At 62.0% G+C, this 54,393-nt stretch carries 66 protein-coding genes, 1 tRNA gene and 1 pseudogene (1 of these 68 only partly in view); 40 read left to right on the top strand and 28 right to left on the bottom strand.

The features are described 5' to 3' along the window. The 9 genes from folP to phoR form a co-directional block, all read left to right on the top strand. Positions 1–696 carry the 3' portion of a dihydropteroate synthase gene (gene folP, locus BGP02_RS05410; RefSeq protein WP_410007531.1) on the top strand. The gene continues 201 nt to the left of window position 1, outside the view, so 696 of the gene's 897 nt are visible here — the last part of the coding sequence; its start codon lies off the left edge, out of view; its stop codon occupies positions 694–696. 191 nt (positions 697–887) lie between these two features. Beyond that, positions 888–2,231: a phosphoglucosamine mutase gene (gene glmM / locus BGP02_RS05405; RefSeq protein ID WP_150562791.1), complete on the top strand. Its 1,344-nt coding sequence runs from the start codon at positions 888–890 to the stop codon at positions 2,229–2,231. Positions 2,232–2,721: 490 nt separating this feature from the next. Then, positions 2,722–3,756 carry a phosphate ABC transporter substrate-binding protein PstS gene (gene pstS, locus BGP02_RS05400; protein ID WP_017231900.1) on the top strand — a complete coding sequence of 345 codons (1,035 nt, stop codon included), beginning with the start codon at positions 2,722–2,724 and terminating at the stop codon, positions 3,754–3,756. Between the two features lie 136 nt (positions 3,757–3,892). After that, positions 3,893–4,867 (top strand): phosphate ABC transporter permease PstC, encoded by a 975-nt coding sequence (gene pstC, locus BGP02_RS05395; protein ID WP_017231899.1) that lies wholly within the window; start codon positions 3,893–3,895, stop codon positions 4,865–4,867. Then, positions 4,867–5,763 carry a phosphate ABC transporter permease PstA gene (gene pstA / locus BGP02_RS05390; RefSeq protein WP_017231898.1) on the top strand — a complete coding sequence of 299 codons (897 nt, stop codon included), beginning with the start codon at positions 4,867–4,869 and terminating at the stop codon, positions 5,761–5,763. The genes pstC and pstA overlap by 1 nt, the downstream gene beginning before the upstream one ends. Before the next feature lie 60 nt (positions 5,764–5,823). Beyond that, the gene (gene pstB / locus BGP02_RS05385; protein WP_017231897.1) at positions 5,824–6,606 is read left to right on the top strand and encodes a phosphate ABC transporter ATP-binding protein PstB; all 783 of its coding nucleotides are present in this window, start codon (positions 5,824–5,826) and stop codon (positions 6,604–6,606) included. A gap of 20 nt (positions 6,607–6,626) precedes the next feature. Further along, entirely contained in the window at positions 6,627–7,334 is a 708-nt protein-coding gene (gene phoU / locus BGP02_RS05380; protein ID WP_017231896.1) for a phosphate signaling complex protein PhoU, read from the top strand. Between the two features lie 36 nt (positions 7,335–7,370). Then, positions 7,371–8,072 (top strand): phosphate regulon transcriptional regulator PhoB, encoded by a 702-nt coding sequence (gene phoB, locus BGP02_RS05375; protein ID WP_017231895.1) that lies wholly within the window; start codon positions 7,371–7,373, stop codon positions 8,070–8,072. A 91-nt stretch (positions 8,073–8,163) separates the two neighbouring features. Next, the gene (gene phoR, locus BGP02_RS05370) at positions 8,164–9,507 is read left to right on the top strand and encodes a phosphate regulon sensor histidine kinase PhoR (RefSeq protein WP_017231894.1); all 1,344 of its coding nucleotides are present in this window, start codon (positions 8,164–8,166) and stop codon (positions 9,505–9,507) included. A 64-nt stretch (positions 9,508–9,571) separates the two neighbouring features. On the opposite strand, the gene ppk1 is transcribed toward phoR, so the two are convergent. Then, complete coding sequence (gene ppk1 / locus BGP02_RS05365) at positions 9,572–11,692, bottom strand: polyphosphate kinase 1 (RefSeq protein WP_286798147.1); 2,121 nt, start codon at positions 11,690–11,692, stop codon at positions 9,572–9,574. A 152-nt stretch (positions 11,693–11,844) separates the two neighbouring features. Here ppk1 and ppx point away from each other — a divergent pair, with 152 nt between their 5' ends. Next, positions 11,845–13,389, top strand: coding sequence for an exopolyphosphatase (ppx, locus tag BGP02_RS05360; RefSeq protein WP_261938236.1), 1,545 nt, complete (start codon positions 11,845–11,847; stop codon positions 13,387–13,389). 117 nt (positions 13,390–13,506) lie between these two features. On the opposite strand, the gene BGP02_RS05355 is transcribed toward ppx, so the two are convergent. Both BGP02_RS05355 and BGP02_RS05350 read right to left on the bottom strand, forming a co-directional pair. Further along, positions 13,507–14,334, bottom strand: coding sequence for a GNAT family N-acetyltransferase (locus BGP02_RS05355; protein WP_150553495.1), 828 nt, complete (start codon positions 14,332–14,334; stop codon positions 13,507–13,509). A gap of 187 nt (positions 14,335–14,521) precedes the next feature. Next, the gene (locus tag BGP02_RS05350; protein ID WP_026131589.1) at positions 14,522–14,998 is read right to left on the bottom strand and encodes a SixA phosphatase family protein; all 477 of its coding nucleotides are present in this window, start codon (positions 14,996–14,998) and stop codon (positions 14,522–14,524) included. 177 nt (positions 14,999–15,175) lie between these two features. Between BGP02_RS05350 and BGP02_RS05345 the strand changes: the two genes are divergently transcribed. From BGP02_RS05345 to BGP02_RS05325, 5 genes are all read left to right on the top strand, one after another. Further along, positions 15,176–15,252 (top strand) — tRNA-Pro (locus BGP02_RS05345). A gap of 493 nt (positions 15,253–15,745) precedes the next feature. Beyond that, the gene (locus tag BGP02_RS05340) at positions 15,746–17,575 is read left to right on the top strand and encodes a DEAD/DEAH box helicase (protein WP_286798142.1); all 1,830 of its coding nucleotides are present in this window, start codon (positions 15,746–15,748) and stop codon (positions 17,573–17,575) included. Positions 17,576–17,772: 197 nt separating this feature from the next. Next, positions 17,773–18,129 (top strand): hypothetical protein, encoded by a 357-nt coding sequence (locus tag BGP02_RS05335; RefSeq protein WP_286798140.1) that lies wholly within the window; start codon positions 17,773–17,775, stop codon positions 18,127–18,129. A gap of 367 nt (positions 18,130–18,496) precedes the next feature. Further along, positions 18,497–18,709 (top strand): 30S ribosomal protein S21, encoded by a 213-nt coding sequence (rpsU, locus tag BGP02_RS05330; protein ID WP_017231887.1) that lies wholly within the window; start codon positions 18,497–18,499, stop codon positions 18,707–18,709. A gap of 161 nt (positions 18,710–18,870) precedes the next feature. Continuing rightward, positions 18,871–19,344: a WbuC family cupin fold metalloprotein gene (locus BGP02_RS05325; RefSeq protein ID WP_017231886.1), complete on the top strand. Its 474-nt coding sequence runs from the start codon at positions 18,871–18,873 to the stop codon at positions 19,342–19,344. Between the two features lie 48 nt (positions 19,345–19,392). Here BGP02_RS05325 and BGP02_RS05320 read toward each other — a convergent pair whose 3' ends face one another. The 4 genes from BGP02_RS05320 to BGP02_RS05305 all read right to left on the bottom strand — a co-directional run bounded on the left by BGP02_RS05320 (position 19,393) and on the right by BGP02_RS05305 (position 23,437). Next, on the bottom strand, positions 19,393–20,394 hold the full coding sequence (locus BGP02_RS05320) for a hypothetical protein (RefSeq protein ID WP_017231885.1): 1,002 nt from the start codon (positions 20,392–20,394) through the stop codon (positions 19,393–19,395). Positions 20,395–20,900: 506 nt separating this feature from the next. Next, entirely contained in the window at positions 20,901–22,070 is a 1,170-nt protein-coding gene (locus BGP02_RS05315; protein ID WP_286798137.1) for a site-specific integrase, read from the bottom strand. Between the two features lie 420 nt (positions 22,071–22,490). Beyond that, entirely contained in the window at positions 22,491–22,757 is a 267-nt protein-coding gene (locus BGP02_RS05310; RefSeq protein ID WP_286798135.1) for a hypothetical protein, read from the bottom strand. Continuing rightward, positions 22,754–23,437, bottom strand: coding sequence for an HNH endonuclease signature motif containing protein (locus BGP02_RS05305; protein WP_286798133.1), 684 nt, complete (start codon positions 23,435–23,437; stop codon positions 22,754–22,756). Before BGP02_RS05305 ends, BGP02_RS05310 begins: the two co-directional genes overlap by 4 nt. Positions 23,438–23,513: 76 nt before the next feature. Between BGP02_RS05305 and BGP02_RS05300 the strand changes: the two genes are divergently transcribed. Both BGP02_RS05300 and BGP02_RS05295 read left to right on the top strand, forming a co-directional pair. Continuing rightward, entirely contained in the window at positions 23,514–23,984 is a 471-nt protein-coding gene (locus tag BGP02_RS05300) for a DUF2441 domain-containing protein (RefSeq protein WP_286798132.1), read from the top strand. Positions 23,985–24,044: 60 nt separating this feature from the next. After that, the gene (locus BGP02_RS05295) at positions 24,045–24,410 is read left to right on the top strand and encodes a hypothetical protein (RefSeq protein ID WP_286798130.1); all 366 of its coding nucleotides are present in this window, start codon (positions 24,045–24,047) and stop codon (positions 24,408–24,410) included. A 5-nt stretch (positions 24,411–24,415) separates the two neighbouring features. On the opposite strand, the gene BGP02_RS05290 is transcribed toward BGP02_RS05295, so the two are convergent. The 18 genes from BGP02_RS05290 to BGP02_RS05205 form a co-directional block, all read right to left on the bottom strand. Next, entirely contained in the window at positions 24,416–25,036 is a 621-nt protein-coding gene (locus BGP02_RS05290) for an ASCH domain-containing protein (RefSeq protein ID WP_286798128.1), read from the bottom strand. Continuing rightward, entirely contained in the window at positions 25,033–25,677 is a 645-nt protein-coding gene (locus tag BGP02_RS05285; protein WP_286798127.1) for a hypothetical protein, read from the bottom strand. The genes BGP02_RS05290 and BGP02_RS05285 overlap by 4 nt, the downstream gene beginning before the upstream one ends. Next, positions 25,677–26,639, bottom strand: coding sequence for a hypothetical protein (locus BGP02_RS05280; RefSeq protein ID WP_286798125.1), 963 nt, complete (start codon positions 26,637–26,639; stop codon positions 25,677–25,679). The genes BGP02_RS05285 and BGP02_RS05280 overlap by 1 nt, the downstream gene beginning before the upstream one ends. Further along, positions 26,636–28,375, bottom strand: coding sequence for an AAA family ATPase (locus BGP02_RS05275; RefSeq protein ID WP_286798123.1), 1,740 nt, complete (start codon positions 28,373–28,375; stop codon positions 26,636–26,638). Before BGP02_RS05275 ends, BGP02_RS05280 begins: the two co-directional genes overlap by 4 nt. After that, positions 28,372–29,034 (bottom strand): DNA translocase FtsK, encoded by a 663-nt coding sequence (locus tag BGP02_RS05270; RefSeq protein ID WP_286798122.1) that lies wholly within the window; start codon positions 29,032–29,034, stop codon positions 28,372–28,374. Before BGP02_RS05270 ends, BGP02_RS05275 begins: the two co-directional genes overlap by 4 nt. 11 nt (positions 29,035–29,045) lie before the next feature. Beyond that, positions 29,046–30,179 carry a hypothetical protein gene (locus BGP02_RS05265; protein WP_286798120.1) on the bottom strand — a complete coding sequence of 378 codons (1,134 nt, stop codon included), beginning with the start codon at positions 30,177–30,179 and terminating at the stop codon, positions 29,046–29,048. Positions 30,180–30,184: 5 nt separating this feature from the next. Next, positions 30,185–30,391, bottom strand: a complete 207-nt coding sequence (locus BGP02_RS05260) for a hypothetical protein (protein ID WP_286798119.1) — start codon at positions 30,389–30,391, stop codon at positions 30,185–30,187. Positions 30,392–30,400: 9 nt separating this feature from the next. Further along, positions 30,401–31,207 carry a RecB family exonuclease gene (locus BGP02_RS05255; RefSeq protein ID WP_286798117.1) on the bottom strand — a complete coding sequence of 269 codons (807 nt, stop codon included), beginning with the start codon at positions 31,205–31,207 and terminating at the stop codon, positions 30,401–30,403. Between the two features lie 123 nt (positions 31,208–31,330). Then, positions 31,331–31,474, bottom strand: coding sequence for a hypothetical protein (locus BGP02_RS05250; protein ID WP_286798115.1), 144 nt, complete (start codon positions 31,472–31,474; stop codon positions 31,331–31,333). Beyond that, positions 31,474–31,617 carry a hypothetical protein gene (locus tag BGP02_RS05245; RefSeq protein ID WP_286798113.1) on the bottom strand — a complete coding sequence of 48 codons (144 nt, stop codon included), beginning with the start codon at positions 31,615–31,617 and terminating at the stop codon, positions 31,474–31,476. The genes BGP02_RS05250 and BGP02_RS05245 overlap by 1 nt, the downstream gene beginning before the upstream one ends. Further along, positions 31,614–31,847: a hypothetical protein gene (locus BGP02_RS05240; RefSeq protein ID WP_286798111.1), complete on the bottom strand. Its 234-nt coding sequence runs from the start codon at positions 31,845–31,847 to the stop codon at positions 31,614–31,616. Before BGP02_RS05240 ends, BGP02_RS05245 begins: the two co-directional genes overlap by 4 nt. Next, positions 31,844–32,116 carry a hypothetical protein gene (locus BGP02_RS05235; RefSeq protein ID WP_286798109.1) on the bottom strand — a complete coding sequence of 91 codons (273 nt, stop codon included), beginning with the start codon at positions 32,114–32,116 and terminating at the stop codon, positions 31,844–31,846. The genes BGP02_RS05240 and BGP02_RS05235 overlap by 4 nt, the downstream gene beginning before the upstream one ends. Position 32,117: 1 nt before the next feature. Next, positions 32,118–32,309, bottom strand: a complete 192-nt coding sequence (locus BGP02_RS05230; protein WP_286798108.1) for a hypothetical protein — start codon at positions 32,307–32,309, stop codon at positions 32,118–32,120. 458 nt (positions 32,310–32,767) lie between these two features. Further along, on the bottom strand, positions 32,768–33,370 hold the full coding sequence (locus BGP02_RS05225) for a hypothetical protein (protein WP_286798106.1): 603 nt from the start codon (positions 33,368–33,370) through the stop codon (positions 32,768–32,770). Positions 33,371–33,460: 90 nt separating this feature from the next. Further along, positions 33,461–33,805, bottom strand: a complete 345-nt coding sequence (locus BGP02_RS05220) for a hypothetical protein (RefSeq protein WP_286798104.1) — start codon at positions 33,803–33,805, stop codon at positions 33,461–33,463. 154 nt (positions 33,806–33,959) lie between these two features. Further along, complete coding sequence (locus tag BGP02_RS05215; RefSeq protein WP_286798103.1) at positions 33,960–34,154, bottom strand: Sec-independent protein translocase family protein; 195 nt, start codon at positions 34,152–34,154, stop codon at positions 33,960–33,962. 51 nt (positions 34,155–34,205) lie between these two features. Then, positions 34,206–34,940, bottom strand: a complete 735-nt coding sequence (locus tag BGP02_RS05210; protein ID WP_286798101.1) for a hypothetical protein — start codon at positions 34,938–34,940, stop codon at positions 34,206–34,208. Positions 34,941–34,996: 56 nt separating this feature from the next. Then, the gene (locus tag BGP02_RS05205) at positions 34,997–35,665 is read right to left on the bottom strand and encodes a helix-turn-helix domain-containing protein (RefSeq protein ID WP_286798100.1); all 669 of its coding nucleotides are present in this window, start codon (positions 35,663–35,665) and stop codon (positions 34,997–34,999) included. Positions 35,666–35,762: 97 nt separating this feature from the next. Here BGP02_RS05205 and BGP02_RS22325 point away from each other — a divergent pair, with 97 nt between their 5' ends. After that, entirely contained in the window at positions 35,763–36,044 is a 282-nt protein-coding gene (locus BGP02_RS22325; protein WP_353744092.1) for a helix-turn-helix domain-containing protein, read from the top strand. A gap of 199 nt (positions 36,045–36,243) precedes the next feature. On the opposite strand, the gene BGP02_RS05200 is transcribed toward BGP02_RS22325, so the two are convergent. Then, positions 36,244–37,137, bottom strand: a complete 894-nt coding sequence (locus BGP02_RS05200; protein ID WP_286798098.1) for a coiled-coil domain-containing protein — start codon at positions 37,135–37,137, stop codon at positions 36,244–36,246. Between the two features lie 22 nt (positions 37,138–37,159). Between BGP02_RS05200 and BGP02_RS05195 the strand changes: the two genes are divergently transcribed. The 6 genes from BGP02_RS05195 to BGP02_RS05170 all read left to right on the top strand — a co-directional run bounded on the left by BGP02_RS05195 (position 37,160) and on the right by BGP02_RS05170 (position 40,378). After that, a complete protein-coding gene (locus tag BGP02_RS05195) occupies positions 37,160–37,474 on the top strand; it encodes a hypothetical protein (RefSeq protein ID WP_286798096.1) in 315 nt (104 codons plus the stop codon). Positions 37,475–37,541: 67 nt separating this feature from the next. Further along, entirely contained in the window at positions 37,542–38,051 is a 510-nt protein-coding gene (locus BGP02_RS05190; RefSeq protein ID WP_286798094.1) for a hypothetical protein, read from the top strand. A 12-nt stretch (positions 38,052–38,063) separates the two neighbouring features. Then, positions 38,064–39,140, top strand: a complete 1,077-nt coding sequence (locus tag BGP02_RS05185; RefSeq protein WP_286798093.1) for a hypothetical protein — start codon at positions 38,064–38,066, stop codon at positions 39,138–39,140. Beyond that, entirely contained in the window at positions 39,137–39,346 is a 210-nt protein-coding gene (locus tag BGP02_RS05180) for a hypothetical protein (RefSeq protein ID WP_286798092.1), read from the top strand. Before BGP02_RS05185 ends, BGP02_RS05180 begins: the two co-directional genes overlap by 4 nt. Continuing rightward, complete coding sequence (locus BGP02_RS05175; RefSeq protein ID WP_286798091.1) at positions 39,343–39,717, top strand: PDDEXK family nuclease; 375 nt, start codon at positions 39,343–39,345, stop codon at positions 39,715–39,717. The genes BGP02_RS05180 and BGP02_RS05175 overlap by 4 nt, the downstream gene beginning before the upstream one ends. 31 nt (positions 39,718–39,748) lie before the next feature. Further along, positions 39,749–40,378, top strand: coding sequence for a hypothetical protein (locus tag BGP02_RS05170; protein WP_286798090.1), 630 nt, complete (start codon positions 39,749–39,751; stop codon positions 40,376–40,378). Positions 40,379–40,558: 180 nt separating this feature from the next. Here BGP02_RS05170 and BGP02_RS05165 read toward each other — a convergent pair whose 3' ends face one another. Then, positions 40,559–40,954, bottom strand: coding sequence for a type II toxin-antitoxin system HicB family antitoxin (locus tag BGP02_RS05165; RefSeq protein WP_286798089.1), 396 nt, complete (start codon positions 40,952–40,954; stop codon positions 40,559–40,561). Beyond that, positions 40,951–41,142 carry a type II toxin-antitoxin system HicA family toxin gene (locus BGP02_RS05160; RefSeq protein ID WP_010806546.1) on the bottom strand — a complete coding sequence of 64 codons (192 nt, stop codon included), beginning with the start codon at positions 41,140–41,142 and terminating at the stop codon, positions 40,951–40,953. The genes BGP02_RS05165 and BGP02_RS05160 overlap by 4 nt, the downstream gene beginning before the upstream one ends. 393 nt (positions 41,143–41,535) lie before the next feature. Here BGP02_RS05160 and BGP02_RS05155 point away from each other — a divergent pair, with 393 nt between their 5' ends. The 16 genes and pseudogenes from BGP02_RS05155 to BGP02_RS05080 form a co-directional block, all read left to right on the top strand. Continuing rightward, positions 41,536–42,768 carry a DNA methyltransferase gene (locus tag BGP02_RS05155; RefSeq protein ID WP_286798088.1) on the top strand — a complete coding sequence of 411 codons (1,233 nt, stop codon included), beginning with the start codon at positions 41,536–41,538 and terminating at the stop codon, positions 42,766–42,768. Positions 42,769–42,844: 76 nt separating this feature from the next. After that, positions 42,845–43,411, top strand: coding sequence for an HGGxSTG domain-containing protein (locus BGP02_RS05150; RefSeq protein WP_286798087.1), 567 nt, complete (start codon positions 42,845–42,847; stop codon positions 43,409–43,411). Beyond that, entirely contained in the window at positions 43,398–44,684 is a 1,287-nt protein-coding gene (locus BGP02_RS05145; RefSeq protein ID WP_286798086.1) for a terminase large subunit domain-containing protein, read from the top strand. The genes BGP02_RS05150 and BGP02_RS05145 overlap by 14 nt, the downstream gene beginning before the upstream one ends. A 70-nt stretch (positions 44,685–44,754) precedes the next feature. Then, the gene (locus BGP02_RS05140; RefSeq protein ID WP_286798085.1) at positions 44,755–46,086 is read left to right on the top strand and encodes a DUF4055 domain-containing protein; all 1,332 of its coding nucleotides are present in this window, start codon (positions 44,755–44,757) and stop codon (positions 46,084–46,086) included. A 142-nt stretch (positions 46,087–46,228) separates the two neighbouring features. Further along, positions 46,229–47,002: a DUF6651 domain-containing protein gene (locus tag BGP02_RS05135; RefSeq protein ID WP_286798084.1), complete on the top strand. Its 774-nt coding sequence runs from the start codon at positions 46,229–46,231 to the stop codon at positions 47,000–47,002. Positions 47,003–47,066: 64 nt separating this feature from the next. Then, positions 47,067–48,395, top strand: a complete 1,329-nt coding sequence (locus BGP02_RS05130; protein ID WP_286798083.1) for a major capsid protein — start codon at positions 47,067–47,069, stop codon at positions 48,393–48,395. Positions 48,396–48,469: 74 nt separating this feature from the next. Further along, complete coding sequence (locus BGP02_RS05125) at positions 48,470–48,724, top strand: HeH/LEM domain-containing protein (protein WP_286798082.1); 255 nt, start codon at positions 48,470–48,472, stop codon at positions 48,722–48,724. A 3-nt stretch (positions 48,725–48,727) separates the two neighbouring features. Beyond that, the gene (locus BGP02_RS05120; protein ID WP_286798080.1) at positions 48,728–49,129 is read left to right on the top strand and encodes a hypothetical protein; all 402 of its coding nucleotides are present in this window, start codon (positions 48,728–48,730) and stop codon (positions 49,127–49,129) included. 9 nt (positions 49,130–49,138) lie between these two features. Beyond that, entirely contained in the window at positions 49,139–49,810 is a 672-nt protein-coding gene (locus BGP02_RS05115) for a hypothetical protein (RefSeq protein WP_286798078.1), read from the top strand. Between the two features lie 140 nt (positions 49,811–49,950). Next, a complete protein-coding gene (locus BGP02_RS05110; protein WP_286798077.1) occupies positions 49,951–50,640 on the top strand; it encodes a hypothetical protein in 690 nt (229 codons plus the stop codon). A 7-nt stretch (positions 50,641–50,647) separates the two neighbouring features. After that, positions 50,648–50,812: a hypothetical protein gene (locus BGP02_RS05105; protein WP_286798076.1), complete on the top strand. Its 165-nt coding sequence runs from the start codon at positions 50,648–50,650 to the stop codon at positions 50,810–50,812. A gap of 63 nt (positions 50,813–50,875) precedes the next feature. Next, entirely contained in the window at positions 50,876–52,417 is a 1,542-nt protein-coding gene (locus BGP02_RS05100; RefSeq protein ID WP_286798075.1) for a phage tail protein, read from the top strand. Positions 52,418–52,519: 102 nt separating this feature from the next. Beyond that, positions 52,520–53,047: a hypothetical protein gene (locus BGP02_RS05095; RefSeq protein WP_286798073.1), complete on the top strand. Its 528-nt coding sequence runs from the start codon at positions 52,520–52,522 to the stop codon at positions 53,045–53,047. A gap of 91 nt (positions 53,048–53,138) precedes the next feature. Next, positions 53,139–53,570 (top strand): hypothetical protein, encoded by a 432-nt coding sequence (locus BGP02_RS05090; RefSeq protein ID WP_094068753.1) that lies wholly within the window; start codon positions 53,139–53,141, stop codon positions 53,568–53,570. Between the two features lies 1 nt (position 53,571). Next, a complete protein-coding gene (locus BGP02_RS05085) occupies positions 53,572–53,943 on the top strand; it encodes a hypothetical protein (protein ID WP_286798071.1) in 372 nt (123 codons plus the stop codon). A 172-nt stretch (positions 53,944–54,115) separates the two neighbouring features. Further along, positions 54,116–54,393, top strand: a pseudogene (locus BGP02_RS05080) (hypothetical protein); the annotation flags it as partial.

Genomic DNA, 54,393 nt, shown 5'->3' with positions numbered 1-54,393 from the left:
CAGTTGATTGCCGACGGCGTCGACATTCTCGATATCGGCGGGGAATCGACCCGTCCGGGCGCCGAAGCGCTGTCGGAAGCCGCCGAACTCGAACGCGTCGTACCGATCGTCGAAGCGCTGCGCGATTGCGGCGTGCCGCTCTCGGTCGATACCTATAAGCCGGGCGTGATGCGCGCGGTGCTCGCGGCTGGCGCGGACATGATCAACGACATCTGGGGGTTCCAGCAGCCCGGTGCCATCGACGCGGTGCGCGAGAGCGAAGCCGCACTGTGCGTCATGCACATGCTGCACGACCCGAAGACCATGCAGGACGCACCAATCTACACCGACGTTGTCACCGAGGTCGCCGCGTTCCTCGACGGCCGGGTGGACGCACTGCTTTCGGCCGGTGTTGCGCCGTCGCGTCTGTACCTCGACCCGGGATTCGGCTTCGGCAAGAATCTCGCCCATAATCTCGCACTGCTCAAACACTTGCGTGTGCTGTCGCGCGATGGATTGCCGTTGCTCGTTGGCATGTCGCGAAAGCGGATGCTCGGCGAAATTACCGGGCGTCAGGCGCCATTGGAGCGACGGGTGGCCAGCGTCGCCGCAGCGATGTGTGCCGCGCAGCAGGGCGCGGCCATCGTGCGCGTGCACGACGTCGCCGAGACGGTCGATGCGCTCAAGGTCTGGCACGCCGTGCGCGACGCCGAGTAACCCTGCTGCGGGCAAACCCGCCGGAAGGCCCCACCGCTGCAAGCCAATGGGGACCCAGCGGGGACGCGCGCCGGCGATAATGGCGGGGGCGGTGGCCCCCCACCGTCTGACGGCGGCACATATAAAGATTGAACGACGCGCGCGTCCGGTCTCTCATCCGGCGCAGCGCCTCAACTGGGAACGATGCAACGATGAAACGACGCTATTTTGGGACCGACGGGATTCGCGGTACGGTGGGCGAAAGTCCGATCACGCCAGAGTTCGTGCTGCGACTCGGTTATGCCGCGGGTCGCGTGCTGGCCGGCAACCAAACGCTGGGCCGTCCGACGGTGTTGATCGGCAAGGACACGCGCGTCTCCGGCTATATGCTCGAAGCCGCGCTGGAAGCCGGTTTTGCGGCGGCCGGCGTCGACACCATGATGGCGGGCCCGATGCCCACGCCCGCCGTAGCCTACCTCACCCGGGCGCTGCGCCTGGCGGCTGGCGTGGTGATCAGCGCGTCGCACAACCCGTACCACGACAACGGCATCAAATTCTTCTCGGCGGATGGTAACAAGCTGCCGGACCAGACCGAACTGGCCATCGAAGCCGAACTCGACAATCCGATGACCTGCGTGCGCTCCGAGCAACTCGGCAAGGCGCGTCGTCTGGACGATGCCGCGGGCCGCTACATCGAATTCTGCAAGAGTACGTTCCCGAACGACTTCGACTTGCGCGGCATGAAGATCGTGGTCGATTGCGCCAATGGCGCCGCGTATCACATCGCGCCCCATGTGTTCCACGAGTTGGGCGCCGAGGTTATCGCGATCGGCAACCAGCCGAACGGTTTCAACATCAACGAGGACTGCGGGGCGACGGCGCCGGATGCGCTTATGCGCGCCGTGCGTGCGAATCACGCGGATCTTGGCGTGGCGCTCGATGGCGATGCTGATCGCCTGCAGATCGTCGACGGTGCGGGACGTCTCTACAACGGCGACGAGCTGCTGTATCTGTTGGTGAAGGACCGGCTGGACAATGGCGGTGTGCCGGGTGCCGTGGGCACGTTGATGACCAATATGGCCGTCGAAGTCGCCCTCAAGGGCCTCGGGGTGCCGTTCGTGCGCGCCAAGGTCGGCGACCGTTACGTGCTCGAGCAACTGCACAAGCACGGTTGGCAGATTGGCGCGGAGGGCTCCGGCCACATTTTGTGTCTGGACAAGCACACGACGGGCGACGGCATCATCTCGGCCTTGCAAGTGCTGGCGGCGATCCGTCGCGCGGGCAACCCGCCGCTGGCGAAGCTGCTCGACGGCGTGCGCCTGTTCCCGCAACAAATGATCAACGTCCGTACGCCGGCCGGCTACGACTGGCAGAGCGATGCGCGCCTGTCCGACGAGCGCAACGCCGTCGAATCTCAGTTGGGAGATACGGGGCGCGTGCTCATTCGCGCATCGGGCACCGAGCCCGTGCTGCGCGTGATGGTGGAAGCCCGCGAAGCCTCCCAAGCCACGTCCTTCGCCCAGCATCTGGCCGACGTCGTCAAATCGGCCGCCTGAGCGTTCCCTGAGCGCCCGGTCTGCCATCCGTCCTGGCAGGGCCGTGCCCCCCCGAGTGGGGCGGCACGGCAGACAACGCCGAATCCCCCTCATCGAAGTCGATCCCGCGGGCGCAAGCGCCGGTCAACGCGTTGTCGCACCCCTGCGGTTCAGGCTTCCCATCATGGCAATCGGATCAACCCGATATTTCCATTTGTGACACGGTGGCCTAGGATGGTTAGACGGTTTGCACCCGTGTCACGGCGCTGACATGTGTCCCGAATTGGGCGTTTTGCGCGATGGCATGTGCTTGGAGATACCCTAAACCCTTGCCAGACAAGGCTTTTTGGTCCCAACGAGAGGCGAGAGATGCCTCCGGCAACGTGACGATCCCGAGTCAACTTTATGACGCCGATATTGTGAGCTTTCACAGATGACACATGATTGTCACATTCGGACTCTATTCTTCGAGCCAACCACACGCTGTATCCACACCAACTCGGAGAAATCCATGAAGCTGATGAAGACTGCGATTGCCGGCATGGCTGGCATTCTGTTTGCCGCTGGCGCGATTGCGGGCGAAATTACGGGTGCAGGCAGCACGTTCGCCGCGCCGATCTACACGAAGTGGGCTGACGCCTACCAGAAGGCGACCTCGAACAAGGTCAACTATCAGGGCATCGGTTCGTCGGGCGGCATCAAGCAAATCCAGGCCAAGACTGTCGATTTCGCAGGTTCGGACGCTCCGCTGACGGACGAAGAACTGGCCAAGCAAGGCCTGTTCCAGTTCCCGACGGTGGTTGGTGGCATCGTGCCGGTGGTCAACGTGCCGGGCGTGAAGGCGGGCGAGCTGGTCCTGTCGGGCCCGGTGCTGGGCGACATCTATCTGGGCAAGATCAAGAAGTGGAACGATCCGGCCATCGCCAAGCTGAACCCGAAGGTCAAGCTGCCGGATACGGATATCGCCGTGGTTCGCCGCGCCGACGGTTCGGGCACGAGCTTCGTGTTCACGAACTATCTGTCGAAGGTCAATGCCGAGTGGAAGAGCAAGGTTGGCGAAGGCACCACGGTGAACTGGCCGACGGGTACGGGCGGCAAGGGTAACGACGGCGTCGCCGCTTTCGTGCAACGCCTGCCGGGCGCGATCGGTTATGTCGAGTCGGCCTACGCCACGCAAAACAAGCTGACGTACACGGCACTGACGAACGCCGACGGCAAGACCGTTGAGCCGACCACGGAAACGTTCGCCGCGGCAGCTGCCAAGGCCGAATGGTCGAAGACGTTCTACCAGATCCTGACCAACGAGAAGGGCGACAAGTCGTGGCCGATCGTGGCTGCCACCTTCGTGCTGGTGCACCAGAAGGCTGACGCCGGCAAGGAAGCACAGGGCGCCGACGTGCTGAAGTTCTTCGACTGGTCGTTCAAGAATGGCGAGAAGACCGCCAAGGAACTGGACTACATCCCGCTGCCGGAAGCGGTGCTGAAGCAAATCCGTGCAGGTTGGAAGGCGAAGGTTGCCGAGTCGGCCCACAAGGCCGGCATCTAAAGCAGCCTTGCTGGCCCGAGGCAATGCACGGTTGCATTGCCTCGGGCCTCAACCCGGCATTATCCGCGCCGCCTGTTCCGAAGCCCGACCTCTGATCTGGCAACGGCAGGCGGCGCGCTCACGCTGAGACGACATCATGGCAGAAGCCACCCGCCCCCTCGCAACAGCAGGCGCGCAGCGCGCTCCGTCTTCCGTTGGCGACTTTCTTTTCGCGCTGCTCACCCGCGCGGCCGCGCTCATTACGCTGCTCTTGCTCGGTGGCATCATCGTGTCGCTGATGTACAGCGCACTGCCGTCGATTCAGAAATTTGGCTTCGCCTTCCTGTGGACGAAGGAATGGGATCCGCCCGCCGATCACTTCGGCGCGCTCGTGCCGATCTACGGCACACTCGTCACGTCGCTCATTGCGCTCATCATCGCGGTGCCGGTCAGCTTCGGCATTGCGCTGTTCTTGACTGAACTCTCGCCCGTATGGCTGCGCCGCCCGCTCGGTACGGCCATCGAGCTGCTCGCCGCCATCCCGAGCATTGTCTACGGGATGTGGGGTCTGCTGATCTTCGCCCCGATCTTCAGCCAGTACTTCCAGAAGCCGCTGCAGACGCTGCTCGGCAACGTCCCGGTCATCGGCGCGCTGTTCCAGGGACCGCCGCTGGGCATCGGTATTCTGCCCGCCGGTGTGATCCTCGCGATCATGATCATTCCGTACATCGCCTCGGTCATGCGCGACGTGTTCGAAGTCACGCCCGTGCTGCTCAAGGAGTCGGCCTACGGCATTGGCTGCACCACCTGGGAGGTGATGTGGCGCGTGGTGCTGCCCTTCACGAAGACGGGGGTGATCGGTGGCGTCATGCTGGGGCTGGGCCGCGCGCTTGGCGAGACCATGGCCGTCACCTTCGTGATCGGCAACACGAACCTGCTCGACAACGTATCGCTCTATTCGCCGGGCAACAGCATTACCTCGGCGCTCGCCAACGAGTTCGCCGAAGCCGGCCCGGGGCTGCATACGGCCGCCCTGATGGAGCTCGGCCTGATTCTGTTCTTCATCACCTTTGTGGTGTTGGCGCTGTCCAAGCTCATGCTGTTGCGCCTTGAGAAAAGCGAAGGTAAATAATGACCCAACAAGCGCTCGAACTGGAAACCCCAGCCGTGAAGCCGACCGACGCCGTGACCCGCGTGCGGCTGCAAGCTTACCGTCGCCGCAAGAACATTTTTGCGATCGCGATGTCGCTCGCGGCCATGGCCTTCGGCCTGATCTGGCTGCTGTGGATTCTCTACACCACGCTCTCGCTGGGCATCGGCGGTCTGTCGCTGTCGCTGTTCACTGAAATGACGCCGCCGCCGAACACGGCTGGCGGGGGGCTCGCCAATGCCATCGCGGGCAGTGTCGTGATGGTCGGTGTGGCCACGTTCCTCGGCACGCCACTGGGTATTCTGGCCGGGGTGTACCTGGCCGAGTACGGTCAGAAGTCGTGGCTCGCGAGCCTCACCCGCTTCATCAACGACATTCTGCTCTCGGCGCCGTCGATCGTGATCGGCCTGTTCGTGTACGCGCTGGTCGTGGCACAGATGGGGCACTTCTCGGCGTGGGCCGGCATTGTGTCGCTCGCGCTGCTGCAGATCCCGATCGTGATCCGTACGACCGAGAACATGCTCAAGCTCGTGCCGAACAACTTGCGTGAGGCCGCGTTCGCTCTGGGCACGCCGAAGTGGCGCATCATCGTCAAGATTACGCTGAAGGCGTCGATCGCCGGTATCGTGACGGGCGTGCTGCTCGCCGTGGCGCGTATCGCGGGCGAGACGGCACCGCTGCTGTTCACGGCGCTGTCGAACCAGTTCTGGTCGATGAACCTGAATCAGCCGATGGCCAACCTGCCGGTCACGATCTTCAAATTTGCCATGAGCCCGTTTGCGGAGTGGCAGTCGCTCGCCTGGGCGGGCGTGTTCATCATCACCCTCGGGGTGCTGCTGCTGAACATCCTGGCGCGCACGCTGTTTGCCAAGAAGTAAGCGGCAACGCGAGACGATACAACGCGACGACACCACGCATACCTGACGGTTAAGACGACCATGACGAATCCGACGCAAGACATCAAACTGCCCTCGAAGATTGAAGTCAATAACCTGAACTTCTTCTACGACAAATACCACGCGCTCAAGAACATCAACCTGCGCATTCCCGACCGCAAGGTCACGGCCTTCATCGGCCCATCGGGCTGCGGCAAATCGACGCTGCTGCGCACGTTCAACAAGATGTACGCCCTGTACCCGGAGCAACGCGCCGAGGGCGAGATCAACATGGACGGTGAAAACCTGCTGACCTCGAAGCAGGACATTGCGCTGCTGCGCGCGAAGGTCGGCATGGTGTTCCAGAAGCCGACGCCGTTCCCGATGTCGATCTACGACAACATCTCGTTCGGTGTGCGCCTGTTCGAAAAGCTCTCGCGCTCGGAAATGGACGACCGCGTGGAGTGGGCGCTGACCAAGGCGGCGCTGTGGGGCGAAGTCAAGGACAAGCTGCAACAGTCGGGCTACGGCCTGTCCGGCGGTCAGCAACAGCGACTGTGCATTGCGCGCGGCATTGCGATCCGCCCGGAAGTGCTGCTGCTCGACGAGCCGTGCTCGGCGCTCGACCCGATCTCCACGGGCCGTATCGAAGAGCTGATCGCCGAACTCAAGGACGACTACACCGTGGTGATCGTCACGCACAACATGCAGCAGGCGGCACGTTGCTCGGACTTCACCGCCTATATGTATCTGGGCGAATTGATCGAATTCGGGGAAACGGAGAAGATCTTCATCAAGCCGGACCGTAAAGAGACCGAAGACTACATCACCGGCCGTTTCGGTTGATGCCCACGAGGAATTTCGATATGAACGACAAACACCTTTCCAGCCAGTTCGACTCGGACCTGAATCAGCTTTGCTCGCGCGTTCTTGAAATGGGCGGCCTGGTCGAATCGCAGCTCGTGACGGCCATGCGGGGGCTCAACACGTTCGACCGTGCTCTGGTCGACGAAGTGATCGCCACCGAGCAGCGCCTGAACACCATGGAAGTCGAGATCGACGAAGAGTGCAGCAAGATCATTGCCCGTCGCCAGCCGACCGCGCGCGATCTTCGCCTGCTGCTCTCGATCTCGAAGTCGATCACCAACCTCGAGCGCGCAGGCGACGAGGCCGAGAAGATCGCCAAGCGTACCCGTCACCTCCTGGAAGACGGCGCGGCGCAAACCGTGAACTTCGCCGAGATCAAACTCTCGGGCGACATGGCCGCTCAGTTGCTGCGCCGCACGCTCGACGCGTTTGCGCGTCTCGACATCGTGGCCGCGGCCGAGATCGTGCGCGACGATAAGGCCATCGACAACGAATTCCGTGGCTTCGTGCGCAAGCTGGTGACCTACATGATGGAAGATCCGCGCACCATCTCGGCGGGCCTGGAATTCCTGTTCATCGCCAAGGCGATCGAGCGCATCGGCGATCACGCGAAGAACATTGCGGAATTCATCATTTACATTGTCAAGGGCACCGACGTCCGGCACATTTCGCGCGAAGACCTGCAGCGCCAAGTGCAAGGCGAATGAACGGCCCGACATCATTGAAGGTTTGAGAGGAAACCGATGCCCAGCAGCATTCTGATCGTGGAAGACGAGCCGGCGATCTCCGAGCTGATCTCCGTTAATCTGCAACACGCGGGTCACTATCCGATTCGGGCCTACAACGCCGAGCAGGCACTCACGCTGATCAGTGACGTGCTGCCCGACCTGGTGCTGCTTGACTGGATGCTGCCAGGCAAGTCAGGCGTGACGTTCGCACGAGAGCTTCGGGCAAACGAGCGCACCAAGCACGTGCCGATCATCATGCTCACCGCCCGCAGCGAAGAGCAGGACAAGGTGATGGGCCTGGAGATCGGCGCGGACGATTACGTCACCAAGCCGTTCTCGCCGAAGGAACTGATGGCGCGGATCAAGGCCGTGCTGCGACGCCGTGCGCCGCAGTTGACCGAAGACGCGGTGAGCGTGAACGGCCTGAAGCTCGATCCGGCGACGCATCGCGTTACGAGCCATCAGTCGAGCGGCGACATCAAGGTGGATTTGGGACCGACGGAATTCCGCCTGCTGCACTTCTTCATGACTCATCCGGAGCGCGTGCACAGCCGCTCGCAGTTGCTCGACCAGGTGTGGGGCGATCACGTGTTCGTGGAAGAGCGCACGGTGGACGTGCACATCAAGCGTCTGCGCGCCGCGCTCAAGCCGGCCGGCCACGATGCTATGATCGAGACCGTACGCGGCAGCGGCTACCGTTTGACGAAGTCGGCTTGAGGCATCGCGCCTCGCCTTCGGGCGAGGCCTGCCGTGCCAATGCCGCCCTTGTCCCATGGGGCGTGGGCGGCAAAACCCCTGTGCATCGTCTATGAATATCATCTGGGCCCGTGCGCTGACGCTCCTGATCCTGCAAGCCTTCATCTCGACGGCCATCGGCTGGTTCTTTGGCGCGAGCGTGGGCTATATCGCGGCCATCTTTCTGCTGGTCACACAAGTCCTCTTCAACGTCTATCACGCCCAGCGCCTCTGGCGTTTGCTTGACGCCCCAGTCTATGGTGAGGTGCCGAGTGCACTCGGGTTGTGGGGGGAAATCTATTACCGGCTGCACAAGCTGGCCAAGCGCTGGCATAACCAGGTCAAGCAGGTGGAACAACAGCACGCTCGCTTCATCCAGGCGATCCAGGCATCGCCCAACGGCGTGATCATGCTCGACGAGCACAACCAGATCGAGTGGTGCAATGCGATTGCCGAGTCGCATTTCGGTATCGACGCCAAGCGTGATCTGCGTCAGCAAATCACGCATCTCCTGCGCACACCGGCCTTTGTGCACTACCTGTCGTCGGAGCGCTACGACGAGGCGCTGCTCATGCACCACATGGGCGAGAAGCGCAACAACGTGCTGTCCATGCAGGTGTTCCCGTATGGCGACCATCGCAAGCTCATGATTTCGCTCGACGTCACCGATCTCGAACGCACCGACTCGATGCGCCGTGACTTCGTGGCCAACGTCTCGCATGAACTCAAGACGCCACTGACCGTGCTCTCCGGATTTCTGGAGACGGTCGGCGAGCTGCCGCTCTCGCCCGAGGAGATCCAGCGCTATGTCGAGATCATGCGCCAGCAGGCCTCGCGTATGCAGAACATCGTGAACGATCTGCTCACGCTGGCGAAGCTCGAAGGCAGCGGCAAGCCGCCGCCGGACGAGCGCATCGATATGGGCATGCAGATGCGCTCGCTACGCAGCGACGCCGAAGGGCTCTCGCAGGGGCAACATGTGATCGAAGTCACGCAGGCCGACGGACTCGATTTGCGTGGCGCCGAAGGCGAGCTGCACAGCGCGTTCAGCAATCTGGTGAGCAATGCGGTGCGCTACACGCCGCCGGGCGGCAAAATCCGCATCGAGTGGGGGCCGACGGACGACGGCGGTGCCCGCTTCGCGGTGACCGACTCCGGGCTGGGGATTCCGGCGGAACATATTCCTCGGCTCACAGAACGCTTCTACCGTATCGACCGCAGCCGATCGCGCGATACGGGCGGTACCGGCCTCGGCCTCGCGATCGTCAAGCACGTGCTGACGCGCCATCAGGCCGATCTGAAGGTGACGAGCGAGGTGGGGCGCGGCAGCACGTTCGCCATTCAGTTTCCGCCCACGCGCGTGACGCAGCGCGCGCCGGTCGACGCCGCTGCGCCACGTTTGACCGTAGACGGCTAAACCTGGGCGACTTGGCGCGCACGGTACACGCGCACGGCTGACCGATGACCGATGACCGGTCAGGTCAGCCGCGCGTACCGGTCTGCACGTGCTGGGCGAGTTCCTGCATCAAAGCCATCTGGCTGTTGAACGGCCTTTTGCCCGGCTTGCGACGCACGTAGGTGCCGTCCGGACGCATCAGCCACACGGCGGTGTTGTCACGCAGGGGCACCATCAGACCCTCGCGAATCACGCGGGCCTTCAGGCGCTTGTCTCGTACCGGAAAGGCCACCTCCACGCGACGGAAGAAGTTGCGCTCCATCCAGTCGGCGCTTGAAAGCATGACTTTCTCGTCGCCGTTCGCATAGAAGTAATAGATGCGATGGTGTTCGAGAAAGCGCCCGACGATCGAGCGCACGGTAATGTTCTCGGAAAGGCCTGGTACACCGGCGCGCAGCGAGCACACGCCGCGCACGATCAAATCGATTTTCACCCCCGCGCGCGACGCTTTGTACAGTTCGGCAATGATCGTCGGTTCGAGCAGCGCATTCATTTTCGCGATGATGCGGGCTTTCTTGCCGGCCGCGGCCGCTTCCGTCTCGTGCCGGATCGCCTCGAGCAGATGCGTGTGCATCGTGAACGGCGATTGCCACAGGCCCTGCAACTGGGTCTGCCGGCCGATGCCTGTCAGTTGCTGGAAGACGATGTGGACGTCGGCGCACAGCGCCTCGTCGGCGGTCATCAGGCCGAAGTCCGTGTACAGACGGGCCGTGCGCGGGTGATAGTTGCCGGTGCCGAGATGGACGTAGCGTTTGAGGAACGTCTTCTTGCCCTGACGCGTGCGGCGCACGACGAGCAGCATCTTCGCGTGACACTTATGACCGACCACGCCGTAGACCACGTGAGCGCCGACCGCTTCGAGCTGTGCTGCCCAGTTGATGTTGGTCTCTTCGTCGAAGCGCGCAAGCAGCTCCACCACGACCGTGACTTCCTTGCCGTTGCGGGCCGCCTCCATCAGGGCATCCATCAGCGCGGATTCGTTGCCGGTACGGTAGATCGTTTGCTTGATGGCCACCACGTCAGGGTCGCGAGCGGCTTGCAGCAGCAGCTCCAGCACCGGCTGGAAGCTGTCATACGGGTGATGCAGCAGCAGGTCGCCCTGGTCGATGAGGTCGAATATCGCGGGCGCCGCGCTCATGCGCTTGGGCAGCGCCGGCACGAATGGCGCGAACTTGAGGTCCGGGCGGTCGACCATCTCGGGCAGCGGCATCAGGCGCACGAGGTTGACGGGGCCCTTGACGCGGTAGCAGTCCGAGTCGGTCAGGCCGCATTCCGTTTGGAGGCGTCGCACGAGGCGCGACGGCGTGCCGGCATCGACTTCGAGACGTACGGCGTCGCCGAGATGGCGGGCCGGGAGTTCGCCTTGCAGCGCGGTGCGCAGGTTGGTGATTTCGTCCTCGTCGACGAACAGATCGCTGTTGCGCGTGACGCGGAACTGATGGCAGCCTTTGGCCGTGAGTCCTGGGAACAGTTCACTGGCGAAGCGCAGCATGAGCGAGCTGAGCAGCACGAAGCTGTTCGGCAAGGGGGCGAGCCCTGGAGGCATGGGAACCAGCCGGGGCAGGGCGCGCGGGGCCTGGACGATGGCGAGTTCGGCGTCGCGTCCGAAGGCGTCTTTGCCTTCGAGTTCGACGGCGAAGTTCAGGCTCTTGTTGAGCACGCGTGGGAACGGGTGTGCGGGATCGAGCCCGATCGGCGTGAGGACCGGCACGAGTTCGCGCAGGAAGTAGTCGCGGGCCCATTCGACCTGGGCGTCGTTCCACTGGCCGGACGGGTGAAACGCGATGCCTTCGGCTTCGAGGCAGGGCAGCAGGCTATCGAACATCGCGTACTGCTTTTCCACCAGCGCTTGCGCCCGGGCGCAAACTTGCGTGTAAACTTGCTGGAACGTCATGCCGTCGGGTGTGAGCATGCCCGGATTTTCGCGCATCTGCTCCTTCAGCCCGGCGACGCGGATTTCGAAGAACTCATCCAGATTGCTACTCACGATACAGACAAAGCGAAGGCGTTCCAGCAGCGGCGTTGCGGGGTCGGCTGCCTGGGCGAGTACGCGTTCATTGAACGCCAGAATGCCCAGCTCGCGGTTGAGCAGCGGATAATTCATGGTGACCGTGCGAAAGACATGGGATTGGCGTGAATTCTTCATCCGTATTGTTACAGTTATATGACGTTCACATTTGTCAACGACGTGTCATATTCGATTTGTAGCGTATTCGTCATTTATTTGTCGAGTGCGCGTCATGCTTTTCGTGTGATACGTCCTCCACTCCGGCACCCTTCGCTCAGGCGCATCCCGACATGAGTACTCCCTCGCCCTTGTTAGCGGCCGTCGATCTCGGCTCGAACAGTTTTCGCCTGATCATCGGCCGCGTGGAGGAAACGTCCGCCGGCACGCAGATCTATCAGGTCGATGCGCTGCGCGAGCCGGTTCGGCTGGCGGCGGGCCTGAACGACGAGAAGTACCTCGATCATCCGTCGCAGCAACGCGGCTGGGACGTCCTCAAGCGCTTTGGCGAGCGGCTGCGGGGCTTTCATCCCGACAAGGTCCGCGCGGTGGCCACGAACACGCTGCGTGTCGCCAAGAACGCCGACGATTTTCTTGGTGAGGCACAGCACGCGCTCGGGTTTCCCATCGAAGTCATTGCCGGGCGGGAAGAGGCGCGCCTGATCTATGCGGGTGCCGCACACTCGGTGCCGACGTGCCAGGGTAACCGACTTGTCGTGGATATTGGGGGGGGCTCCACCGAATTCATTATCGGGCAGGATTACGAGCCGCTCATCATGGAGAGCCTGTATATCGGCTGCGTGAGTCATAGCCGGCAGTTCTTTCCCAGCGGCAACGTCGACGAATACGCGATGAAGCAGGCCGAACTGGCCGCTCGTCGCGAGATTCAGATCATTGCGGCGACTTATCGTGACGCCGCCTGGTCGCAGGCGATCGGCTCGTCGGGAACGGCACGTGCGCTGGCCGAATTGCTCGAAGCCAATGGGTTCAACGACGGCGGTTTGCACGGCCTCACGCGCGGTGGGCTCGAGCGCCTCAAGCGCGCGCTTATCAAGGCGGAGAACGCCAACCGCCTCAAGCTGGCGGGGCTCAAGCAAGATCGAATTCCGGTGCTGCCGGGCGGCCTGTCCATCATGTTGTCCGTCTTCAATGAACTCGAGGTCGAGCATATGGAGACGACCGACGCCGCGCTGCGGCTCGGCGTGATGTACGACTTGCTGGGGCGTACCCAGCATCAGGATATGCGGGCGGTGACCGTCGAACAGTTCGTGCGTCGGTATGGCGTGGACCGTGCACAGGCCGAGCGTGTAGGACGCCTGGCGATTCGGCTGTATCGCCAGTTGCCGGTCGAGGCGGTCGAGGTGCTCGAGGACGACGGCGCGGCGGGGGAACTGGACGACGGTCGCGGGGAAGGCGAGGCGTTGCTCAACTGGGCGTCGTCGTTGCACGAGATGGGATTGTCGATCTCGCACAGCGCGTACCACAAGCATTCGGCGTATATCGGCAGCAATGCGGATATGCCGGGCTTTTCGCGCCCCGATCAGGCGCGATTGGCCGAGCTGTTGCTGGGGCATGTCGGCAAGCTGGGCAAGTTGGCCTCACAGGCGCAGCAGGTCGATTGGCAACTGTTGTTCTGTCTGCGCCTGGCGGTATTGTTCTGTCGCCGCCGCACGGATGCGTTGCCGGACGCCATCGAGGTCAAACGGCTTGGCGATGGCTTCATGGTGTCGGTGGCACGCGCGTGGATCGACGCCAATCCGCTGACCGACTATAGCCTGCAGCGTGAGGCGCAGGAGTGGGAGAAGATCGGCATGCGCTACAAGGTCGTGTACGCCTGACGCATGAGGGCCAGCCCGCCTGTTGAGGGCGGGGGGGCAAACGACGAAGCCCGGCATCTGCCGGGCTTTTTTGTGTCCGTTGGCGGGACGGACGACTTGGGCGGAGGCGGCAGGCGTTCAGGCCTGTTTGAGCTTGTTCAGCAGTTCCGCGCCAAGAAAATGGCGTGCGTAGCGCGGGTTGATGTCGGACAGGCGGAACAACGTGAGGAAGTCGGCGGTGTTGAAATCGGGGTCCCAGGCCGGGGCGCCGCAAATACGGGCGCCTAGGCGCAGGTATCCCTTGACCAGGGCGGGCGGCTCGACCTCCAGCGTCGATTGCAGCTCGCTCACCGGCAGCGCGATGCGCGGCACGGCGTGGTACTCGGCCGGCGCCATGGCGGTGTCCTGCAGCTTGCGATAGAGGCTGGCGGCGTAGTGGCCGCCGTCGGCCATCGGCACGCTGGCGCAACCGAGCATCGTCTCCAGGCCGTTGCGCAGCATATACTCGGCCAGACCGCTCCAGAGCGCCATGATGACGGCGCCGTTGCGGTATTCGGCATGCACGCACGAGCGGCCGGTTTCGAGCATCTTCGGGCGCAGATGGTCCAGCCGGGAGAGATCGAATTCCCCTTCGGAGTACAAACGGCCAAGGCGCTTGGCCTGACCCGGGGGCAGTACGCGGTAGGTGCCGACCACCTTGAGCGAGTCCTGATCGCGTACGATCAAGTGGTCGCAGTATTGGTCGTACTCGTCGACATCCAGGCCTGCGGGGCCCTTGACCGACGCGCCCATTTCTTCGGCAAAGACGTGGTATCTCAGGCGTTGGGCTTCCCGAAGCTCGCTTTCGTCGCGTGCCCACGCCACACCCAGATTCGGCTTGACAGGCGTTTCAGGGCGAGGAAGACGCCTCCGCGAGGTGGGGGTCAACGAAGAGAGCGGCATGGTGGGGTTCGGCAGGTCGCGCATAAAGGCCCTTTGTTTGACGGTCGCGTTGCGACGTACTTTAAAAAGCATCAATGTCGATTCCGTGAACGGTATGTGACAATTCTATGACAAAACGTCCGGTGTCATGATGTCAGGGCGCGTTTTGGGCCCCTTGCGCCAGCCAATTCACGGGGGGGAAGGAGAGGGAGGCGCCGCCGTCGCCTTCGGTTTAGAGCAGGTCGGGATTGACGACGGCGCGCACGACCACCTGGCTCTCGTCTTCGCGGCGGCGTGAGGAGAGCCACCAGATGCCGGCCTTCTTGATCGTCCAGTAGGCTTCCTGGCCGGTCAGCAGCAGGGCGGCGAGTTGGCCGAGGGCGGGTTGGTGGCCGACGAGCACGACCGTCTGGACATTGCCGGGCCAGCCGATCGTCCCCAGCAGCGTCATGGCGTTCGCGCCGGGGGCGAGATCGTGCACGATGCGTGGTTTGGGGGTAAGCGCCTGAGCGGTCTGGACCGCCCGCAACGCAGGGCTGGAGAGGATAAGGGCGTCTTCTGGGAGACGCGGGCGCAGCCATTGGGCGGCCTTTTCGGCCTGTTTGCGGCCACGGTCGGTGAGCTCGCGGGCCAGATCGGCCTGGGCACTGAGGGCGAGGGAGGCAGGCAGGTTTTCGGCGTCGGCGTGACGCCAGAGAATTAGGTTCATCGACACAGGTTCGGACATGGTGAACCTCCCACTATGACGAGGTTTCGTGGCGACGGCATGACCGTCGGCGAGCCGCTGCGAGACGACTATTTTGCCAGCGGTGGATGGAAAAATGCCGACGCAGCGCACATTGATTTGACGCGGTGCGCCGAACCCACTAGAATGCGTGCTCTTCGTCGGAGCGTAGCGCAGCCTGGTAGCGCATCTGATTTGGGATCAGAGGGTCGTAGGTTCGAATCCTATCGCTCCGACCACTAAATTCAAGGGGTTGGGACAGGCAACATCTATTGTCCCTATTCTCTGCCCTTGCAATTTCCCAACGGCATTAACGACAACGTCTTGCGCGTGTGCATGCGCCGCGTGGTTCGTTATGCGTGTCCCTGCCGCGCGCTGGGCATGCCATTTGCGCGCCATGACGGTCTCTTGCCTCCATGTTGATTAGTAATCCAATGTAAATTCACGCGACGGTCGTGGACGCGCATCGCGTATCTCGCATTGTCGAATGACTTAACCGCCGAGCGAGGCTTCCGGTTGGGATGTATCCGATATTCATACGAACGGGCTAATTGGCTCGTCGCAACTGCGCTAGCCGCGCAGCGGCCTTGAGCCGCCCCGTGACGTCGGTGTGCATACGTTCTGGCGGTTTGACGAAACGTGCTGGCCTTGCAAACGATAACGAAAGCTGGATAACTTCAAAGACGATACATCGATACTTTGACGGCCAATTTCGTTAAATCTTGGAAGCGCATGGCAACGATCATTCCCTCTCTGTCCTCGTGCGCGGGCAGAATGCAGCCCGGCGAACGCAGAATCGCCGAGCGGCTGGAGCAGAAACTCGAAAACGACTATCTGATCTGGTATGACGTTCCCGTCGCCACGATGCAGTCGTATCCGGACTTTGTGGTGCTTCACCCTCAGCGTGGGTTGCTCATCCTCGAAGTCAAGGACTGGAAGATTTCGACCGTCCTGCGTGCCGATCGCGGCGACTGGCAAATTTTGGGCAGCAACGGCCCCAAAACCGTCATCAGTCCGCTTGAGCAGGCGCGTCGATATACGCTCGACATCGTCAATGCGCTTGAGCGGGATCCGCAACTGGTGAATCCTGCGGGGCATCCCTACGCGGGGAAATTGCGACTGCCCTGGACGTTCGGCGTCGTGTTGCCGAACATGACGCGCAAGCAGTTCACGGATGGCGGTTTGGGGCATGCGCTCGAGCCTTCGAGAGTCATTTGCGCCGACGAAATGACGGAGTCTGTCGACGCGGAAGCGTTTCAGACCCGGTTGTGGCAAATGTTCAAGTTCCAGTTCCGCGAAAAACTGACGCTGCCGCAGATCGATCGATTTCGATGGATTCTTTTCCCGGAAGTGCGCGTGCAGGCGACTCAGCTCGACCTGCTGTCGGATCAGATCGAACTGCCCGACATCATGGCCGTCATGGACGTGCAGCAGGAGCAGTTGGCACGAAGCCTGGGCGATGGTCACCGCGTCATTCACGGCGTGGCAGGGTCGGGAAAGACGATGATCCTCGGTTATCGCGCCGAATACCTGGCCACGCAATCGGACAAGCCCGTGTTGGTGCTTTGTTTCAGCGAGCCACTTTCCCGAAAGATCCAATCGGTCATGGAGGCCAAGGGCTTGTCGGCCAAGGTCATCGTCCGACATTTTCACGGTTGGTGTTCGGATCAATTGAATGCCTATCACGTCACGCGCCCGAAAGGGGCGGGTGAACGGTTTTTTGCGGAACTGGTTCAGTGCGTGATCAACGCCGTTGATCGAGGCAGTATTCCTGCGGCGCAGTACGCCGCCGTGCTGATCGACGAGGGCCACGACTTCGAGCCGTCCTGGTTCAAGCTTGTCGTACAAATGGTTTCGCCGGAATGCCGTCATTTGCTCGTGCTGTATGACGATGCGCAATCGATCTTCAATCGTTCCGAGCGGCAGGGATTCAGCTTCAAGAGCGTTGGCGTGCAGGCGCAGGGACGCACGACGATTCTCAAGATCAACTATCGGAATACGCGGCAAATACTCGCGCTTGCCGCGAGCGTGGCCGAGGACATTCTGGACGCGAAGGCCACTGACGACGATGGGGTGCCTTTGATTCGTCCGATCAGCTGTGGGCGAGAGGGGCCACAACCCATGCTGATCAAACTTCCGTCGATTGCCGATGAGGCCGAAGCCATTTCGAAGCAAATGGGACAGGCACATCAGCAAGGCACGGCGTGGCAGGACATGGCGATCGTTTATCGGACATGGAGTGTCGGCCAGGCGTGCGTTGACGCGCTGGCGAAGGCGCGAATCCCCTACCAGTGGCAGCAGCGAGATCGCAAGCGGTTTTCCCCCAGTGCGGACGCGGTCACCGTATTGACCATGCACGCCAGCAAAGGCCTGGAGTATCCGTTTGTAGCCGTGCCCGGCGTCGGAGCGATGTCGCTGGATGAAGCCGATCTGAAGCAAGAGGCTCGCCTCTTTTACATTGCGGCGACACGCGCGACTCATCGGCTCCTTGTCACCGGTAGCGGGGATTCTTTATTCATGCGCAAACTGTTTCCGGAGGATTCATTGCACGTTGCCTCCTGAGCGAGGGGCGGGCGTGTAGTGAATGGGCGGCGGGGCGAGGTCCGTCGCCGCCGTCGCCCGCGCGAACTTCCCGCATCGATCGCCTGCCTGCGCGCACGCAGATTGCGTCGTGGTACGATCAGATTCATCCACGTCACTCAGATCGTGGCTTCGATCCGGTCCATGCCCGTCGCGAGGCGGGTACATCAGGGGGCAATATGTCTGCCGAGCAAAAGACGCCTTATCGCGGGTACATCATCGTTACCGTTCTCGAACGTCTGCCCAAGGGGCGCGCGCGACTCTCGGCCAAGGTGCTTGCCGACGATGCGGATCACAAGCGGCGTCTTGGCGGAAAGAAGCTCCTGCAGGCCAAGCGTTGGTTCGATCATTTTGCCGACGATCTGGCCGCGCCCATCATCGAAGGGCTCAAGCGCACGATCGACCTCGAATTGGCGACGGCGGCGAAGGCGGCCAAGTCTCTCAAACCTGCAAAGGCGGCGATGGGTGTGAAGTCCGTCAGGACGGCAAAGCCCAGGGCCGTGAAAGTGCCGGCGGTCGCGGCTGTCGATCGCTGACAATCCAGTCATGTACATTTTCCGCGATTTGTGTGTATAATCCCGACCTTGTCCAAAATCTGGGCATCGAGGGAGGCGGTTCTCATTGACGAACGATGAGCGTGCCGCTTTGCCATCAATCAACCGTTCAGCCAGTCTGGAAGGCGCGATGCAGGGTTCGCGGTAAGCGAGCCGGGCGTTGAAAGCCAATCGGGAGATCGCAGAGGAGGTGATTCGCGGTCCCGCCGGATGTGGTGTAGTGCAGTCCGTGGCAAAGCCGTTCGTCGTGCCTGGCAGGAGAGGTCTCTTGCAGGGCGGGGAAGGGTGTTTTTGCCCGGTAAGTTAAATTTGCGGCTCTCGCGAGCCAATTCACTATACGAGCTATTGCATGACCAAGATTCTGATTAAAGACGGTGAACCCGTTGAAGTCGCACTGCGTCGTTTCCGCCGCGCCATCGATGGCACGGGCCTGATCAAGGAAGTCAAGGCACGTGCGGCTTACGAAAAGCCGACGGCCGAGCGCAAGCGCAAGAAGGCTGCTGCCGTGGCCCGTCTGCGTAAGCGTCTGCGCAGCCAGACCCTGAAAAAGAAGATGTACTAAGCACGGCGTTGCACCCTTCGGGTGCAGTGAAGTGCGAAGTGAGAAACCCGCCGCGAGGCGGGTTTTTTTATGGACGGGCGGCGGCCATCGATTTGCTACACTCGTGGCCGTCGCCGCGATGCCGCGAAGGCTTCATCCCCCAGACTCCCCACGATTCCCCTATGAAAACGTTGACTTTTGCTGCGCTCGACGCGCTGACCCAGCAAGCCGAGCAATCGCCGCGTGCGCGCATGAACCAGAACCTGCATGAGTCGCTGGACGATCCGATTCAGCGCCTGGCCATTGCGATGGAGCCGGCGACGTACATTCGCCCGCACTTGCATCGTTACACGTGGGAACTGCTCACGGCGCTGCGCGGACGCTTTGTCGTGCTGACATTCGACGAGGCAGGCGTGGTGACGGACCGCAAGCTGCTGGGCGAGGACACGAGCGTAACGGAGACGGCGCAGGGCGTCTTCCACACGGTGCTTTCGCTGGACCCGGGGGCCGTGATTTTCGAGGTAAAGCACGGCCCTTATCGGCCGTTCGTCGAATCAGACTACGCGAGTTGGTCGGCGCCGGCAGATACGCCCGAGGCGGCAGCGTTCATGGCGTGGGTCAAGACGGCACAGGTGGGCGACCGCTGGGCCGCCTGACGCACGGAGGTGCCGCTGCGGCGGACTTTCGGCGGTAGCGCGCGGCGGTTAGCGCGTCCAGCCTTGAAACCCGGTGGCCATGGCGAGCAGTGCCTGGGTCGCCGCGTCGATGACGCTGTGCCAATCATCCCCGACGAAGCGTGGGTGAGGGGCGCGCGCATCGGCGACGCCCTCGGGGCTGTCCGATGGCTCGCGTCGGGCTTCGTTGCCGCAGGACATGGTCGCCGCGGCATGCAACCGCCAGACCGGCACGCCCAATCCTGTGGCCAAGTCCGCGTGTGTGGCGTCTAAAGAAATCACCAGATCCAGGTTGTCGATGAGCGAGGCCTCGTCGGCGAGATCATCACAGTCGGCGCGCCAGTCGATCCAGTCGACGGTTTCGGGCGGAATGGCGTGGGACGTGTCACCGGCGGGGCGACCCAGTGGTACCCAGGAAACGCCCGGTACGCAGAGCAGCGGTGCAAGCGCAGTGAATCGGGCGGTGCCACATGCCACGGGCGCTTGGGCTTCGGCGTCGAAGACATGCAATCCCGCGAGGCCGACGCAGAGTCCGTGCTGTGCGGCCGCTGCAAGCCGATCGCGCCAGTGCCGTGCTGGGGTAGCGGGAACGCGTAGAAAGGGCCGTCCGGCGTGTGCCGAGGCGGCCTGCGGCCCCAGCACGCGCGCAAGCGTGCCAAGCGGGCAGCGCAAATCCCAGTCCGATACATCGCGCGGCATTCGTGAGAGCACAACCACGCGCTCCCCGATCGACCATTCCACCAGTCGGCGCAAACTCGCGGGGCCGACAAATCCGACCTTGCCAAAGCGAGCGGCGGCGATTTCCAGATGGCGGAGCTGACTGAGCAGTTCTGCGTCGTCTCCCGCGCCGACGATCAAGAGATGTTGATGCAACGTTTGGCCACCGCCGGTCCAGGCGGGAAGCGGGCAATTCGGATGCGGGCTGAGTGCCGCGCCGACCTGGGCCCAGGCATGGGCGATGGCATTGGCGGCAGGGGTGTCCCCGGCGTAAGGGGTTGGGGAGTGAGCGGCGCGCTGCGAAGGCTTCGTCATGCGAATCTTGGCATCGAAAAGGGGGCAAGGACAGGCGAAATCACGGCGCCGGGCAGATGGCGCGGCAACGCAGCGCCTACGACATCTGCGACATACTAGGGAGCTGGCACGCCGGACATGATAGAGGAGGCGGGCCATTGCATTTCGACGCCACTTTTGCCAACGGGGCAGATGCTTTTGCCGGACGGCAAAATATTTGAAGTGCCCGATGCTGGCGCGGTGTGAGAAGGGGGGGGGAGGCGGTCTGCAGTGAGTCGCTGCGAAGCGCGGCGCCATAGCGGAACGCCGGCACGGTCATCGCATTGGGCGGAGGCAACAAAAATGCCCCGTCGAGCCCCGCTACGCGGGGCATTTCGGCCATTCTTGCGATGCGCCAAATGCGTATTTGGTCCCCCCGACAGGAATCGAATCTGTTGCAGAGGGAATTAGCCTGAATTCTTTACGGTCTTATGCGGGTTTCGGGCCGGTAAACTCAGTCTAATTCTGTATGTTTGTCACAAAATTTGTCACACGGCATCGCGCTTGCCGGCGGCGAATAGCGCGTCCAACTTGGCCTTCTCGCGTTCGCTGGCGTCGCCGTCTATCCACTTTGAGTAGACCTCGAAAAACATGCGTGGGTTTGTATGCCCCATCTGGCGAGCGATGTAGGCGGGGTTCATCCCTGCATGCAGGCACATCGTGGCGAAGCTGTGACGGGTCTGGCGAGCGTCTCGGTCGCGGATCCCCACCGCTTTGAGCGTAGGGCGCCAGACGATGCGGACCGGCGGCGCTGTATCGTGGAACCGCTCCCCCGAGTTCGGATTGATGAACACCTGCTCGCCCGCGAGATATGTGTGCTTCTTTTGCCGGGTCAGCGCCTGGAAGGCTCGCGTCTGCAAGTCTATATCCCGCCCCTTATGCGTCTTGGTGCCTTTGTCCAGCGCTCGCACGCGGGATTCTTCGATGCGTACTTGCTGACGTCTGAAGTCGACGGACGGCCAGCGCAGCGCTATCAGTTCTGACGGCCGCAGCCCGGTAAAGAATGCAAACTCGAAGTAGTTGAGCCAGACGTCACCGTATTTCTTCCCGATGTGCGCGAGCACAGCGTCGATCTCTGAAACGTCCAAAGGGTCCGGCGCCGCCTTCTGGTTCTTGCGGCTCTTGATATCCCGCGTGATGTCGTGTTCGATCTTCCGAGCAGTAAGGGCGAAGGAGAAGACGCGTCGAACTGGCGTCATGACGTTGTTGAAGGTCTTCGCGCTCTTGAACGGCAGTCCGGCAACGTAGGTCGCCAGATCTTCGTAAGTGATTGAGCGGATCGGGCGCATCCCAAACACGGGGCGAAAATACCGGTTCAGAGCGTTTTCGTACTCACGCACCGTCGTTTCTTCCAACTCAGCCCGCGCCAAGTCGAGCCAAGAGTCAGCGACGGCGCCGAAATGGCTGGCGACCGAATGAGCCGACTTGTCGAGCAGCCATTTCGATTTCGGGAAGTACCGTGCGAAGTCCTCGATCGTGAACTTCCCGATGCGAATGGCCGATGTGATTTCATCTCTCAGGCGTGCAGCGGCGCGAAGGTTGACGGCTGTCGGTGCGAGTTCGAGTCGTTCTCGGAACCGCTTCTTTTCCCACTGGAAGCTGACGAGGATGGACGCCTCCCGCGCGTAGATCCCTTCGAATTGCTCGTTGCGACCCATTCGTCGTATGCCTCAAGGTTGATGTGTTGGCGATTGTCAGGCGACCACTTCCAGTGCGTCCCTTCCACAAGCCGGCCGTCCTGAATCAGCCCGCGAAGGGATGGCACCGAGCGGCCGGTGTACTCCGACGCCTTCTCCAACGTCACCCAGACAACCGGTCGGAAATTGAGTTGCATATCTTACTCTCCAGTCGCGGGCCGTAACCCGCAGAATCGCTTTCAGTGCTTCGGCCGTGGCCGGTGGTGCTTGCTCTATCAATTTTTTCAAACACATGTTTGGTTTGGCCGGGTATTCCTTAGCTTGCCGGCTTGCAGGGACGCGTAGACTTTCCTGACCGTGACGCAATGTCGTGCCCCCCGCACCACGGACTCATGGCCCATCCATCGTGATGGGCCTTTTTTGTCGTGGCGGGGTCGGTGGTCATTTCAGGACGTGACGCCGGATCCCGGTGATACCGGACGGTAGGTTTGCGGGCTGACCGTTTTCGTCCGTCTGTTCGAGGAATGGGGCAGCGCTCTGGCCGGTTACCTTGAGATAGTCGACTTCGACCTTGGCTGTGTCGACCAGGACGCGAGCGACGTCCGCAACAGCGCGGGCCCGCTCGATCTCCATCGGATTGTCCCGGCTGCGAAGGTCTGCCAAGGTGTCGAGCAGCGCTTGGCGAACGGTCGAGATGTTGTTGCTCATGACTGGCTTTCCTTTGCCTCTCGGGCAATGCGGTTGACTTGTCGTGTGATCGCACCCTTGAGCTGCATCAGGCCGGCCAACTCTGGCGAGTGCGATCGCGGATGATTGCGCCGGGCGAGGTCTGCACGACTGACCAGCTCGAGGGCGTCGAGGGTGATGGCATCAAGATCGGATGATCTCCGACCAGGCAGAAAGCAAATGACGTGTCCGGACGGCACGGGACCGTTCGCGTCTTCCCACACCAGGCGATGCACGGCAACCCAACGGCGTGCCGGTACCGGATGGTCGTCGGTGACTTTGCGCTCGAGGTAACCGTCTTTGCTGACGCGGTGCGATCCGATTGGCACGTAGTTGTGCTGAGCGGCGCCGTGCATCTCGCCCTTCTTAAACTGCGTGCGACGGCTGTTCGGGTGAGTGCCACAAATCCCGGGCACGCCCTTATTCCAGGACGTCTGGCCCTTCACAAACCGGCTCGACTTGCCGCGCTTACCGTCGGTTCGTCCCGACTCGGGGCCCGCGAAGAACTCAGCGCTCTTCCTTACGCCCAGCCGCGCAGCAGTGCAATAGATCTGTGACACGGGCCTGCCGAGTAGTCTCGCTACGTCCGCCGCTGTCCTGTCCGGGTAGAGCCTGGTGAGCAGCGCCTTATCTTCTTCGCTCCATGGCTTGGAAGCGGTCATACGGCCCTCCGGCAGTCGCCCAGCATGATCTCGTTCTGCCTCATGCTAGGATTCCTCGGATTCCTGGGGATCTGATATGTCGAACTACTTCTTCGTTGCGCGTAGCCGCTTTAACCCTGGCGAAACACTTGGTGGCGGCCATTTTGGTGATGGGTTTAAAGACTATGTTTTCAACGATCAGTCCCAAGCAGGAGCCCTTCAGGGGTGGCGTCTTGCGAGCGAACTCATTGTTGAGGACGTGCGCAAAAGATTCTTTCCCGACAGGCCAAGCCGTCTCAAGTGCTCCTTCGCCTGGGTACGTCAGAGCGATGCGGAAATGAATCTGCCCGTAGGTTTGTTTGTTCACGAAGTTCGGCTCCAAGACCCGAATGCTCCGGTGTTCGTCGCGGATTTCACTCTGATGAGTGCGGCAAGCCGTTTCGCTACCTCCGATACTTTCATTTCTCTCTCCGAAGCGGTTGCGCACAAGTACTGGACGGGCGGTAGCCCTCAGCTCGCTGAAGTATTGACGTTGTCGCCTTTGGTGGTCGTGAAATGTTTGACGTAAGCGGTCAAATGAAGCGGCCGGCACCCGTGCTAGGATTTCTCGAAACCAAAGGAGACTTGAATGACAATTGATCCACGAAAGATTGAGTCGATGAACATCCTCGCTGAGGGGATCCGTTCTTTGTTCCCAGATAAGGTCGAGTTCCACCGTGCGCCGGACGCACATCGAAACTTCTTCTTCGATTGGCCGCTCGAGGGGCAGCCCGAAGACCTTACACAGCAATCGCGGACTTTTTCGATTCACTTTTCTGATCAGTTTCTCGAACAGTTTTCGTCGTTGAACAAGGCGGATAGGACAAAACACATTGACGCACTCCGGAAAATCGTTGCAGATCACCTTGAGAATTTCGACGATGGGCGCAGCACTCAGCGATATCGGGTGAAGGATGCATACGTCGTCGACGTCACGCACGATTTGGCGATCTAGCGGCATCACGCCCCCTTAGCGCCGTCGACGCGCTTGAACTCGACCGCCCACACCCACCGGTTATCGCTCCACGAACCGGCGCCGTAGAGGCTTTCCCAGCGATCCCGATACATCGCACGCGGCAACGTGTCGTCGTCCCGCGCCGAAAACATGACGCCGGCGGCGCAGCCATTAAGCCCGATACCTTCGGCGATGCAGTCCTCATCGCTGATGGCGTTCAAGCGTTCAATGCGCACGCCGGTCACGTCGAGCAACGTGCGTGCTGCCGAGCGCGGCATATGGATGGAAGGGCGCCAGGCGCGATACTTCCCTTCCGGCGACTTCTCGCCATCTGGCCCGTGTGGGTCATCGAGGTAGTCGGCGCGATAGAAGACGAGACAGTCATCGTCATACGGCCCAAGCGGGTAGTTGCTGTGCTGCCACGTCTCGCGCACCCATAGGCGGTCGCCTGCGAAGCCAAACGGACTCAAATCGTTTTCGGGAAGCGCAACGTACTCGGGCGTAAAGTTGTCCGGCTGAAGTAATTCCAGCGCGAAGCCCTTCACCACACGCCGCGTCTGCGTCTTCGAGCCGTCGAGGATTGCGCGCACCATAGGCGCGCTGAAGAGGATGGGGCGCTCTTTCACGCATCCCCCTTCGCTCGCTTAGCGGCAATGGTGGCGACATCCATCGCGTGCGGATGACCGATCGCTGTGAGCAATTCGCGCGTAGCGATCATCATGTTCGTGCTGGCGTCGAAGTAATCCGCCTCCGGCGTGTTGGCGGCGTCGCACAGCGAGTCGATTCGGCGATGCACAGTCTTGGCGCGCGCTTCGATCTCCCCGCCATCCGCCGACAGCGCGGCGCGGGCGTAGTCAACCATCTGGTGAGCGGAGTAAGCGTGCGAGACTGGCTCATTCGTCACGGTCAAGCCAGCGAATACGGTCGGATGCGGCAGCACCGGTAACTCCCGCGCATCCCCGCCCACCTTCGCGGGAGACGCCAGCGCTTCAATCTGGTCGCCCATCGCCACGTTGTCGCAGCACTCGCCGCACCCGCGAGAATTCAGGTTCCAACTCGTCTGTCCGCCGATGTCCCATTTCCGCCAGTACGCGCCGCACACGTTGCAGCGGTGCGTCGGTTCAGCGCCGGGGATGAGCGATGTGTCGGCACGACGTTCCAGCAATGCAACGCGCGCACGCAGGCGCTCGATTTCATCAGCGGCAAGACCGGTATAAACGCCGTCCATCATGCGCAGCGTCGGAACGATGTCATGGTTGCTGTCCATTATTCGGCTCCCAGTGCCAACAGGCGGTCGCGTTCCTCGTCCGGCATCTTGGTGACGATGGCGGAAATCTTGATGGCTTTGTCCCACGGGATTTTCTTTCCGTGCGCCGCGACCCACGCGTCGATCAAGTGCGACGCCAAGAATTCCGGCGGCGTCAGTTCGTCGGGGTTGTCTACCGTTACCTTCGCGGGAGACGAGAGGGCGGCTTGCGTCGGTTCACTGGCTCGCCGCATCACTGCTTGCAGATACTCGTGGCGAGCAATCTCCTTTCCGGCGTACGTCAGCACCCACACGGCGCCGTGCTTGCGAGCCTTCCAGCTACCGTAGTCCCACCATTCGCAGTCGCCGGAACTATGACGCGTCCATACCGCGTTCGCGGGAACCGGCTGCGGTTCTTTCGCCACCTGCGGCGCATCTACGTCGGGTAAGGGCGCGGGCACACCGCCGAGCGTCCATTGCTCGGTGCGCAGCCGATGCTCGATTTCCTCGCACGCGAGATCGAATGCCGCGCTGGCTTGCGTGGGTAGGTCTGGATTAGAAGTGCCGAAATGCTGATCTCGTACAGCCTTGATGATCGCGAGAGTGCGTTGCTGCTCAAGAGCCACGGCGACCTCAACGACATCGCGCTCGCCGCCATTCACGGGCGCGGCGTAGAGGGGGGACGCGAGCATCGCCGCAAGCCAGCGCTGCACGCCTTCCTCTGTGACGGTTTCTCCCTCGCAGTGATCGACCAAATAGCACGCGAGATTCATAGCCGCCTCTTGCCCTGCGCTCTGTGCGGCTGGCGTGGGGGCGGCGGCATGAAGCGCCTGTTCAAACGCGCATAGCCACTTGAACCTGTCTCTACCCTCCGCACGGAACCGAAAGTTTGCCTCTTGCTGCGCGCTATTGATCCATGAGCCGTATTCCGTCGTGCCTGGCTCGGGGCGCGCATCAAACGTCACGGTCTTGATGGCGTTCATGCTGCCGCCTTCGATCCACCGACGCAGTGGTCGGCGATCCAGAACGTGGTGATGGATTCCGGCATCTGGCCGGGCGCCGACTTCATGCTCATGAAGACCAGGGCGGTGTCGATGTCGCCTGCGTGCGCCAGGTCATCGAGCCAATACAGCAGGTTGTCGCGCTCGGCGCCGACCAGTACATCGGCGCGGTCGAGCATCAGCACGCGCACGCCGGACAGGTGGGCGATGGCCTCGGCGATCAGGGCGTCGGTGCGCCACTTCTCGGACTCGGACAGCAGGGCGTAATCGCGGCCGGCGGCCGTGATCGACATGTCGGCATCGATGGACACGCACGACCAGCCAGCGGCCTCGGATTGGGCCTCGGCCCGGGCGTTGATCGGCCCGAGGGCCTCGGCGAGCAGTTCGGCGGGGATACCGTCCGGGCCCAGCGCGGTCGCGAGCGCGTCCCACGCGGTGACGTCTGCGTGGTGCTGTGCCGCGCGCTTCGTCTTCGCGTCGGCCTCGGTGACGGCCCGTTGCGAGGCTTCGATGCTGGCGACGATCTCGCGCGCCTTCGCGGCCTTGTCCTTGGCTTCGGCATGGGCGCGCTCGACGTCAGCTTGTGCCGGGGCGTCACCGGCCGCATCCGCTGCCGCGTCTTTTGCGATCAGATCCAACTGCGCCGCCGCATCGCGTGCCCGATCGAATTCCGCCTCGCGGCTCTTCACGGCGTTCTGCAGCACCGTCAGGCTCTTCTCGTACTCGGGCAGGCTCGAGGCTGCATCCTCGTTGCGCTCGACCGGTGCGTCGGCCGCCAGCTTCCCGGCGAGATAGCGTAGCAGCGCGCCGCACTCGGGGCAGGTGCAAGGCATGCCATCGACCTTGCCGCCGGCGGCGGCGCGCAGCGCTTCGACCTTCGGCAGAAACTCAGCCAGCTCGGCGCGGGCACGCTCAATCGATTCCTCAGCCTTCGGCAGCTTGGCGGCGGCCTCGCGCAGTTGCGTGGCGCGCGCGTCGCGCTGCTGGCGCTGACGGTCTGCCGCGGCGATCTCGCCGAGTTGCCGTTGCAGGTCCGCCGCCTCGCGCTCGAATGTGTCGATCGTCTCGCGACCTTCGGCCAGTGCGGCAGCGAGTTCGTCGGGATCCTCGCTACCTTCCGGCGCTATTGCGCGCCAGGTGTTCGCCTTCACGCTGCCATACGTCTCGCCGGTGACTGCGCGCCATGCGCCCTTGGCGGCCGTTGCCTTCGACTGCGCTTCGCTCGCCGCAGCGTCGAACCCGGCGCGTACCAGCGGCAGCACCGCTTCGACCTTGTCGCCGGTGATGCCGCGAGCGGCGAGGCGCTTTCGCACGTCGTCGGTGCCCACCGTCACGCCCATCAGGTCGAACAGGAACGTGCGGCGCGCTTTGGCGTCAAGACTGGCGAAGCGTTGCGCGTCCAGCACGAACGGCGTGCGCGGGTCAGCCGGGATCGTCTGAGTGATCTTGCCGCCGGGCAGGGCGACGTTGTTCGCGCGCCCGCCGTCGGCCACGACTACGATAGAGCCCGATTCGGCGCCGTCATGCACCAGGCGGCCGTATTCCTTCTTCAGCGAGACGCGCACGCTTTCGCCGGCCAGCGCCAGGCGCACGGCGTCCTGAATGCTCGACTTCCCGGCGCCGTTCGGGCCGCAGAAGAGGGCGACCGGCGTGCGCAGCTCGACGTCGGCCGTGCGGATGCCGAGGAAGTTGGTGGCGTGGATGTGGGTGATCTTCATGCGTGGGCCTCTTCGTGTCCGAGGATGTCGCGGGTGCCGTCTGCCTTGGCAGCCGAGACGAACGAGCCTTGTTCGAGCATTTCCAGCAGCCGGGCTGCGCGGTTGTAGCCGATGCGCAGATGGCGCTGGATCATGCTGATCGACGCTTTGCCTTCGGCGCGTACCAGGCGGATCGCCTGCGGGTAGAGTTCGTCAAATCCGGCGTCGACTGCGCTGAACGAGTCACCGAAGCCGAGTTCGCCGTTCTGCGGTGACAGAAGCACGTCGATATCGTCCTGCAGGAACTCGGCGATGCGTGCCACCTCGTCCGGGCTCGGCTTGAAGGTGGCGAGCATGGTGAGCGCCACCTTGAAGCCGTCCTTCGGCTCGATCGCGAACTTCTTGACGCGGACGGCGGTGAACACGCTGCCGACCATTTCGAGTCGGTAGTCGCTGAGTTCATGCGTGAACGTGATCGGGCCGAGCGCCTTGTTTCGCACGGCGCCGTTCGAGAAGAACGCGAACGCCGGCAGACCTTCGTCGAAAGCGGACATCACCTGGTAATCGGTGACGGCGCGCAGCTTGAGGTCGAGCACCAGCTCTTGTTCGTCATCCGGCCCTTCCTTGCGGGTGTTCAGGTGCTGGATGACGGCTTTGCCGCTGAATTGGAATTTCTCCATGGCTGTTCGTCTCAGTCAGCGTTCAACGGCGCGCGTGTGCGGCGGCCAGCCGGCGCGGCGGTGCTCGGCTCTTCAGCGGCCTGCGTCAGTTCGCGCATGCGGCGGGTGGCGACCTGGTTCAGCGTGGCCTTTTGCGCCTCGTCGGGGATTTCCGCAATCAGGCTGCGGGCGAAGTCGAGTTCCTCGACGCTCTTCGCGCCGAGCAGCTCGCGGTTGACGCCTTGGAACGTGGGGACGTCGCGGTCAGCATCTTCGCTGTCGTCGATATCGAGGCCGGGTTGCTGGCCGTCGTCGGTCGCGCTCGCCTGCTGCGCTTCCTGTTCGCCAGCCACGTCTGCCGGTTCGGCGCGCGTGGCCGCCGGGGTCGCGTTGGCGCGCATTTCGCTCATCGTGGTTGACTGCACGACATACGAGCCGTCTGGATTCAGGTCGATGATGTCCTGTGCTTCCTCGACGGTTTGCAGGCCCATCAGCAACTCGGGGGCATAGAGCTTCCCGAAGAAGCTGGCGGTGCGGTAGCGCAACATCACTTCGTCCATCGTCTGCCACTTGCTGCCGTTTTTCGTGTACCAGCCTTCCTTCACGGCCATTTCGATCGACACCGGCGGCGATTCGATGCGCTCGCCGGTTTCCTTCTCGATTGCCCAGGCGATGCAGACTTTGTCGGTGATCGGGACGTTGGTGGTGCGCTTCTGCTTCTGGCCGTTGTCCCAGTACGTCTCGGTGTACGCGACTTCCTTCGCGCCGAGCGACTTGATATCGAAGCGCAGCGGCGAGAATCGGCCGCAGCCGTTCACCGCGGCGATGATCCATTGCGACGACCAGGACGGGCGACCTTCAACGATGTAGAGGTTCTGCATGACCATCAGCGGATCCGCGCCCATGCGCTGCGCCATGTTGAGCGCGACGACGGCGTTCGCGAGTGCATTCGGGTTGTCGCGCGATTCCTTCACATTCCCGAAACGGTCGAGCTTTTCGATGGTCTTGCGGTACGCGACCGGCACCAGCGTCGACGAGGCGAGCAGGTTGGCGGCACGCTGCATCAGTTCGAACGACTGCGAGGTGGCAAAACCCATCGTGACGACGGGGGCGGGTTCGCGCACGGCGGGCGCGCGCATCTGTTCCAGGGTGGTTGTTGCGCCCATGATGGTTAGGCTCCTTTGCGGGTGGCGGTGTAGGCGTCGCGATCCACGACGGTCACGGTGCGGCGATCTTCGACGTTCTTCGCGCCCTCGCCGAATTGGTGCTGCATGCTGCGAATGAAGCGGTCCCGATCCCACACGCGGTGTTGCGTCACGATGGGGCTGTGCTTGCCAGACGGGTCAGTCAGGCGGATGAAAAGGTCCTGTGCGGTCATGGCGGTGGCTCAGTCGTGGAACTGGCAAGTGGCATAGCGCGGGCAGTACTTCTCCGAGCACAGCAGCGATTTCGGGTTGGGATAGAAGCGGCCGGTCTTGAACATGTCGGCCGCGAACTCGATCAGGCCCGGCGTCGACTCGGTGCCGAGCATGGCGCGCTTGGCGTTCTTGATCGTGCCGGTGGCGATTTCGAGCGTGCCCTTCGTCTTGAGTCCAATGATTTCGGCGTCGTCGCCGATCACGTCGCCCGTCGAGTGCTCGTAGAGAATCTCGTACGTGCCGATCTGCGGGCCGTGGCCCTTCGTGACGGCCGCACCTTTCTGCACGGCCGCTGACCCACTCTTGAGGTCAGCGATACCGACGCCTTCAGCCGTGCGACGCACCCGCGCACGGTCCATCGTGCCGGTGAGGCGGACGATGATCCCGTTGCCGCAGTCGATATCGAGCGGCTTCGTTTCCATTTCCACGGCCACGAACTCGAACTGCGGCGAGATCTCACGGCAGTACTTGGTCAGCAGCGTGATGCCGATGCGCTCGGCTTCGGACATCGTCAGATCGTCCTGCGACGCGTCGAACTCGTTTTCGGGGTCGCGCAGCTTGTCGATGAACGTGCCAGCGGCGTCGTCCGCAGTGAGGCCCGTGCCATCGAGGCGGCTCTGATCGAACACGGCAGTGCCGGCGTGAATCGCGGTGCCGAGCGCGGCGCGCAGGCCGACTACGTTGCGCAGCTTGAGCAGGTGGATGCCTTCCCAGCGGTACGAACAGTCGAAAAGTGCGCCCCAGCTCGAAGCGCGAACGGTGTAGATGCTTTGCATGGCGGTTCTCTCAGTGGATGCGGACAAACTCCGGGCCGGTGGCAAGCCAGCGGCCGGTAAGGCGGTAGCCGGCGGCGCGCTGCAGGCGCACGTACTCGGCCCAGGTCAATTCGATGTGCACGGTCAGTTCTCCCAGGTGGTCAGGCAGTACGTCGTGGCGTGCGCCGCGCGGCAGGTGTTCCAGCTCTCGACCTCGCGCCACGCGACGAAGGCGAGGGCGGCAACGATCAGCGAGAGGGCGAGCGCGAAGCGCGCCGCGGCGGCCATTACGCGGTGCGCCCGTAGGACGGGACATCGGCTGCATACGACTCGGCGCTGTACTTGAAGATGCCGACGAGCAGGAACAGGAAGGCGAGGACTGCGAGCATGCGCGCGCAGAATCGGCCGAAGTCGAGGGCGAGGCGGATCATGCGGCACCTCGGGCGACGATCATGGCGTCGGCGATCTCAAACGAAAATTCGACGACCCACTCGACGAACGGACGGTCACGCTCGTCCTTGGTGAACTGGCGGGCGAGCAGCCCCTGAATCGCTTTCGCCGCGAAGTAGTCGCGCAGGGTCATGCCGAGATTGATCGTCGGGCAATCGTTTAGATCGCCGCACCACGGAAACGCCGGACCGCCGTTTTTGATCGTGGTCATGCCGCCTCCTCGTCGTGGGCGTATCGAACTTCCAGCTTGAAGTGCGTTGCCTTGTGAACGTCGCGCATGTGGTCTGCGAGGCCCGCCGGCTTCACGCGGCGACCGCAGTCAGGGCAGTAACGCTTCGCCGCCTTCTTCGGCAACTCGTGGACAGGTTCGTCTCGGCAGTCGCGGCAGCGGCGTGGGAAGCCCTCGCCAGCACCGTCAAGAGCGACGCCACACCCCTCGCAGAGAGTGCCGTCCAGCATCATTTCGGCGATATCGCCCATCTCATTCCCCCGTAGAACGTCGCACGAGCAGGCGGCGCAGGTCAGCGCTGATCGACTCGGGGTCGCGCAGCTCGTCGCGCGCTTCCTCGATCGTCAGGTCGTACCGTTCCGCGTAGGCAGCCAGATCGTCGGCCACGTCGAACGAGGAATTGAGCTTGCCCTCCTCGAAATCCTCGACGTAGCTGACGTTCATCGCGCTGGCCCCTTCATGCGTTCACTTCTGGACGCGCTTTCGCGCGGCTGACGCAGCTACCGGTTCCCGGCCCGGCGACCCCGCGTCATGACTCGTCAGTCAGCGGAATGGGGTGGGTTGTGTGCTGCGTTGGAGTGAATAATACGAATGTATTTTATTGGTGTCAATACAAATGTATTTGAATTGGCGAAATTCTTCCGGGATAGCCTCTGGGGTGATCTGGCGAGAACCGCTAAGAAACAAAAATCCCGTCGAAGCGGGCTGGTGGGTGTTGTTGAGTTCGTGGCGAGCGAGCGGCGTGGGGCCGCCGATGCATGGCCACCCCGGCGGACGGGCGGTCAGGCCCTTTCAGGGCAAGCGAGGAGGGAGCGCCGACTATTCCGGCGCATTGCCACGACAAAATGAGGGCGCAAAAAAGCCCGCGCGAGGCGGGCTTTCTGTGGGGCGAAGGGGCTCTTCTATGCCCTACGGGCAGTTCGAAGGAAGGATTCCTCCAAAACGTGCTGAGACAATATCCTGCCGCTGCCGTTAGGCCGACGTGTCATGATTGTCGAAGCTACTCGACTCAGAGCTGAATCCAACAAGCCAGAAGATACGCGCATGCCGCGACGAATGAGGAAGCAGGGTATCGCAATTAGCGCGACCAACCAAATTAGGATGTACTGCTTCGCCATTAGAGCCAAGATTATTTCCGCCGCTCGATTTCGAGCGTACGCGACAACCCGCTGGATATCAGCATCAGTCGTCTCAAACCGTTTTTCCACAATCGCGTCGAACTCTCGTGCCACATCCGGTCTGACACGTCGCCAGGCGACGTGATACGACTGTGTGAAGATTGAAATGCGATTGATGTGGGCGGTATGCGCCGCAATGAGGTTCTGAAGTTCTCTTCGAATTGTCCGAGCGTCGTTGGTATTGATGGAAGAAAGCTGGCGATCCACTTCCTTGCCAAGCCTAGCAAGCTTGTCCTGAGCGTCCGCGCGCAATGCGGGGACCACCGAAAACTGCCAGGAGCACAATATCAAAAGCGCCCCGATGCCCGTCAGTATCAATTCAGCCATGATGTCCTCTGGGAGGGATTGTTGTTATTGTTGTCTGGTCGGCAAAAATGATGCCGAACACTATTATAGACGAAGCGGCAGGTGCCCGAATCAGGGGGACTTCTTACGGCTCCGCTCGAACGCATAGCCCAACGTTGCGACCGCGCCCCAGGCGTAGCCAAGAACGGAGCCAAGGTGCAAGGCGTCAACGAGTTTGGCGATAGCACCGATCGACTCGGCATTCTTGCCCTCCAGGATAGGTTCGAGGCCCTTGAATATAATCCATAACGAGCCGGCAATCGTCGCAGAAACGATGATCGTCTTTGCGCAATTCGTCAGAAGCCCTAGTCTTTCCGTAGCCGCCTGGAGCTTCGCGAGTTCAATTTTGGCCTCATGCGCGTTCAGGGGCCTGGTGGCAGCGACTGCCGGTGCATTTTGCGTTCTTGTCTCGGACACTGGTCGTTCTCTTCTTTTTGGTTCCGGTTGTATTTGATAAAGGGACTTTCGTTGCCGCGGAAATCACCCTCAGCTCACGGCCGGCTAGTTCCCACCACCCGAGCCTGATCCGGATCGGTATGTGCATTTCGTCATTGAGGTGGCCCGAACGCACCTACTTCCGTTCGAGCGATGGCCACTGCACGAAGGCAAAGACCCAGATCATGATCAAATTCAACATCGGGACGAAGGCGAGCAATACCCACCACGGAGAGAACCCCGCTCGCCGGATGATCCGTGCGTATGGGTAGAGCAAAAAGACGACCATGATGAAAAGGATCAGCCAGTGCCAAATGCTCAGGTGCTCCATCGTGTTCCTCCGTGCTTTTGCCGTTGTGTCATTTGGTGAGAATCTTGATGGTCAACCCTTCGGCTTCTGATAGACCTCAAGTTCACCGTTCATGGCATCTTGGAGGATGGCCCAGACGAGGGAGCCTTCCGCCGCGGCAACTGTATCTGTCCTAGCTTTCTGGCCGTCGAGGTAGACCTCTGACTTTACGAAATCACATGGGGCCTCGCATGACACCCTAGTGGTGATCCCATTGTCGATGAGATCGACGCGGTATTTTTTCCCTGATTTTCCCCGATATCGCGCCATGAGCAACGCTTTTGTCATGGTTCCGGCCTTCCGGTCGTCGTCGCTCAATGCAGGCTGGTAGCCATATTCACCATCTTGCTCGATGGCGTAATAGTGAGTTGGCGAAGGGGGCAACGGTGCAGTCTCTGCTGGCGCGGGCCGCTCAGTGGTAGTTTGTGAAATTTGGGGCGCGTCTGCCGGTGTGGCACTTACGGCTGAGGATGGGGCATCCACGGCAGCCCCATCTTTGCTAATCCCGACGAGTCCGATTACCGCGAGCAAGAAAGCGAGGGATCCATATGCGAGAAGCCAGCGGTTTGGGGCGCTATGTTTTGCTATTTTCCCGGCATCGTCGCCGGTGCGGACGTCCCTAAGAAGCAGTAAGACGATCCACGTCAGAAGTGGCGATACCACAAAAGCAATCGCGGTCCACAACCACCTATGGCGCCCCTTGTTGGCAGCAAAGAGGCCGCAAAGCACGTTCAGCGAAATAATGGCTGCCCAAATCAGAATCTGCATTCCAGTTTCCCCGTGTTGAATGTAAATCTAGTTTTTACCTTCGCTCGGCTGGCGATTTATCTCTTTCTGTACCGCCTGTGCTCGACCATCACGCCAATGATCCGTGCCGGCTCATTCTCGCTGTTGATAGTCGGGTAATCCGGGTTGAGTGGCACCAGCTCGAACACCTCGCGGCCAGACGCCCCGATGCCGCGTGGGCGGTACTTCTTGAATGTGGCTTCCTCTCGGCCGTTCTTGGCCACGACATAATCGCCCGGCTGAGGTTGGGTCGCCGGGTCGACGATGATCCGGTCCCCCTCGCGGAACTCGGGCTCCATCGATCGCCCCTCAAGTTCGAGCGCGAACGCGTGTTCTGACACATCCAGGTCGGTCAGCAAATATTCGAATGCACCGCCGGGCGGGAACGGGTCAACTGCCTCGGTCATCATTCCGGCCTGGACGCTGCTGATCAGGGGGATACGGCGAAGGCCGACAGGCGCAGGCACAACGTTCGAGAACCTGGTCTCTTCATTAGGTGCACGCTTCTCGGTCTCACCCGATATCAGTTCCTCTACCTTAAGGCCGAGAGCCGACGCAATTTGAGGCAGTTTTGTCGAACTCTGATTGCGCCCACTCTCAAGGTGTCCAATCGTTCCCTGCGATACGCCTGCTTTGGCCGCCAAATCTCCCTGGGACCATCCTCGAGCCGTCCGGGCGGCGATGATGTGCTTACCAATATTACTCATGTATTGGATTGTGCCCGGATGTTCAGCTACGTTGGTATTGATTGATAAATACATTTGTATTAAGCTGTGATCGTTACCTACCAACCTGAATGTCGCCATGGACGCGCAACAGTTGGTCCTAGCTCTGAAGGCGCTGGGACTGTCCCAAAAAGAGATCGCTGAAAAATGTCAGTTGTCCCAAGGGGCTATCAGTCATATCGAAACCGGGCGTCGGACGAACGTCTTTGCGTCGACAAAGGAACAGTTGCAGCGTCTCTACGACGACATAACGAAAGCTGACGTTGGGGAGACACCCCCAAGCCCCCGAAGTCGCCCTCCCGCCCAAAGAGGCGGTGAGGGCGCAACGGCTGACGGGGAACCGGCGGGGGTAGCCGCGTGAAGCTGATCGTCATCTTCCTTCGCGCCGTTCGCGAGACACCTCATCTGTACTTCGGCCCGCTACGGGCATTTTTCTCGCTCTGCACCGCCTGGCGGCTGCATCGCGCTGACCGCCAACACCCCAGCCCCTACTACGACCCGAAGCAATTCCGGGGGCGTCGATGAGAAGCGACACTTTCTCGCTGTGCGGCGGCGATGACTCACACCGTTTCTTCCGGATAAATTCGGTTTTTGCAGACTGGGCATTCCCAATGATTTTCCCAGTAGCTCTGCAACAAGACTTTCCGGTGGGAAGGGCCGTCGAAGCATTGTTGGCAGGCGTAATGGTGCGGATCAATCACGGATTCATAAGCCCACTTGCCGGGAAAAATTGCTGCCAACCGGTAGTTAGCTCGCTCAGTTGCATCCGACTCCAACGTTTTCATGGATGCCTTGAGGTCTCGAATCTGGTCTTTCAATTCATCGATTTCGTCGCGGGCCGCAGATTGCCTTTCCTGCAATTGAAGCGCGGCGTTCTGCACGTCAATGATTCGATCATTCAGCGCCTGCTTCGCCTCGGCGATCTTGCTTTCATCGCGAGCAGCCACGGCAGCCTTCGTCAATTCAAATGCTGTTTTCAGGCCGCCAAGTGCTGCGCTGATCGAGCCAATGTCCATGAGGTACTCCGTGTTTGAAGTTTTAGGGAAGCGATGCAAATGAACTACCTGAGCCACTGCACGATCAGCGGCATAGCCGCGATCGTGGCCATCACCGCCGCGATTGCCGCCATCACGTTCGCAAAGATGGCCATGCGCCGTTGCGACCTTTCGGATGCTCGGCTTCTCGCTACTTCGGCTTCCAACAGGACAACCACGGATTCGAGCGAATGCACTTGTTGCCGAGCTAACCCAGGCAAAGGTGAGGGCCGCACGAATGGCGACCCTGACGCCGACTGATCGATGACGTTCGTCCCCAAATTTTCCATGAGCGCCCCTTCTATGCGAGTGATTGACGTGTGGAAACTCGATTCTCGCATGGTCGGTGGTGCTCACCATTTCAATCCGGCGCAGTCGCGCCGCCTCGTTTGTTCTGTTGGAACCAATCGTATGGATCACGAACCGCACGTGGGAGCAACACATGAAGGTTGCTGAGAAAAACGAAAATGTGGTAGTGGGCCTCATCGCGAAGCGCACCCAGATCGCCGTCGCGAATGCTCTTGGCATTGACCGAACGAACTTCAACCGCTTCCACAACAGCCGCGGTCACGGGCTGTCTCTCAAGAAGTTCTGCGAAATGCTCGAGCTTCTCGGCCTTGATCTGTCTCGGCTGGAAGGCGCGCCGGAAATCCCTGACGACGTCGACACGGTCACCATGCCGCGCGCGGAGTACGAGGCGATGCTCGAGCGGCAGGACGCGATGCGCACGCTTCTCAAGCACTCGCTGGGGGACTGATATGGCCTCTCGAAAGGCCTGGACGCCCGAAGGCGACGCACTGCTCAGGAAGTTGTGGGCGACAGACATGTCCATCAAGCAAATCGCCGCGCAGTTTCCCGACCGAACGCCTGTCGCCATCCAGAAGCACGCACGTTATGGCCTCGGGCTGCCTGACCGTATCAACGTGCGGCGCCCGAATCAGTCCGTCGCGTGGCACGCGATTCAACGCGAGTTGGGCAAAGTGCCGATGGCTGATTCGAAGTTTCTGGCATTCGTGACGGGCTTCTCGCGTCGCCAGGTGCTTCTTCAATTGCGCACGCGCTACGTCGCTGGCGAGCTTCACATCGCGGGGTGGGCGCGCTATGCGCCTGCTGGCGTATGGGCTGCTCGCTACGCACTGGGCGCCGGCGTCGACGCCCTTAAACCAGATCCGATGCCGCCCGAAGTGGTGGACCGGCGCTACAAGCAGCGGGCCAGTAAGGATCCTGCGTACACAGCGGCGCGCAACGCGCGTGCTCGTGCGCGCTATGCGATCAAGACAGGGCGGCTTGTTCGTCGTGATCCGCTCGTTGCGGCGCTATATGGCGCCGCTTAGGCGGGGAAAACAATGGCAAGAATTCGCTCAGTTAAACCCGAGTTTTGGACGTCCGAGCAGGTGATGGACGTGTCTCGCGACGCCCGCATCCTGTTCATTGGGATGTGGAATTTCTGCGACGACGCGGGGATTCACTCGGCCAACGAGAAACGCCTGAAGGCCGAGGTATTCCCGGCGGACGACCTGACTTCGGCGGATGTTCGCCGAATGGTCGACGAACTGCTTCGTGTCGGCCTGCTCGACGAGTACGAAGTGGCCGGTCAACGATTCTGGATCGTCACAGGTTGGCATCACCAGAAAATTGATCAGCCGACGTTCAAGCATCCGGGGCCGGACGGCACAGTTCCGTCGGGCGCCCCGAAGCGCCGTCAAACCCGCATGAAATCGCAAGATTCGACGAATGATCGAGGACCGGACGCCGAGCGTTCGACCGATGATCTCGGAACGTTCGGCGAACACTCGGCGAACGTTCGCGGAGTGAACGGGGAGTGTTCACCCCCGGAGAGGAGTGGAGGGGAGGGGAAGGGAGAAGTAAACACAAGCGGCGGCGGTATACCTCGCGCGAGTGGCCCTGTGGATAAGTCCTCGCCGCCGCTTTCTGCGGAACAAATCGGGGAAAAGCTCGTGGCGCTCGAGGCCGGGAAGGGCCGCACGTTGCAGCTTTCCTCGCGTGCGCGCGAGGCGTTGCTCCGGATTGCATCGCGCAGTGTCACGCTGCAGGCGTTGCTCCGGGCCCACGACCTCGCGTGCGCGCGAAGGACCGCAGACGCCGACACGTCGCCCGTGAATCCGGGATTCCTCGAATCGTTCATCGGTGAAGCGCAAGCGGCGGCGACCGGAACCGGCCCGGGCGAAGCATGGGATACGACCAACGAGGGGGTTGCTGCGCGTGCGGCTGAACTCGGCATTGAGCCGATACGCCCGGACGAGCCGCCATATCTGTTCCGCCTGCGAGTCATCCGTGAATCCGGCGACGACGCGATGATCGAGCGAGAGGTCGGAAAGGCGGCGCGCTCGAACCCTGCCGACCACGAGCGGGTGCATCGATTCATGTACGGCTGTGCCCCGGGCGAGCTGTCCACCGCATGACGATGGACCTGTGCCCGCTGTGCCGCGCCAACGCGGGGCGCCTCGACTTCACGAAGCTGTGCTGTCGCGTCCGGCACCTGATGGCGCTGCCGCAGGTCGAAATGCGCCGCGCGACGCTCGACCGATGGCGGCGCCAGTTGGGCGACACGGCCGTGAACCAAATCGAAACCGAAGTGAAGGCCCGATGGGCAGCGAGGAACGCATGAGCACGTTGAATTTCAGAAGCACCGCCAAAACCCGTATGCAGGCACTCGGGCGCCTCAAGACGGGCGAAAGGAACAAGACCGAAAAGGCCTACGAGGCGTTGCTTGAAGCCCGGCGACAGGCGGGCACCGTAGCCTGGTACAAGTTTGAAGGTCTGAAACTGCGATTGGCCGACAACACGTTCTATTCACCGGACTTCTTCGTGATGCTGGCGGATGGAACGCTTGAGGCGCATGAGGTGAAGGGGCATTGGCAGGATGATGCGCGGGTCAAGATCAAGGTCGCAGCCGAGCTTTACCCCTTCCGGTTCATCGCGGTGCGACCCAAGCCGAAAAAGGACGGGGGCGGCTGGCAGCAAGAGATTTTTGAGTAATGGATTGGCACTTTTGACGGGGAACTGGCCAATGAACGAAGCATTCCAAGACACTCGACAGGCGCTGCACGTGGCGTACCTCGTTCTGTCGCTGCCGCCGCGCCAGAAGGCGCCTTTCCGGAATATGCTGATCCGGATCCTCGAAGACATTCCGTTTCCGACCAAGGCGCAGTCGGACTGGTTGGCCGAGCTTGGCGGTGGAAACGGTGGTGGGTTCGACCCCGACCGCCTTTCGCTCGACGAGTACCGCGCCCAGTGCGCCATGATCACGGACGCAGCACGCACCAGGTTGCCGGCGCCGGAATACGCGGCGGTGCTCGCGCGCTTCGCGCACGACGACGAGAAGGTGGCAGGCATCAACGCCCTGGCGGTATGGTCGCGGAAGTCGAGCGGCATTACCGCCGTTGCGCTGCTGCGGGATCTTGCCGCGTGGAATTACCTGCCGCGAACGAAGCGCGAGGGCGCTTCGATTCGGGATCTGGCCGAACAGCACAAGGTGACGAAGGACAAGGCGTTCCGCGCTGCGAAGTGGATGGCGGGGCGCTTCGCCGAGCTGGAAAATCTCGCAGTCGCGCGACTCGAAACCGGGTTCGTACTTCACGGCGTTGTGCCGCCGGCAAACCGTCCCACGTGCGAGTTCGCTCAATCCGTTGCAGCGTAAGGACTTCGAAGGAAAAAGCTCTTGCAGTTTTGCGACAAAGCACCTAAGATTCGCCCATACTCACCGCGAGTACACCCAAAGCCCGCCCAGCGCGGGCTTTTTGCATTGGTGGATCGAAACCACACGAGGCTGCCAACAGCCAAGAACTGCGGCAGGCATCTCATGTAGTGACGCTCAGTGTTACGCGTGTTCCATCTCGCGCTGTGCCGCGAGCGCTAGGAACGCCGAGCGCGACATATGGCGCTTCTCGGCCACGGCATCGATTTGATGTACGAGACGCTCGGGCAGGCTGATGTTCAGTCGAATCGCCTTGCTGCTGACCTTTGACAGATCGATGTCGACGAACATCCAGCAGCCGGTGCCGTCATCGACCTCATGCGCATGCAGCTTGTGGATGTCGTAGGTCGGGGCCGGGATCGCATCGGCGCTGTCTTCGTACATAAGTTCGACCGCCTCTTGCGCCATACGCTCAAGTTCGTCGAGCGTATCCGCAGCGGTGTGCACGCCCGGAAGATCCGGGAACGCGGCGCCGAAGGCGCTATCGACTTCCTGCCACACGTAGATCGGATATTTCATTCGCTTCTCCAGTCAATGCCCGCTTGCTTGAAGATCGAGCGGGCGGTGCCAATCGGCATGTCCTTTTTCGGGTGTGGGACGATCACCACTCGACCGTTCTCGTGCCGAAACTTGTGGTGGCTGCCTCGCACCGACACTTCGGTGAACCCGGCGGCCTTCAGTCGTTTGATGATGTCTGCGCTTGTCATGTGTGTAATCTTACACAATACACAATGTTGTGTAAAGATATTTTGCGCAGGTTGACGCGTATCGGTTGATTCGCCCGACAGGGCACAGACCATATCGCCGCGTCGCTGCCCGGGCCAGCCGGCCAGTGTCCGATCCTTTCCGAAACAACCCCGGCAGCGCGCCATATGTCGCTACCCGTACCTCCTGCGGGGGAATGGCGGTAGGGGCGCGTGGATGTACCGATTTCAGCGTTACCCCTATTTTTCCCGTCTATGAAAAAGCCCGCTCAACTCGCGATCGTCTACCGGTCGACGGATGAGTTGGACGCGTACGAGAACAACGCGCGCACGCATAGCGCGGCGCAGATTCAGCAGTTGCAAGAATCGTTACGCCAGTTCGGCTGGACGAATTCGGTGTTGATTGCCGACGGCGGGATCCTCGCCGGGCATGGCCGCATCGAGGCGGCTACTGGCATGTGGGAAGCGGGCGAGAGCATCGAAATGTGCCCCCGACCGTTCTTCGTTCCGACGGTCGACCTGTCGCACCTCGACGCGGCGCAGCGCCGTGCATACATCCTTGCAGACAACAAGCTGGCCGAGAACGCCGGTTGGGACGCGGACCTGCTGGCGGCCGAACTGGCCGACCTCAATGATGACGGTTTTGACCTGTCCATCATCGGTTTCAGCGACGCCGAGCTGCGCGAACTATTCGCGGAACCCGGCGAACCCGGGCCGGGCGGCGAAGGGTCGCTCGCCGAGCGATTCATGGTGCCGCCGTTCAGCACGCTCGACGCCCGCGCGGCGGCGTGGCAAGACCGCAAGGACGCCTGGCTGGCGCTGGGCATTCAGTCCGAGGTAGGGCGCGACGCGCCAGCATACGGCGGTGCCAGCGAGACGCAGAAAGCGGCACGCGGCGCCACGGCGCAGCACCGCACCAGCGTGTTCGACCCGGTGTTGTGCGAACTGGCCTACCGGTGGTTCTGCCCTGAAGGCGGCATAGTGCTCGACCCGTTCGCCGGCGGCAGCGTGCGCGGCATCGTCGCCGCGCGCCTCGGACGGCAGTACGTCGGCATGGAACTGCGCGACGAGCAGGTGGCCGCCATCCGCGAGCAGCTTCACCTGATTGCGCCGGACGATCCGGCGCCCGCGTGGCAGGTTGGCGACAGCCGCCACATCGGAAAAGCACTGAAGGGCGTCGCCGCCGACTTCCTGTTCTCGTGTCCGCCCTACGCGGACCTCGAACGCTATTCGGACAGGCCGGAAGACCTGTCCACGATGAAGTACCCCGAATTCCTTGCCGCTTACCGCGAAATCGTCGCAAGCTCGGTAGCACTGCTGAAGCCTGACCGCTTCGCCTGCTTCGTGGTGGGCGACGTGCGGGCGCGCAGCGGCTCGTATCGCAATTTCGTGTCCGACACGATCGCCGCCTTCCTCGACGCGGGGTTGACCCTCTACAACGAGGCGATCCTGCTCACGGCGCTTGGCAGCGCACCCATTCGCGCAGGCAAGCAGTTCGCCGCCAGTCGCAAGCTGGGCAAGGTGCACCAGAACGTCCTGGTCTTCGTGAAGGGCGACTGGAAAAAGGCTGTCGCGGCCTGCGGCCAGGTCGACATGACGGACGTTCAATTTCCCGATCCTGACGAGTGATCGGCCGCCGCTCGCAGCGGTTCTGCAAAAACACCCCATGCAAGACGGGCCGGGGGCTCGTCGATAGGAGGCCCCGATGGCTCGACTGTGCGGGGCGAAAACCCGCTCGGGCGAGCCCTGTAAGAACGGGGCGATGGACAACGGGCGGTGCCGGATGCACGGCGGGAAGACGCCCATAACGAACGAGAACGCGGCAAAGCCGGGTTCGCTGTACAGCAAGCACCTGACCGACGAGGAAAAGGCTCTGTTCGACGCGATCGAGCTTGGCAGCCTCGACGACGAGATCCGCCTGACCAAAATCCGGCTTGCCCGTGCGCTGGCTCAGGAAAGCGAGCGCGGCGGCACGCTGGAAGTCGAGTCGGCGGTGCAGCGCTCAGGCGGCGGTCCACAGGTTGCGAAAGCCGAAGTGCACAAGAAGGCACGGGACTACGTGTCGATCATCGACCGACTGACTGCGCGCATCGCCTCGCTGGAAGCCCGGCGGGCCGCGATGCAGAACATGGCGCTCGAAGCAGAGTTGAAGCGCCTAGACCTGAAGGAACGCGGCGATGAGCAGAATCCCGAGCCGCCCGCATCGCGCTCGTTCACCTTCGTGGTGAAAGACGCACGGCGCCGCCCCGATGACGCCAATGACGACGCCTAACCCGACCCTAAACGTTCCGCAGGCCGAGTTCCTGCAGATGCCGCACAAGTTCCGGGCCTACGTGGCCGGGTTTGGGTCCGGCAAGACGTGGGTCGGCTGCACCAGCATCTGTCAGCACTTCTGGCAGTGGCCGCGCATCAATCAGGGCTATTTCGCCCCGACGTACCCCCAGATTCGGGACATTTTCTACCCGACCATGGAAGAGGTCGCCGCGGTGATGGGCCTGGCCGTCAAGATCAACCAGACGAATCACGAGGTTCACGTCTACGAGGGGCGTAAGTATCGCGGCACGGTCATCTGTCGGTCGATGGAAAAGCCGGAAACCATCGTCGGTTTCAAGATCGGGCACGCCCTGATCGACGAACTGGACGTTATGCCGCTGAAGAAGGCCCAGACGGCCTGGCGCAAGATCATCGCGCGGATGCGGTACAACGTGCCAGGGCTGCTCAACGGCATCGACGTCACGACGACGCCGGAAGGCTTCAAGTTCGTCTATCAGCAGTTCGTCAAGGCGGTGCGCGAGAAGCCTGCGCTCGCCGAAATGTACGGCCTGATTCAGGCCAGCACGTACGACAACGAGCTGAACCTGCCGGATGACTACATCCCGTCTCTGTTCGAGTCGTACCCGGCCCAACTGATCGCCGCGTATCTGCGCGGCCAGTTCGTGAATCTCGCCAGCGGCAGCATCTACGCCGACTTCGACCGGGTGAAGAACCACACGGATGCGGTAGTCGCGCCGAAGGAAACGCTGCACATCGGCATGGACTTCAACGTGCTGAACATGACGGCGACCATCAACGTGGTGCGCAATGGCCTGCCGTTGACCCTGCTGGAGCGGGTCAAAGTGCGTGACACGCCTGCGATGGCCCGGATCCTGAAAGAGGATTTCTACGATCTTGGGCACGGCATTGTTATCTACCCGGACGCGTCAGGGGGTAACACATCCTCGAAGAACGCGAGCGAGTCTGATCTGTCGATCCTCAAGCAAGCCGGCTTCAAGGTCGAGGTGAATTCAGCCAATCCGGCTGTCAAGGATCGCGTGAATGCGTACAACGCCATGATCCTGAACGCGGCCGGTGAGCGGCGCTTCCGGATCAACACCCACGCGTGCCCGGTGACCACCGAGGCGCTTGAGCAGCAGGTTTGGGGGGAGGACGGTCAGCCGGATAAGAAGACCGGCCATGACCACCCCAACGACGCCAACGGCTACTTCCTCGTTAAGAAGTGGCCCATCGTGAAGCGCACGGCTACCGTCACCGCGCTGAACGGATAATGAGATTTCGAGTATGAGCAACGTTCGCACCCCGACGGCAGTCGTCGCCGATGCGGCCGAGGATCTCGCCTTGATCGCTGCCTTGATGGGCGGCACGCGCGCCATGCGCACAGGGGCGAAGACGTATCTGCCACAGTGGCCGAACGAAGCCGACGATGCTTATTCCGCGCGGTTGAGCACCGCGACGCTTTTCCCGGCGTTCCCGCGTACGGTCGAGGTGCTGGCCGCAAAGCCATTCTCACGGCCCATTACGCTGGGCGAAGATATCCCACCTCGTCTCAGGGAATGGTCCGAGGATATCGACCTGCAGGGCCGAAGCCTTCACAGCTACGCGGCCGCGCTGGCGGATGCGGTGCTCGCCGAAGGCATGGCCGGCATCCTCGTCGACTACCCGACGAAGGGGAAGGGCGTGAAGACGGTCGCGGACGAGCGCCGCGCCGGTTTGCGCCCCTACTTCGTGCACATTCGAAAGGGTGACATCCTCGGTTGGCGGTCGAAGCGCATCAACGGTGTTGAAACCCTCACGCAGTTGCGGCTGCTGGAAAGTGCGACGGTCGACGATGGCCCTTTTGGCGAAAAGACGATCGAGCAGGTGCGCGTCCTGTACATCGGGAAGTGGGAAACGTGGCGAGAGACTGAAAAAGTCGATGCCGACGGGAAGAAGATCTGGGAGGTCCACCAGTCCGGCACCACGACTCTGAAGCGCATCCCGTTCGTGGTGGCGTACGGCAAGCGCACGGGTTTTATGACCGCCGTGCCGCCGCTGATGGAACTCGCACACGCTAACGTCGAGCACTGGCAGTCGAAGAGCGACCAGCAGACGATCCTGCACGTCGCGCGCGTACCCATTCTTTTCGCCAAGAACCTCGGCGACGCCCAGATCGTCGTCGGGGCCTCGACGGCGATCAAGGCCGATTCGGCCGACGCCGATCTGAAGTTCGTCGAGCATACCGGGAAGGCCATCGAGGCCGGACGCCTGTCGCTGTTAGATCTCGAAGACCGGATGCGCCAGGCAGGCGCCGAACTGCTGGTCATCAAGCCCGGCAACGTGACCGAAGTCCAGACGCTCGCGGACAACGAGCAGGGCATGTGTGCCTTGCAGCGCATTGCGCACGACGAAGAAGACGCGATCGACGCGGCGCTTCAGTTGATGGCTGAATGGGTCGGTGAGGCACAGGGCGGCCACGTCACGATCTATAAGGAATTCGGTGCAGCGACGCTCGCTCAGGCATCGCTTGAGCTGCTGCGCGACATGAACATTGACGGCACGTTCTCTGATGAATCGCTGTTCCGAGAGGCGCAGCGGCGCGGCGTGATCAGCCCGGAACTGGACTGGAACGCTGAGAAGACCCGCATTGCCGCCAACCTCAAGCGCCCCGGCGCACCAGTGATCCAAGACTGAGTGGGCGCGCGTCGCACGATTTACCGAAGGCCCCAGGCATCGCGCCCGGGGCCTTTTTTCATTGCTTGTCAGGCGGATGCCGACGGGCGCAACGCGGCGGATGCCGCACTGAATTGAGGGCGGATGCCCGAGGAAAGCCACCATGCCATTCAAGTACGACGCAGAAGGAAACATCGTCACGCAGGACGTCAACGGCCAGAAGCTGCCGGTCTTCGTCAACGCCAGCGGCGGCGAGGCGCCGTTCGACGCTGACGCAACGGTCGGGAACATTTCCCGGCTCAACGGCGAGGCCAAAAGCCACCGCGAGCGAGCCGAGAAGGCGGAAGGCACCCTGAAGGCGTTTGAGGGCATTGGTGATCCCGCTGCTGCTATCGCTGCGTTGGAAACGGTCAAGAACCTGAACGACAAGAGGCTGGTGGATGCCGGCGAGGTCCAGAAGGTGAAGGACCAGGCGATCGCATCCGTTCGCGCCGAGTTTGAACCTGTCGTCAAAGAGCGAGACTCGCTGAAGACGGCGCTTTTCGACGAGAAGATCGGGGGTGCTTTCGCGCGCTCGAAATTTATCGGCGAGAAGGTTGCCATCCCGGCGGACTTCGTTCAGGCGTCGTTCGGTAAGCACTTCGCCATCGAGGAAGGGAAGATTGTGGCGAAGGACGCGAGCGGCAATCAGCTGTTCAGTCGTACCCGCCACGGTGAACCTGCCGATTTCGAAGAAGCACTTTCGATCCTGATCGATGCCCACCCCCAGCGGGACAGCATCCTGAAGGGTTCCGGTGCAAGTGGTGGCGGTGCGAGTGGCGGCGGCAACGGTGGCGGTAGTGGCAAACGCACGATCACGCGTTCTGAGTTCGAGGGCATGGGGGCGGCCGAGCAGGCAGCCGCTGCGCGCGACGCGAACGTGACGATCAAGGACTGATCAGTCCGAATCCCAACTGAAGGCCGCCGAGCGCGGCCGTTTTCGTTTGAAGAGGCTCATACACATGAAGCGTTTCCTTTCCACCTTGCGCCGCACGGCGCTGGCCACGATCGCAATTGCAGTCGTGGTCTACCCGATGGCGACCATGGCAAAGGTCGCTTCCAAGCTGTTCGAGTTCATGGGAGGTGCTGCCGCCTTCCCGGTCAAGGGCGGTGGCATGGTTCTCGGGGCAAACACCCTCACGGGCCTGATCCCCACGATCTATGAGGCGCTGGACGTCGTCTCGCGCGAGCTGATCGGCATGATCCCCGCGGTGTCGCGCAACAGCACCGGCGGTCGAGCAGCGCTCAACGAGTTGATCACGATCCCGATCGCACCGCCTGGTCAGTTGGAAGACAACACACCGGCCGTCACTGCCCCGAACTCCGGCGATTCGAACATCGGCAACGTGTCGATGACCATCAGCAAGTCGAAGCACGTACCGATTCGCTGGAATGGTGAAGAGCAGAAGGGCATGAACAACGCCGGCACTTACGCTGGCGTGCTGATGAATCAGTTCGCGCAAGCTTTTCGCACTCTCGGCAACGCGGTAGAAGTCGATCTCGCCACGACTGCATATCAGAACGCATCCCGTGCCTACGGTACGCCTGGTACGGCCCCGTTCGGCACCGCCGGTGACCTGTCGGACATCGCCCAGGTGCGCAAGATCCTCGACGACAACGGCGCGCCGCAGATCGACCTGCAACTGGCCCTCGGTTCGTCGGCGATCGCCAACCTGCGCGGCAAACAAAACGTGCTGTTCAAGGTGAACGAAGCCGGCACCGACGAACTGCTGCGCCGGGGCATGATCGGCGAGCTGGAAGGCATGGCTATCCGCAACTCGGCGGCCATCAAGCCGATCGCGAAGGGCACGGGGGCGAGCTATACCACCGACACCGCTGGTTACGCCGTCGGCGCCACCCAGATCACGCTGATTACCGGTTCGGGCACCGTGCTCGCCGGTGACACGGTGACGTTCGCCGGCGACGCGAACAAGTACGTGGTGGCAAGCGGCGTGACGGCCCCCGGCGTGGTCACGATCGCGGCCCCGGGCCTGCTGCAAGCTATCCCGGCGTCGGCTACGGCCGTCACCGTGGGCGCGACGGCGACGTCGAACCTCGCTTTCAGCCGCTCGGCGATCCAGCTGATCACCCGTGCGCCGGCAATGCCGGTCGGCCCGGACGGTAAGGCGATGGACATGGCGGACGACGTCATCCAGGTGACCGACCCGGTGACCGGCATCGTGTTCGATATCGCGGTGTATCGCCAGTTCATGCAACTGGTCTACCACGTGCGCCTGGCATGGGGCACGCAGGCCATCAAGCAGAACCACATTGCCGCGCTGCTCGGCTAATCCGGCGCGACGCGTTCCGCAATCAACCGGGGCAAGCGGCGCTTGCCGCGGCCCCGGCCCACACTGGAGTGACCATGCAACTCGAAACCGTCAAAGTCGTCTCGCCTGTGTCTGACGACAACCCGCACGGCTACATCGTGATCAACAAGACGGACCTCACCGACGAGCACGAGCTTTTCGACGAGGACGGCGCGAAAAAGGAACCGACCGCCAAGGCGCTCAACGTCGAGCAGTTGAAAGCAGCGCTCACCGAGAAGGGCATCGCCATTCCGGACGGCGCGAAGAAGGCGGACCTGCAGATACTGCTCAACAAGGCCAGCGAAGGCTAAACCATGCTCACCGACGCGCAACTGACTGATGTTCGCCGGTTCATGGGCTACCCGCTCGCGGGCACGACCATGCCGATCACGAACGATCAGGACATCGTCTACGGGCGCTTCGGGATGGTGGTCATGTCGCTGCATCAGCGGTTGACAACGCTGTCGGCGAGCGAAGAAGCCGTGATGGTGAACACCTATCTGACGTCGCTTTACACGTTGGAGGTTGCGGTTCCTGCGACCGGCGACAACCTTGATACGCAGCAGGCGGCTGTCTGGAAGCACAACCCTAACGAGATGCGGGACCGCTTGGCGCTGTTCGACGAGTGGCGGCGCCGATTGTGCGCCTTCGTCGGCTTCGCGCCGGGCCCGATGCTTGGCACGGGCGGCGCGCTGATCGCGCTCGGCCGCGCCTGACGGTACACGATGGACGCAACCACCCTTCAAAACCGCATCTACGCCGGCTACGCTCAGGCCGCCAAGCGCCTGGGGCTGACATATGCGCAATATCGACCGGCTTCCGCTGCGAACCCCTTGGCGGTGCAGCAGGGGACTCTGCTTGCGGCGCTCAACGCCGAGGACATGACCTACGGCAAGCCGAATCGGTACGGTAACCCGGTCTGGTACGGCTTGTTCGACGGCAGGCTGACCCAGGCCGGCGACTATCTCGTCGGCCCGGGCGGGACATTCTTCATCGCCAGTCAGCAGTTGCACCTGCCCATTCAGTGCGTCGAGTGCAACGTCACGGTGCGCGTGTCCCGCGTGGCGGCACCTGCGGGTGTGGGGGCGGTCGGCTACGGCGGCCCCTGCGGCGAGCCGGGCGCCGCGGGCGACAATTACCTGATCGGGGACGCGACGGGCGCGGGCTGGCCGGCGTCCATTCTGCTGTTCGGGCAGCGCGAGAAGTCCATCAGCGGCTTGCCTTCGTCGTCCCAGCAAATCGGCTGGCGCATCCTGTTGCCGAAGTCGGTACCGCAGTCGGTCATCATTCAGGCGTCCGACACCGTCTCGTGTAGCCTCGGTCGCCGGTACGTCGTGCAGGGCGCTGAGCTGACGGACATGGGCTGGCGCCTGACAACCATGGAACTTCACGCGTAATGGCCGACCTCTCAGACGTCAGCAACCTGCTTGTTGCGCAGGTCGCGGCCTACCTGTACGCGAACGGCACAGCGAATCCGATCTCGCCCATCGCCGGGTGCGCCGTCAAGGTCTTTGCCGGGTGGCCACAGCCCGAGGCGATGCGCGAAGACTTCGCCAACAACATCGGGTATGTGTCCGTCTACCCGCTGCCGACCGAAACCGTTTTGCGCTCGACTGTTCGTGAGTGGGAAGTACAGTCCATCGCGGCGCCGACTGTCACCGTCGCGGTGAGCGACGTCACCGTGACGCTGGGCGGCACCGTGGTGGCATCGCAGAACGTCGCGGCGGTTGTCGATGGCAAGCCCTACGTCTACGGCGTGCAGGCGACCGACACGTTGTCGGCGATTGCGACCGCGCTCGCCACGATGATCAGCGTTGACCAGCCAGCAACGTCGTCAGGTACCGGATTTACCGTGCCCGGCGCACACTCGATCGAGGCGCGCGTCGGCACGTCGGGCACGATCATTCGCGAGCTGCGCCGCCAGCGGAAAGGCTTTCAGATCACTGCCTGGGGCAATTGCTTCGATGTCCGCGACCGGCTAGGTATGGCAATCGATCAGGCGCTCGGGCCGCTCGTGCGCGCGACGCTGCCCGACGGCTCGCAGGCGATCTTTCATTACCAGAGCAGTCGGCAGGATGACACTCAGCAGAAGCAGCGCATTTACCGCCGCGATGTGATCTACGGCATCGACTATTCCACCACTCAGATTGACAACGCTTTCGGCGTCGTCGCCCCGCAGGCGTTCGTCGTCGGCGGCATCGACACGCTGGGAATCCCCACTTCGTGAGGCACTCATGAATCTCGTTGTTTTGCATGCCTTCGGCGAATACCAGAAGGGCGACCGGATCACCGACGTCGACAAGGTCGCGGCGGTACTCGACTCGGAACAGGCCGCTTTTGTCGTGAAGGTCGCGGCTGCCGAAGAAGCCGGCACCGCCAAGCCGAAGAGCAGCAAGTAAGCCGCTCGATCACCTGCATTCTCAAGCCGCCTCCGGGCGGTTTTTTCGTTTCCGGAGGCACTCATGCCGGTTTTTCAAGAAGGCGCGCTGAATACCACCGCGCTAGTCGTCCCTGACGTATACGTCCAGATCCTCGCGCCGCGCAATACTTTGATCAATGGACTGCCGACGAACATTTCCGGTGTTGTAGGCACGGCTCAGTGGGGCCCCGTGAACTCGCCGACCATCGTCGGCGGGATGGCTGACTACGCGCAGAATTTCGGTGCGGTGATGGCGCGGAAGTATGACATGGGCACGCAGGTGGCGCTGGAAGTGCTGCAAGGCGCTAACAACTTCCGCTGCGTTCGCGTGACGGATGGTACTGATGTGGCCGCCAGCGCGGCCATCGGGACGTCGCCCGCAAACATCACGTTCACTGCCAAGTACACCGGGACCTTGGGAAACAGCCTGGTCGTGACGCTGGCAACCGGTTCGGCTGCGAATTCGTGGCGTGCTGTGGTCGCGATGCCCAATCAGGTGCCCGAGGTGTTCGACAACATCACCGGAACCGGTGCAGCCCTTTGGGCGAACATCGCAGCGGCGATCAATTCGGGGCAATCCGGCCTGCGTGGGCCTTCGCAGTTCATTGTGGCAACGGCGGGAACCGGCGCGACTGCGCCTACGGCTGGTTCGACCACGCTCACAGGCGGTACCGATGGCGCTGCCACGATCACAAGCGCGACGCTGCTCGGCGTTGACACTGTGCCGCGCAAGGGCATGTACGCACTTCGCAACACGTCCACGAGCGTTGCGCTGCTCGCGGATTGCGACGATTCCACGAGTTGGACAACGCAGCTGGCCTTCGGCTTGTCGGAAGGGATCTACATGATTGGCGTAGGCCCTGCAGGCGACACGATCGCCAATGCCGTTGCGGCCAAAGCCTCGGCCGGCATCGACTCCTATGCGTTCAAGCTACTCCACGGGGACTGGATCTACTGGCAGGACACGGTGAACAACGTTATTCGCCTTGTGTCGCCGCAGGGCCTGAGCGCTGGGCGCCTCGCCAACAGTTCGCCGGAGCAGTCGAGTCTGAACAAGCCGCTGTATGGCATCGTCGGCACGCAGAAGTCGATGCAGAACCAGGTCTATTCGAGCGCTGAACTACAAGCGCTCGCGCAGGCCGGTATCGACGTCATCACCAATCCCATTCCGGCTGGCAACTCGTTCGGCGCGCGGATTGGTCACAACGCGAGCAGCAACCCGGTCGTCAACGGCGACAACTACACGCGGATGACGAACTATCTTGCCTACACGCTGAACAGCGCCATGGGCATTTTCGTCGGTAAATTGCAGTCGACTCGCGATAACGACCCCCTGAAGCGGCAGGCCGGATCGACCATCAGTTCGTGGCTCGAAAGCATGAAGGGCGACGGCGACAAAATTGGGATGATCGACGACTACTCGGTGCAGTGCGACAGCAAGAACAACACGCCGAATCGCATCGCTCTCGGGTACCTGCAGGCCGACGTGAAGGTCCGATACCTGGGCGTCGTCGAGAAATTCATCGTCAACCTTGAAGGCGGCCAATCGGTCACCGTAACGCGCCAGAGCACGCAGCCGGCGTAAGGCGTCACGTGTGGCGGATAGGTCAGGCCGACCGAAAAGCGCGCGTCCTGGGCGCGCCCGCCGCCGCACACCTCATTTCCCAGGCATCCGCAGGTGATATTCATGAATGCACCACGAAAGAAGATCGCCAGCGCAGACGAACTGATGGCGACCGCCGCTGTAGCAAATGTGCTCGCCGATGCGGCGGAATGTTCATTCGGCGATCCACACGGCGCCATAGCGATCCTTCGGGATAGGCTGCCTGCCACGCTTCCCGACTTTGGGCTTGAGTGCCTGCGAGTTGCCGTGACAGAAATGGTTGGTCGCCACCTTCTCGCGCTGAATGCCAAAGGGACGGAGTTCGAGGTGCATCACCACTTCTGGGCAAACCTGGATCGATACCTTCCAGGAGCGAAGCGGATTAAGTCTCGCTCGAATCAACAGCATATGCCTGACGGTTGGATCGAACTCAATGGCGTAGCGATGCCGGTCGAAATCAAGCGGGATGAATTCAAGGCTGCTGCTGCTCGGCAGCTGACGCGATACATGACTGAATATGGCGCGACTCGCGGCATTGCGGTTGCGAGAGAGATTCGCTGTCCACGCGATCCGCGCGTCATCTACATCGAGTACGACGTGTCCGCCATCTGAGACAACCATCCTTCCTCACTGACCCGGCCTCGCGCCGGGTTTTTGCATTTTGGCCTGCCGCGCGCGGGCCGCTTCTATTTCGGAGCACGCCATGCCCGTGAATGGCTTCAACGTAGGCCGCGACGTGTCGGTCGATATCAACACGTCGACCGGCCCGCTGAATTTCGGCCTGATCACCAAGTTCACTGCCAAGCAGGACATCACCGACAAGAAGGTGAAGGGCCTGGACGGCATCACGCGCCATGTGCGCTTCCCGGACGGGTGGTCCGGCACGTTCGACATCGAGCGACAGGGCCCCGAACTCGACGACTTCTTCGCCCAGTCCGAAGACAACTACTACGCGGGCGTCGACGAGCAGGGCGGCACGATCACGGAAACCGTTACCGAAGTGTCGGGCGCGGTGTCGCAGTATCGCTTTCTCGGGGTGCTGCTGAAGTACGACGACGCAGGTGACTGGTCGGGCGACGATACCGTGAAACAGAAGGTCTCGTTCGTGGCGTCGCGCCGCGTGAAGGTGTCTTGATATGGCGAAGCTCACTGTGAATACGGGCACCCCGAGCGACGAGGTCGTGCGGGCAGCTGTTGCCGAACACTCGGTGCAGGACGCGACGGGGCGCACGCTGCTCCTGCGCAAGCCCGGCATCCTTGCGCAATATCGGCTCATCGAGGCTCTCGGGGACTCGGCGAAGAACGAGGCCTACATGGGCATGGTCATGCCGCTGCTGTTCGTCGGTGCGATCAATGGCGACGCGGTGCCGCCCTTGCGCACGAAGAGCGAGGTGGAGGCGCTGATTCAACGCTTGGATGATGCCGGCGTCGAAGCCGTCATGCTTGGCGTACAGGCGCACTTCGCGCGCCAGGATCCGGAGGCGGACCGCGAAGCACTAAAAAAGTAGTCAGGGCCACGCCGATCCGCGAGGCACTCTGGCTCGTCAAGAACGGCGTGCCCTTCGACGTCGCTTTTAGCGTCGACGATGCCACGCGCGCTGGCTGGTCCATCATCTTCAGCGAGATGGAAGGGCACGTTTTCAACTTCCGGACGATGGAATTCGAGCAGCCGAGGTCGTGATGAAGGAATTCGGTGATCTGGCGTCGTTCGCGGCTCATCTCGGAGCGATGGCCACCGTCGTCGACCGCAGTCTGCATCAAGGACTGAAGAAGGTCGCTGTCGTGATCGAAAAGCGTGCTGAAGCCAAATTCGGTGATTATCAATCCGGCGTTGGCCCGTTCCCCGCATGGGCGCCCCTCGCAGAGTCGACGAAAGCAGAACGAGTTGCGAGCGGGTTCACCCCAGATGACCCGCTGTTGCGCTCTGGCAGCCTGCGCGACTCGGTCGAACATCAGGT

This window comes from Pandoraea sp. 64-18, from assembly GCF_001899225.1.
Lineage (GTDB): Bacteria > Pseudomonadota > Gammaproteobacteria > Burkholderiales > Burkholderiaceae > Pandoraea > Pandoraea cepalis.
This window is presented reverse-complemented; position numbering and strand designations above follow the sequence as displayed.

Coding starts and splice junctions, on each gene's coding strand:
- glmM (WP_150562791.1), top strand. CDS start 888: ATGAAACGACGCTATTTTGGGACCGACGGGATTCGCGGTACGGTGGGC.
- pstS (WP_017231900.1), top strand. CDS start 2,722: ATGAAGCTGATGAAGACTGCGATTGCCGGCATGGCTGGCATTCTGTTT.
- pstC (WP_017231899.1), top strand. CDS start 3,893: ATGGCAGAAGCCACCCGCCCCCTCGCAACAGCAGGCGCGCAGCGCGCT.
- pstA (WP_017231898.1), top strand. CDS start 4,867: ATGACCCAACAAGCGCTCGAACTGGAAACCCCAGCCGTGAAGCCGACC.
- pstB (WP_017231897.1), top strand. CDS start 5,824: ATGACGAATCCGACGCAAGACATCAAACTGCCCTCGAAGATTGAAGTC.
- phoU (WP_017231896.1), top strand. CDS start 6,627: ATGAACGACAAACACCTTTCCAGCCAGTTCGACTCGGACCTGAATCAG.
- phoB (WP_017231895.1), top strand. CDS start 7,371: ATGCCCAGCAGCATTCTGATCGTGGAAGACGAGCCGGCGATCTCCGAG.
- phoR (WP_017231894.1), top strand. CDS start 8,164: ATGAATATCATCTGGGCCCGTGCGCTGACGCTCCTGATCCTGCAAGCC.
- ppk1 (WP_286798147.1), bottom strand. CDS start 11,692: ATGAAGAATTCACGCCAATCCCATGTCTTTCGCACGGTCACCATGAAT.
- ppx (WP_261938236.1), top strand. CDS start 11,845: ATGAGTACTCCCTCGCCCTTGTTAGCGGCCGTCGATCTCGGCTCGAAC.
- BGP02_RS05355 (WP_150553495.1), bottom strand. CDS start 14,334: ATGCGCGACCTGCCGAACCCCACCATGCCGCTCTCTTCGTTGACCCCC.
- BGP02_RS05350 (WP_026131589.1), bottom strand. CDS start 14,998: ATGAACCTAATTCTCTGGCGTCACGCCGACGCCGAAAACCTGCCTGCC.
- BGP02_RS05340 (WP_286798142.1), top strand. CDS start 15,746: ATGGCAACGATCATTCCCTCTCTGTCCTCGTGCGCGGGCAGAATGCAG.
- BGP02_RS05335 (WP_286798140.1), top strand. CDS start 17,773: ATGTCTGCCGAGCAAAAGACGCCTTATCGCGGGTACATCATCGTTACC.
- rpsU (WP_017231887.1), top strand. CDS start 18,497: ATGACCAAGATTCTGATTAAAGACGGTGAACCCGTTGAAGTCGCACTG.
- BGP02_RS05325 (WP_017231886.1), top strand. CDS start 18,871: ATGAAAACGTTGACTTTTGCTGCGCTCGACGCGCTGACCCAGCAAGCC.
- BGP02_RS05320 (WP_017231885.1), bottom strand. CDS start 20,394: ATGACGAAGCCTTCGCAGCGCGCCGCTCACTCCCCAACCCCTTACGCC.
- BGP02_RS05315 (WP_286798137.1), bottom strand. CDS start 22,070: ATGGGTCGCAACGAGCAATTCGAAGGGATCTACGCGCGGGAGGCGTCC.
- BGP02_RS05310 (WP_286798135.1), bottom strand. CDS start 22,757: ATGAGCAACAACATCTCGACCGTTCGCCAAGCGCTGCTCGACACCTTG.
- BGP02_RS05305 (WP_286798133.1), bottom strand. CDS start 23,437: ATGACCGCTTCCAAGCCATGGAGCGAAGAAGATAAGGCGCTGCTCACC.
- BGP02_RS05300 (WP_286798132.1), top strand. CDS start 23,514: ATGTCGAACTACTTCTTCGTTGCGCGTAGCCGCTTTAACCCTGGCGAA.
- BGP02_RS05295 (WP_286798130.1), top strand. CDS start 24,045: ATGACAATTGATCCACGAAAGATTGAGTCGATGAACATCCTCGCTGAG.
- BGP02_RS05285 (WP_286798127.1), bottom strand. CDS start 25,677: ATGGACAGCAACCATGACATCGTTCCGACGCTGCGCATGATGGACGGC.
- BGP02_RS05280 (WP_286798125.1), bottom strand. CDS start 26,639: ATGAACGCCATCAAGACCGTGACGTTTGATGCGCGCCCCGAGCCAGGC.
- BGP02_RS05275 (WP_286798123.1), bottom strand. CDS start 28,375: ATGAAGATCACCCACATCCACGCCACCAACTTCCTCGGCATCCGCACG.
- BGP02_RS05270 (WP_286798122.1), bottom strand. CDS start 29,034: ATGGAGAAATTCCAATTCAGCGGCAAAGCCGTCATCCAGCACCTGAAC.
- BGP02_RS05265 (WP_286798120.1), bottom strand. CDS start 30,179: ATGGGCGCAACAACCACCCTGGAACAGATGCGCGCGCCCGCCGTGCGC.
- BGP02_RS05260 (WP_286798119.1), bottom strand. CDS start 30,391: ATGACCGCACAGGACCTTTTCATCCGCCTGACTGACCCGTCTGGCAAG.
- BGP02_RS05255 (WP_286798117.1), bottom strand. CDS start 31,207: ATGCAAAGCATCTACACCGTTCGCGCTTCGAGCTGGGGCGCACTTTTC.
- BGP02_RS05250 (WP_286798115.1), bottom strand. CDS start 31,474: ATGGCCGCCGCGGCGCGCTTCGCGCTCGCCCTCTCGCTGATCGTTGCC.
- BGP02_RS05245 (WP_286798113.1), bottom strand. CDS start 31,617: ATGATCCGCCTCGCCCTCGACTTCGGCCGATTCTGCGCGCGCATGCTC.
- BGP02_RS05240 (WP_286798111.1), bottom strand. CDS start 31,847: ATGACCACGATCAAAAACGGCGGTCCGGCGTTTCCGTGGTGCGGCGAT.
- BGP02_RS05235 (WP_286798109.1), bottom strand. CDS start 32,116: ATGGGCGATATCGCCGAAATGATGCTGGACGGCACTCTCTGCGAGGGG.
- BGP02_RS05230 (WP_286798108.1), bottom strand. CDS start 32,309: ATGAACGTCAGCTACGTCGAGGATTTCGAGGAGGGCAAGCTCAATTCC.
- BGP02_RS05225 (WP_286798106.1), bottom strand. CDS start 33,370: ATGGCTGAATTGATACTGACGGGCATCGGGGCGCTTTTGATATTGTGC.
- BGP02_RS05215 (WP_286798103.1), bottom strand. CDS start 34,154: ATGGAGCACCTGAGCATTTGGCACTGGCTGATCCTTTTCATCATGGTC.
- BGP02_RS05210 (WP_286798101.1), bottom strand. CDS start 34,940: ATGCAGATTCTGATTTGGGCAGCCATTATTTCGCTGAACGTGCTTTGC.
- BGP02_RS05205 (WP_286798100.1), bottom strand. CDS start 35,665: ATGAGTAATATTGGTAAGCACATCATCGCCGCCCGGACGGCTCGAGGA.
- BGP02_RS22325 (WP_353744092.1), top strand. CDS start 35,763: ATGGACGCGCAACAGTTGGTCCTAGCTCTGAAGGCGCTGGGACTGTCC.
- BGP02_RS05195 (WP_286798096.1), top strand. CDS start 37,160: ATGAAGGTTGCTGAGAAAAACGAAAATGTGGTAGTGGGCCTCATCGCG.
- BGP02_RS05190 (WP_286798094.1), top strand. CDS start 37,542: ATGTCCATCAAGCAAATCGCCGCGCAGTTTCCCGACCGAACGCCTGTC.
- BGP02_RS05185 (WP_286798093.1), top strand. CDS start 38,064: ATGGCAAGAATTCGCTCAGTTAAACCCGAGTTTTGGACGTCCGAGCAG.
- BGP02_RS05180 (WP_286798092.1), top strand. CDS start 39,137: ATGACGATGGACCTGTGCCCGCTGTGCCGCGCCAACGCGGGGCGCCTC.
- BGP02_RS05175 (WP_286798091.1), top strand. CDS start 39,343: ATGAGCACGTTGAATTTCAGAAGCACCGCCAAAACCCGTATGCAGGCA.
- BGP02_RS05170 (WP_286798090.1), top strand. CDS start 39,749: ATGAACGAAGCATTCCAAGACACTCGACAGGCGCTGCACGTGGCGTAC.
- BGP02_RS05165 (WP_286798089.1), bottom strand. CDS start 40,954: ATGAAATATCCGATCTACGTGTGGCAGGAAGTCGATAGCGCCTTCGGC.
- BGP02_RS05160 (WP_010806546.1), bottom strand. CDS start 41,142: ATGACAAGCGCAGACATCATCAAACGACTGAAGGCCGCCGGGTTCACC.
- BGP02_RS05150 (WP_286798087.1), top strand. CDS start 42,845: ATGGCTCGACTGTGCGGGGCGAAAACCCGCTCGGGCGAGCCCTGTAAG.
- BGP02_RS05145 (WP_286798086.1), top strand. CDS start 43,398: ATGACGACGCCTAACCCGACCCTAAACGTTCCGCAGGCCGAGTTCCTG.
- BGP02_RS05135 (WP_286798084.1), top strand. CDS start 46,229: ATGCCATTCAAGTACGACGCAGAAGGAAACATCGTCACGCAGGACGTC.
- BGP02_RS05130 (WP_286798083.1), top strand. CDS start 47,067: ATGAAGCGTTTCCTTTCCACCTTGCGCCGCACGGCGCTGGCCACGATC.
- BGP02_RS05125 (WP_286798082.1), top strand. CDS start 48,470: ATGCAACTCGAAACCGTCAAAGTCGTCTCGCCTGTGTCTGACGACAAC.
- BGP02_RS05120 (WP_286798080.1), top strand. CDS start 48,728: ATGCTCACCGACGCGCAACTGACTGATGTTCGCCGGTTCATGGGCTAC.
- BGP02_RS05115 (WP_286798078.1), top strand. CDS start 49,139: ATGGACGCAACCACCCTTCAAAACCGCATCTACGCCGGCTACGCTCAG.
- BGP02_RS05110 (WP_286798077.1), top strand. CDS start 49,951: ATGCGCGAAGACTTCGCCAACAACATCGGGTATGTGTCCGTCTACCCG.
- BGP02_RS05105 (WP_286798076.1), top strand. CDS start 50,648: ATGAATCTCGTTGTTTTGCATGCCTTCGGCGAATACCAGAAGGGCGAC.
- BGP02_RS05100 (WP_286798075.1), top strand. CDS start 50,876: ATGCCGGTTTTTCAAGAAGGCGCGCTGAATACCACCGCGCTAGTCGTC.
- BGP02_RS05095 (WP_286798073.1), top strand. CDS start 52,520: ATGAATGCACCACGAAAGAAGATCGCCAGCGCAGACGAACTGATGGCG.
- BGP02_RS05090 (WP_094068753.1), top strand. CDS start 53,139: ATGCCCGTGAATGGCTTCAACGTAGGCCGCGACGTGTCGGTCGATATC.
- BGP02_RS05085 (WP_286798071.1), top strand. CDS start 53,572: ATGGCGAAGCTCACTGTGAATACGGGCACCCCGAGCGACGAGGTCGTG.